The following is a 54874-nucleotide window of genomic DNA, read 5'->3' as shown; positions in this document are numbered from 1 at the left end:
GACTACAAATTCGGACCGAGCAAGCGGCGCAGCTCGGCCTCGTCCATGCCGCGCCGCGCCGCCATGTCCTGCACCTGGTCTTCGCCAATGCGCCCCACGCTGAAATACTGGCTCTCGGGGTGGCCGATGTAGAAGCCGCTCACGCTGGCTGCCGGGTGCATGGCCATGCTGTCGGTCAGTTCCATACCGATCTCTTCGGCCTGCAGCACGCGGAACAGCTCGCGCTTGGCGCTGTGGTCCGGGCAGGCCGGGTAGCCGGGGGCGGGGCGGATGCCTTGGTACTTTTCGGCGATCAGCGCGTCGTTCGACAGCTGCTCATCCTTCGCGTAACCCCACAGGTCGGTGCGCACGCGGTGGTGCAGGCATTCGGCAAAGGCCTCGGCCAGGCGGTCGGCCAGGCTTTTGAACAGGATGGCGGAGTAGTCGTCGAAGTCCGCAAGGAATTCCTGCGCCTTTTTCTCCACGCCCAGGCCGGCGGTGACGGCAAACATGCCGGCATAGTCGGCAATGCCGCTGTCCTTGGGGGCGACGAAATCGGCCAGGCAGCGGCTGGGGCGCATGATTTTTTCGCCGTTCGGGCCGTCAACGGCCAGCTTCTCGGTCTGCTGGCGCAAGCCGTACCAGGTGGTCAGCACCTGGCTTCGGCTCTCGTCGGTATAGAACTCGATGTCGTCGCCGACGCTGTTGGCGGGGTACAGCGCCATGACGCCATTGGCCTGCAACCAACGGCCGTCGATGATTTTCTTCAGCAGCGCCTGGCCGTCGGCGAACACGCGGGTCGCCTCTTCGCCGACGATCTCGTCCTTCAGGATGGCGGGGTACTTGCCGGCCAGGTCCCAGGTCTGGAAGAACGGGCCCCAGTCCATGTAGGGCACCAGCTCGTTCAGGTCGAAATTCTTGAACACGCGCCGGCCCAGCGCACGCGGTGGCGTGGGCGTGAACGCGGTCCAGTCGATGGCGGTGCGGTTGGCACGCGCCTGCGCCAGCGTCCACATCGGCGTCTGCTTCTTGTTGGCGTGCTGGGTGCGCACGTGGTCGTAATCGGCTCGCACTTCCTGCAGGAAGGCCTCGGCGCCCTCGCCGAGCAGGCTTTGCGCCACGCCCACGCTGCGCGACGCATCGGGCACATAGACCACCGGGCCGTCGTAGTGCGGCGCAATTTTCACGGCGGTGTGCACGCGCGAGCAGGTGGCGCCGCCGATGAGCAGCGGGATCTTCTTGACGCGGAAGTGGTCGTCCTTGTGCATCTCGGCGGCCACGTACTGCATTTCTTCCAGGCTGGGGGTGATCAGGCCCGAGAGGCCCACGATGTCGGCCCCCTCGGCCTTGGCGCGCGCCAGAATCTCATGGCAGGGCACCATCACGCCCATGTTGATGACCTCGAAGTTGTTGCACTGCAGGACGACGGTGACGATGTTCTTGCCGATGTCGTGCACGTCGCCCTTGACGGTGGCAATGACGATCTTGCCCTTGGTGCGCACATCGCGCCCGGCGAGTTCGTCCTGGCGCTTTTCCTCCTCGATGTAGGGAATCAGGTGCGCCACGGCGAGCTTCATGACGCGTGCCGACTTCACCACCTGGGGCAGGAACATCTTGCCGGCGCCGAACAGGTCGCCGACGATGGACATGCCGTCCATCAGTGGCCCTTCGATCACGTGCAGCGGGCGCCCGCCCTTGGCCAGGATCTCCTGGTAGGCCTCTTCGGTGTCTTCGACGATGAAGTCGGTGAAGCCGTGCACCAGCGCGTGGGAGAGGCGCTCGCCCACCGGCTTGGGCGCTTCGGGTGTGCCGCGCCATTCGAGTTTTTTGCTCTCGTCCTTGGCGCCGCTTTTCGCCGTTTCGGCCACTTCGAGCAGGCGTTCGGCGGCGTCGGGGCGGCGGTTGAGGATGACGTCCTCCACGCGCTCGCGCAAGGTGGGTTCGAGGTCGTCGTACACGCCCACCATGCCGGCGTTGACGATGCCCATGTCCATGCCGGCCTTGATGGCGTGGTACAGAAACACGGTATGGATGGCCTCGCGCACCGGGTCGTTGCCACGGAAGCTGAACGACACGTTCGATACACCGCCCGACACCTTGGCGCCGGGCAGGTGCTGCTTGATCCAGCGCGTCGCCTCAATGAACTCGACCGCGTAGTTGTTGTGCTCTTCAATGCCGGTGGCCACGGCAAAGATGTTGGGGTCGAAAATGATGTCCTCGGGCGGGAAGCCCACCTCATCGACCAGGATGCGGTAAGCCCGCTCGCAGATGCCGATTTTGCGCGCGTAGGTATCGGCTTGTCCTTGCTCGTCAAACGCCATCACCACGGCCGCGGCGCCGTAGCGGCGCACCAGCGTGGCCTGCCGCTTGAAGGCCTCCACGCCTTCCTTCATGGAAATCGAGTTGACGATGGGCTTGCCCTGGATGCAGCGCAGCCCCGCCTCGATCACCTCCCACTTGGAGCTGTCCACCATGATGGGCAGGCGGGCAATGTCGGGCTCGGACGCAATCAGGTTCAGGAAGCGCACCATGGCCGCCTTGCTGTCGAGCATGGCCTCGTCCATGTTGATGTCGATGACCTGGGCGCCGTTCTCCACCTGCTGGCGCGCCACGGCCAGGGCATCCTCGAACTGGCCGTTCAGGATGAGGCGCGCGAAGGCCTTGGAGCCGGTAATGTTGGTGCGCTCGCCCACGTTGACGAAGAGCGAGGCGGCGTCGATGGAAACGGGCTCAAGGCCCGAAAGGCGCATCGGAGGCACGGAGACGGAAGCAGTCGGCGGGGAAGAGATTTCAGGCATGCGGCTCACCAAGGCAGTTCACGGGAAACAGACTGGTGAGCGCCGTTCGGGGCCTGTTTGCGCCCCACCCAAGCCTGACGCACGGGAGCGCCAGAAGGCTCCCGGCGCTGCAGCGCTCCTTGAGAGGGCATGATTTTAGACCGCGTTGCCTCGCGCCTGCAAAGCCGTGGCGCGCTTGCCGAGGCAGGTGCGCCAGCGGATGGCGCGCCGCAGACGCTCGTGTCACACATGTCGAGGTAGACCTTGGGGCGTGCAGGCGGTGATTTTCCGGCTTGGTACATCGCCGTGCATCACCACCGGTACCCGCTTTCTCCGTTGCCGCCTTCCCGATTCTGGTGCGATGCGCCGCCGGGCCAACGGCATCGAATGGCTGGGGGGTTCCCACGGGCCACAGGACAGCGCCATGTCAGCGGGAGGCACGAAAATAACCGGTTGACCCCATTTCCCTTTAAGGAACCCAGCGCATGAGCACGAAGCAACCGACCATCATTTACACGCTGACCGACGAAGCTCCAGCGCTCGCCACGGCGGCCTTTTTGCCCATCGTGCGCGCCTTTGCCGCGCCGGCTGGCATTCACGTGGAGACCAGCGATATTTCGGTGGCCAGCCGCATCCTCAGCCAGTTCCCCGAGTACCTGACCGAAGCCCAGCGCGTGCCCGACAACCTGGCAATGCTGGGCAAGCTCACGCTTTCGCCCGACGCCAACATCATCAAGCTGCCCAACGTCAGCGCATCGGTATCGCAACTGGGCGCCGCCATCAAGGAGCTGCAGGGTAAGGGTTACGCCATTCCCGACTACCCCGAGAACCCGACGACGGATGAAGAGAAGGACATTCGCGCCCGCTACAACAAGTGCATTGGCAGCGCCGTGAACCCGGTGCTGCGCGAGGGCAACTCGGACCGGCGTGCCCCAAGGGCGGTGAAGGAATACGCCCGCAAGCACCCGCACAGCATGGCCGAGTGGAGCCAGGCATCGCGCTCGCATGTCTCGCACATGCACCACGGCGACTTCTACGCTGGTGAAAAATCGCTCACGATTGGCAAGGCCTGCGACGTGAAGATGGAGCTGGTCGGCAAAAGTGGGAAGACGGTGGTGCTCAAGCCCAAGCTGTCGCTCAAAGATGGCGAGATCATCGACAGCATGTTCATGAGCAAGAAAGCCCTGCTCGCCTTCTACGAAAAAGAGATTGAAGACGCCTACAAAACCGGCGTGATGTTCTCGCTGCACGTCAAAGCGACCATGATGAAGGTGTCGCACCCCATCGTGTTCGGCCACTGCGTGCGCATCTTCTACAAAGACGCGTTCGAGAAGCACGCCGAACTGTTCGACGAACTGGGCGTGAACGTCAACAACGGCATGGTCGACCTGTACAACAAGATCAGCACGCTGCCGCAAAGCCAGCAGGACGAGATCAAACGCGATCTGCACGCCTGCCACGCGCACCGCCCCGAGCTGGCCATGGTCGATTCGGCCAAGGGCATCACCAACTTCCATTCGCCCAACGACATCATCGTGGACGCCTCCATGCCCGCCATGATCCGCAACGGCGGCCAGATGTGGGGCGCCGACGGCCGCCTGAAGGACGTCAAGGCCGTGATGCCCGAAAGCACCTTTGCCCGCATCTACCAGGAGATCATCAACTTCTGCAAATGGCACGGCAACTTCGACCCGAAAACCATGGGCACCGTGCCCAACGTGGGCCTGATGGCCCAGCAGGCCGAGGAATACGGCTCGCACGACAAGACCTTTGAAGTACCCGAAGACGGCGTGGCCAATATCGTCGACCTGGCGACTGGCGAAGTGCTGCTCAGCCAGAACGTGGAAGCCGGCGATATCTGGCGCATGTGCCAAGTCAAAGATGCCCCGATTCGCGACTGGGTCAAGCTGGCCGTGACGCGTGCCCGCAATTCCGGCATGCCGGCGGTGTTCTGGCTCGACCCGTACCGCCCGCACGAGGCCGAGATCATCAAGAAAGTGCGCCAGTATTTGAAGGACCACGACACCACCGGCCTCGATATCCAAATCATGAGCCAGGTGCGCGCCATGCGCTTCACGCTGGAGCGCGTGATTCGCGGGCTGGACACCATCAGCGTCACCGGCAACATCCTGCGCGACTATCTGACCGACTTGTTCCCCATCATGGAACTGGGCACCAGCGCCAAGATGCTGTCTGTCGTGCCCCTGATGGCCGGCGGCGGCATGTACGAGACGGGAGCTGGCGGCTCGGCCCCCAAGCATGTGCAGCAACTAGTGGAAGAAAACCACCTGCGCTGGGATTCGCTGGGCGAGTTTCTGGCACTGGCCGTGAGCCTGGAAGACCTTGGTCTGAAAACTGGCAACGCGCAAGCCACGCTGCTGTCGAAAACGCTGGACACCGCCACGGGCAAACTGCTCGACAACAACAAGAACCCTTCACCCAAAACCGGCCAGCTCGACAACCGCGGCAGCCAGTTCTACCTGGCGCTGTACTGGGCGCAAGAATTGGCCGCGCAGACCGAAGACAAGGCCCTGGCGGCCAAGTTCGCGGTGCTGGCCAAAACACTGGCTGAGAACGAGCAGAAGATCGTCGCCGAGATGGCCGAGGTGCAGGGCAAGCCGGCGGATATTGGCGGGTATTACTTGATGAATGTGAAAAAGACGGAGGCGGTGATGCGGCCTAGCGGGACGTTGAATGCGGCGCTGGAGGCTGTGGGGGGCTGATAGCGGTTGTCCTTGGGCGGTTGTGTCCTTGGGCGCTTGCCCAAGGATGCACCTGACGGCAGGCCTGGCGGCGGGCCTGTCGGTGCGCTGCCTACAGAACCGCCCGCTCAGCGATCGTGGGCGCTATCTCCATCCAGCGGAACGATGCGTTCGTTGGTGGAAACCACCTGCCCCTTCGCATCAAAATCAACGTCAAAAAGGGTGTCGACGGTGCCAAGCACGCGGTACGTAAAGGTGGGGCCGGGCTGGTTGCGGTATTTGATGGACTGTGTCGGATGGCCCAATGCGTCGCGGACCTCTGCCATGCTCATGCCGGGGGTGACCAAAGCCTCTTGGCTCTGGCTGATCCAAAAACCACTCGCTGCTTGCGCCAGGGCAGCGCAGAGTGCAAGGCCTGCCGCCACCATCAGGCGCGAAGTGGGGGTGATGTAGGGACGTGCCATGATGTCCTGCTTTCTCAAAGGGCCAAGCTTCAGCGTGCATGCAGATTCGCCTGCATTGAACGCAGCACATTTGGCTGGGTAAGTGCGTCTTGCCAAGCGCCTGCTCAAGCGGCCGAGGCCGGCAGGCCAAACACCCGGTCGAAACACCAGTTGAAGACAAAGGTGTAGCAGAGGAAAAACACCACCAGCCCCAGGTCCATCACCAGCGCCTGCCACAGGCTGACGCCAAACCACCAGGCAAATAGCGGCACCAGAAACAGCACCAATCCGCCCTCGAAACCGATGGCATGCGCCACGCGCCGCGCCAAGCTGCGGCCACGCACGCTCTGGCGCGCTTCCCAGCGTTCGAACAGGGTGTTGAACACCAGGTTCCACAGCACGGCAACGGCTGAGGATGCGGCCGAGATGACGGCGGAATGCGCGGCGCCCTGGCCTGTTGCTGCGGCCAGACCCCATGTGGCGACGGCGATGGCGATGATCTCGTAGATGGTGACATACACCACTCGGCGGCGCAGGCCGTGGAGGCCGGGAATCAAGGCAGTGAAAGACATACGGCGATTCTTGCAGGCTTTCGCCTGTCCGACCGGACGCCAGACTATGCGCGGCGTGCATAAACTTGTAACTGCGCTGCCTTGGACATCGGCATTTCACAGGCCTATGCTTCGCGCTTCGACTGATCCCACAAGGAAATCTTCATGCAACAAGCGTCTGGCTCAGGCACATTGCCCAGCCATCCCCTGCCCTCGTATTTGCAGGCCGACCACCTCGGCCCCTGGGGCAATTACCTCAAACAGGTGGACCGCGTCACGCCCTACCTGGGCTCGCTGTCGCGCTGGGTAGAAACCTTGAAGCGCCCCAAGCGCATCCTGATCGTGGATGTTCCCATCGAACTGGACAACGGCACCATTGCCCACTTCGAGGGCTACCGCGTGCAGCACAACCTCTCGCGCGGGCCCGGCAAGGGCGGCGTGCGTTTTCACCAGGAGGTGACGCTGTCGGAAGTGATGGCGCTGTCGGCCTGGATGTCGGTCAAGACGGCCGCCGTCAACGTGCCGTATGGCGGTGCCAAGGGCGGTATCCGCGTGAATCCCAAGACCCTCTCGCGCGGCGAACTCGAACGCCTGACGCGCCGCTACACCAGCGAGATCGGCCTGATCATCGGCCCGACCAAGGACATCCCCGCACCCGATGTGAACACCAATGAGCAGATCATGGCGTGGATGATGGACACCTACTCCATGAACACGGGCGAAGCCGCTACGGGCGTGGTCACCGGCAAGCCCGTGGACTTGGGCGGCTCGCTGGGCCGGCGCGAAGCCACGGGCCGCGGGGTGTTCACCGTGGGCCTGGAAGCGGCGCACCACACGGGCCTGAAAATCGACGGCGCCCGCGTGGCCGTGCAGGGCTTTGGCAATGTGGGCGGCACCGCGGCCAAGTTGTTCTGCGACGTGAGCGCCCGCCTCGTCGCGGTGCAAGACCACACAGGCACCATCGCCCATGAGGGCGGCATGGATGCTGTCGCACTGCTCGCGCATGTGGCCAGCACGGGCGGCGTGGCCGGATTCCCCGGCGCCGAAAAACTAGCGGACGAAGACTTCTGGGGCGTGCCCTGCGAAATCCTGATTCCCGCCGCGCTCGAGAGCCAGATCACCGCAGAGAACGCCCCCAAGATCCACGCCAAGCTGATCATCGAAGGCGCCAACGGCCCCACCACCCCCGAGGCCGACGACATCCTGCACGACAACGGCGTGCTGGTGCTGCCCGACGTGATCGCCAACGCTGGCGGCGTGACGGTGAGCTATTTCGAGTGGGTGCAGGATTTCTCCAGTTTTTTCTGGACGGAAGACGAAATCAATGCCCGCCTGGTGCGCATCATGAAAGAGGCGTTTGCCGGCATCTGGCAGACGGCGCAAGAGCACAAGGTCAGCCTGCGCACTGCCACCTTCATCGTCGCCTGCACGCGCATGCTCCATGCCCGCGAGATGCGCGGCCTGTACCCATGAAGCGATCAGCGTTGAAAATTTGAGTTTTTTTGCCCTCTAGGGCAACACCAATGGGCGCATGCAGCTATGTTTTTCATAGTTGCATGCGTTTTTTCATGGCGGCATGGGGCATAGGCCCCAAGCGTGCAACGCAGTGTTCGCGGCATAGGCACGGGTTCTGCGCTACAAAGTCGCCATGCCAAGCACTGCCCCCACCCTCATCACCCCGCGCGCCGCCGACCTGGGTCATGGCCTGACCGTGCGGCGTTTGCTGCCCGCAGCGGCCCGGCGCAGCGTGGGCCCCTTCGTCTTCTTCGACCACGCCGGCCCGGTCACGCTGGCCGCCAAAGACACGCGCGCTGCCGATGTGCGGCCCCACCCGCACATCGGCCTGGCCACGGTGAGCTATTTGCTCAGCGGCGAAATCGTCCACCGCGACAGCCTGGGCACGCACACGCGCATCCAGCCCGGCGCCGTGAACTGGATGACGGCCGGGCGCGGCATCACCCATTCCGAGCGCTTCGAGCACCCGGCGTCGTTTGCCGGTGGCGGGCTGGAGCTGCTGCAGTCCTGGGTGGCGCTCCCCGAAGAACTGGAAGAATGCGAACCCGCGTTCGCCCACACGCCTGCCGACGCGCTGCCGGTGCGGGACGATGGCGGCGTGTGGCTGCGCGTGATTGCCGGAACGGTCTACGGTTTGGGCAGCCCGGTGCAAACGCTATCGCCCTTGTTCTATGTGCACGCCGAGCTGCAGGCCGGGGCGGCGCTGACCTTGCCAGACGGCTACAGCGAGCGTGCTGCCTATGTGGCACGCGGAGAAATCGCGTACGAAGGCACGCGCTACACCGCCGGCCAGATGCTGGTGTTCGCGCAGGGCGCCACCGGCGCCCTCACCGCGCCCGCGTCCGCTACGGTCATGCTGCTGGGCGGCGAGCCACTGGGGCCGCGCCATCTGTTCTGGAACTTCGTCTCGTCGCGCAAGGAGCGCATCGAGCAGGCCAAGGCCGATTGGGCGGCCGGGCGCTTTGTACTGCCGCCCGATGACCACGATGAATGGATACCGCTGCCTCCGACACCGGCGCACGGCTAGGGTCGCTGCAACTCAGGCCGGCTGCGGCTCGCGGTAGAAGGGCCGCAGGCGCGGTGCATCCTGGGCCACACCGGCGGCAATTGCCGTGATATGGTCCGGCGTCGTGCCGCAGCAGCCGCCCACAATGTTCACCAGGCCCTCGGCGGCGAACTCGTGCACCAGGCGGCTGGTCACGTCGGGTGTCTCGTCGAAGCCGGTGTCGCTCATGGGGTTGGGCAGGCCGGCGTTGGGGTAGCAGCTGATGAACGTATCCGGCGCGGCCTTGGCCAGCTCCTGGATGTAGGGGCGCATCAGCGCGGCGCCCAGCGCGCAGTTCAGGCCCACGGCCAGCGGCTGGGCGTGGCGCACGCTGTGCCAGAAGGCCGTCACCGTCTGGCCCGAGAGGATACGGCCCGAAGCGTCGGTCACCGTGCCGCTGATGATGATGGGCAGGCGTTCACCGGTTTTCTCGAACACCTCGTCGATGGCGAACAGCGCCGCCTTGGCGTTGAGCGTGTCGAAAATCGTTTCCACCAGAATCACGTCGGCCCCGCCTTCGATCAGCGCTTCCGTCTGCTCGAAGTAGGCCGCGCGCAACTGCTCGAAGGTGATGTTGCGGGCGCCGGGGTCGTTTACATCGGGGCTGATGCTGGCGGTCTTGGGCGTGGGGCCAAGGGCTCCGGCGACAAAGCGCGGATGATCGGGCGTACTGAATTTGTCGCAGGCGGCACGCGCCAGCCTGGCCGAGGCGAGGTTCATTTCGCGCGCCAGGTCGGCCATGCCGTAGTCCTCCTGCGCAATCGTCGTCGCGCCGAAGGTGTTGGTCTCGATCAAATCGGCGCCAGCGGCCAGATAGCGCTCGTGGATGTCGCGAATCACGTCGGGCCGCGTGAGGCTGAGCAGTTCGTTGTTGCCCTTCACGTCGCGCGGAAAATCCTTGAAGCGCTCGCCCACGCTGCCCGGCCCGCTATAGCCCTCGCCCCGGTACTGCGCCTCGCCCAGCTTGAAGCGCTGGATCATGGTGCCCATGGCGCCGTCGAGGATGGCGATGCGCTTTTCAAGAAGAGCGGGGAGCTGCTGGGCGCGGGTGTAGGGGGCGGTTTGCATGGGTGCGATTGTAGAAAACCGCACGCCGCGCGCGAGCGCAGGGGTTTTGCGAAGAAACAGAATGGAAGAAGGGGAATGCTTGGCCGGGATCAATCCCGCACCGGGCTTGGGTGCCGGGTCTGGGAAGCTGCCGACAAGGCCAGCAGCCTTGCATCCAGATCAATGCGCACCTCCGAGAGCAGTTCCAGCGCTTCGTCTTGCAGTTTGCCGGGAGCGGGATGCGAGCGCAAGGCGTTGTCTCGCCGCTGCATCAACGCCTGCAACTGCGGCGCGCAGAGCCGAACGACCGACTCGATGACCGCATCGACCTCGGAATACCCGGAGTCGAGCGCCATCGAGGAGAGCAGTTCCAGTGTCAGGTTTGCTCCCAGCATCAAATCGCCCGTGACCCAACTGTTCACCGTGAACAGCGAAATGGGCAAACCCTTGGCGTTGAACCCGATGGCGAGCAGGTGCCGTGTCTGCGGCTTGGCGGCTGGGTTGCCACACAACTCGGCAAACGCCCGTTCCGACCCTGACTGCAGTCGCCGGCCCCAGAGGGGCTTTCGGGCGAACAGGTGGATGTGCCCATGCTCTGCCGCGCCCGGCCGGTCTTCAGGGCTGTGCGAGTGGTAGAACCATTGGTAGCCGCTGGCCCGGTCGACAGCATCGTCTTGCGGGTAGTGGGCCCACTGCCTTGGTGCCTGGCCCGCCAGCAACCGGCCCAGCAGGTGCTCGCCGCGCGCCGCCATGCCCGCGTAGGCCTCCAGCAAGCGCAGCCCTGCTGCCGGCAAAAAGGCGCCCGACTTGGTTGGGCGCGGCGAGGCTTTCTGCATCAAGTTCAGCTCTTGGGCGCGCACTTGGGGCCGCACTTCGGAGCGCATTTAGGAGCGCACTTGCTGGCGCCGCACTTGGCAGCCTTCTTCACGGGGTACTTTTTTACGTGGCATTTCGCCGCCCCTTTGGCACCACATTTCGCCATGGCGCTGGGTGCGCATTTGGCTTGACCGGAGGTGTCCTGGGCTGCTGCGGGCAGTGCCAGTGTTGCAGCGGTCAATACGGCCAGCGAGGCCAGCGTCAGTTGGGTTTTCATACGGTTCTCCTGAATAGATGCGTGGTTGAGGACGTTCCTCCCCGGTTAAGAGAAGGCATCGTGGCCTTTGGGTTCGCGGAAAGAGAAAAAAGCCGGGCCTGCTGCAGGCAAAGCGATGTACCCAGCAACAAACCGTGCAAAAAATGTGGCTGGCCGCGAATCGTTTGGGCCGCCCACGGCCTCTTAATACGTGTTCACGGTCAACAGGAGGCGTCCCACGAAATCCAACCCGTTCGCTTGGCGCACGCTCATTGCCACAGGGCTCGCTTTGGCGGCCACCCTGGGGTTTGCCGGCCCCGATCCGGCGGCATCTACCATTCGCCCACCCGGCTACCAGCCTTTAAAGGGCCACGCCAAGGCTGGGATGGCGCTGTTCAACGACACGAAACTCTCCACGAACGGGATGTCCTGCGCGTCCTGCCATGCCAACCATGCGGCCTTTGGAGCAAGTTTTGCCCAACCGTACCCCCACACGGTAGCCATGGCCCGTGACCAGCTTGGCCGCAAAAGTGTGTACCTGGACGAGATGGTGCAAGCCTGCATGGTCATGCCCATGGCCGCCAGGCCGCTGCCCTGGAATTCCCAGGCGCTGGCCGATCTAACGGCCTACACCGCCGGGTTGCAAAAAACCTTCAAACCGGCGCATTAACTACCCACCCTCCAGGAGAACTCCATGAAACGATCCCAACCTCTTGTGGCCGCACTTGCTTTCTGCGCGGCAATGGCATCGGCCGCCGAACCCATGCCCTTCACCCAGCAAGCATTCGACCAGTTGGCCCACGATGGCAAGCCGGTGGTGGTCGATGTCTCGGCGACCTGGTGCCCGACCTGCAAGGCCCAGAAGCCCATCGTTGAGCGACTCTCCAAGCAAGCTGCTTACCAGGATGTGGCGATCCTGGCGGTGGACTTTGACGCTGACAAGGCTGTGCTCAAGCAATTCAAGGTCGCCATGCAAAGCACCTTGATCGCGTTCAAGGGCGGCCATGAAACAGGGCGCTCGGTCGGCGACACCACGCCTGCCGGCCTCGAAGCCCTCTTCAAGAAGGCGGCCCAGTAATGGCATTCGGGCTCGGCTCTTATGGCTTTGGCCTGCTGGCCGGGCTGCTGTCCACGCTGTCGCCTTGTGTGCTGCCGATCTTGCCGATTGTGTTGGCCTCCGCCACAGCGGCGCATCCCCGTGCGCCGCTCGCCCTCGCAGGCGGTCTGGCCCTCTCGTATGCCGCCATCGGCACACTGATCGCGTGGACGGGCTCGGCCATCGGCCTTGACACTTCCGCCTTTCGATCTGTCGGTGCCGCCCTCTTGGGGCTGCTCGGGCTCGTATTGATGTCCACCAGCCTGCAGCGGCGCTTTGCTTCGGCCACTTCCGGGATGGGCAATGGTGGCAACCACTTCATCTCCCGGCTCAACCTCAATGGCCTCAGCGGGCAGTTCATCATCGGCCTGGCATTGGGGGTGGTCTGGAGCCCTTGCGTAGGCCCGACACTCGGCGCCGCCATCGTGCTGGCCAGCCAGGGATCGCAGCTGCCGCAGGTCGCCTTGCTCATGGGCCTCTTTGGTCTCGGCGCGGCCATGCCGGTCATCGGCCTGGCCTCTCTCTCGCGTGCCGCCATGATGAAAGTGCGCGGCAAGCTGATGCAGGCAGGTAAAACCGGAAAAATCGTTCTGGGGGCCTTCATGGTGGCCATCGCCTTGCTGATCCTTACCGGAGCCGATAGGCCGCTGGAAGCCTGGCTGGTCGATCTGTCGCCGGCTTGGCTCACGGCATTGACCACGCGTTTTTGATGCGGCCTCCTGCCAGCCGAGACTGCGGCGGACACGCGGAGAGATTTTCTTCGGTCGCTTTCGAACCGTTTTGCCTGTTTAGCGCCTCTTATGAACAGGTTCTTGGGAACGGTGCCCTCGAACCTGAAACCGCCAAAGGAGATTGCAATGTTCTACGTGAAAAATGTCCCCCATTGGGAGCGCGGCCTGCGTTTGATCGTGGGGGTGATGGCCCTCGCTTTCGCCGCCATGAACTGGGGCGCGTCCGGCTGGGCCGTAGGCGCTGGCACCATCGGTGCCATGCTTGCCATGACCGGCCTGGTGGGGTTTTGCCCGATGTGCGCCATGGTTGGCCGCAAGCTCGACAAGAGGCCCTGAACCATGGCAGACGGTGTGGTGGAGCGGAACAACCTCATCCTGGCAGCCCAAACGGGCGATCCGGTTGCGATTTCGCGCCTGCTGGTGGTCTGTCAGGCGGACGCCCGCCGCTACGCCCGCCGGCATTGTCAAGTGAGCGACGTGGACGATGCCGTTCAGGAGTCGCTGCTGATCATCTTCCACAAGGTCAAGGGCCTCAAGGTTGCGGCCGCGTTTTCTTCGTGGCTGTTCACCGTCATCAAGCACGAATGCCGCAAGCTTGAACGCATGATGTTCAAGCACGATCCGCTGGAAGACGGTGTAGCGGAACAGCAGTTGGCGAGCCGCAGCGACGACGCTTTGCGAATCGACCTGGCGAACGCCCTTGAATCCTTGCCCGCCCATTACCTCGAAGTGGTCTTGTTGCGGGACTTTGAAGAGTTGTCGATCGCGGAAATCGCCGAGCGCCTTGGTGAGCAATCGGGTGCGGTCAAGAGCCGGCTGCACCGCGCCCGAGAACTCGTCCGGGAATACCTGCTCCATTCGGACAACTGAGCCGCCCGGGCACCAGACCTCACCTGGCGGCGCGTCCCGTAAAACCCAGCACCGCCTCCAGCATGCGCCGCACATGCGGCTGCACCTGCGCGGCGCGCTCGGGCAGGTAGGCAAACGGCAGCGCCTCCTGCATATAGCTGCACTGCGTCATCTCCAACTGCACGGCATGGATGCCCCGCGTCGGATCGCCGCAATGGCGCGTGATGTGGCCGCCCTTGAATCGGCCATTGAGCACGGCGGTATAGCCGGGCGCGCTCTGCGCGATGCGCAGCAGTTCCTGCGCCAGCGCCGGGGCGCAACTGGCGCCGTCGGCGGTGCCGAGGTTGAAGTCGGGCAGCTTGCCTTGAAAGAAGCGCGGCAGCACCGAGCGGATCGAGTGCGCGTCCCACAGCATGGCCACGCCGTGCGCCGCGCGGATGCGGTCGAGTTCGGCGCGCAGCTGCGCGTGGTAGGGCGCCCATATCGCTTCGCGGCGTGCGGCGATTTCGGCGGCATCGGGCAGGTCGCCGCGCACATAGAGCGGGGTTTCGTCGAAGGTATCCACCGGACACAGGCCGGTGACGTTCTGGCCGGGGTAGAGGCTGGCGCCGTCCGGCGGGCGGTTCAGGTCGATGACGTAGCGCGAATGCGTGGCGGCCAGGAGGGAAGCGCCCATGTCCTTGGCAAAGGCGTACAGGCGCTCCAGGTGCCAGTCGGTGTCGGGCACCGCGCGCGCCTCGGGAGCCAAGCGGTCCGCGAGCGGTGGCGGCAGGTACACGCCGCCGTGCGGGATGGAAATGAGCAGCGGCGCGCTGCCTTGGTGAAAGCTGAAGGGCGGTGGGGCGCCGGGGGTGTCGGTCATGGCGGGCTCCGGTAGTCAGGCGGCGGCTAACAGGGCCTGGCGCGTGGCAACGAAGGCGCGCGCGGCCGCGTCGTGCAGGGGGTGCCGGCCGGCCACCACGCGGGGCATGCCGCCCACCCACAGGCTGTGCAGTGCGCTGCCGCGCTGGCTGGCGAACACATGGGCGGCGAGCATGCGGTCGGCGTCGAGCCCGGCCAGGGCGACGTGCTGCGCGTCCAGCGCCAGCATATCGGCCTGCTGGCCGACGGCCAAGCCCGCCACCGGGCGCCCGGCCGCCTGCGCGCCGCCCCGCACCGCCTGCAGCATCGTAGCGGTGGCCACCTGGGCATGCGCGCGGCTGGCCAGCACGTTGCGCTGGCGCAGGTGCAGGCGCTGGCCGTATTCGAGCAGCATCAGCTCCTCGGCGGCGTTGACGCAGGCGTGGCTGTCCGAGCCCAGGCCCCAGGCGCCGCCTTGCCGCAGCCACCGCGGCATATCGAAAAGGCCGTCGCCCAAATTGGCCTCGGTGCTGGGACACAGGCCCGCCACGGCGCCGGTGCGCGCGGCGGCGGCGTATTCGGCAGGCGTCATGTGCGTGGCGTGCACCAGGCACCAGCGCGCGTCTACGGGCACGTGGTCCAGCAGCCACTGCACCGGGCGCTGGCCGCTCCAGGCGATGCAGTCCTCGACCTCTTGCGTCTGCTCGGCGATGTGGAGGTGGATGGGCGCGTGCGCATCCAGCGCGGTGATGCCGGCGACCGCCTCGCGCAGGCTCTCCGGCGGCACGGCGCGCAAGGAATGTGGAGCCAAGCCCAAAACAGCCCCTTGCGCATGTGTGGCGGGCGCAAGCTGCTTCAATAAAGAGAGCATATTGCCGGTGCTGCGCAGGAATCGGGCCTGGTCGGCGCGCGGGGCCTGGCCGCCAAAGCCGCTGCTCTGGTAGAGCACGGGCAGCAGTGTCATGCCGATGCCCGCCGTGCGCGCGGCGCGCAGCAGCGCCAGGGAGAGCGCGGTGTCGTCGGCATAGGGCTTTCCGCCCTGGCCGTGGTGCAGGTAGTGGAACTCGCACACCGAGGTGTAGCCGGCCTCCAGCATTTCCACGTACAGCCAGGTGGCAATCGCCTCCAGGCTCTCGGGCGTGATGTGGGCGGCAAAGCGGTACATGAGCCGGCGCCAGCTCCAGAAGCTGTCCTGGCCACCCTCGGGATGGGGGGCGCGGTACTCGGTGAGCCCGGCAAAGGCGCGCTGGAAGGCGTGCGAATGCAGGTTGGGCATGCCGGGCAGCAGTGGGCCGGGCGCCACGGGCACGCCGGCGGGCGGGGCGGCGCCCACGCTGACCTGGGTGATGCGCCCGCTGGCGTCCCACTGCAGCAGCACCTGGCGCGCCCAGCCGCTGGGCAGCAGGGCATCGTTTGCAAAGAGGTGGCCACCAGCGGCGGGTTTAGACGCCATGGCGCGCTCCTTGTGGGGCAACGCTCGCCGCGCCCAGCACCACCTGCCCCTGGCGCACGATGGTGCGCGCGGGTTGGTGACCGAACCAGTAAGCCAGTTCGGCTGCTTCGGCAAAGGGCCAGAGCACGAAGTTGGCTGGGCGGCCGGCGGCCAGCAGGCCATGCGTGTCCTGCAGGCCCAGCGCGCGCGCTGCGTGCGTGGTGATGCCCATCAGCGCCTCGGGCACCGTCAGGCGGAACAGCGTGCAGGCCATGTTGGCCATGAGCAGCAGGCTCAGGCAGGGCGAGGTGCCGGGGTTGTGGTCGGTGGACACGGCCATGGGCACGCCTGCGGCGCGCAGTTGCGCAATGGGCGGCAAGTGCGTATCGCGCAGCGTGTAGTAAGCGCCGGGCAGCAGCACGGCGACGGTGCCAGCGGCTTTCATGGCGGCGATGCCTTCGGCAGATAGATGCTCGATATGGTCGCACGACAGCGCGCCGTAGCGCGCCGCCAGCGTGGCACCGCCCATGTCCGAGAGCTGCTCGGCGTGCAGCTTGACGGGCAGGCCCAGCGCCTGGGCGGCGCGAAACACCTGCTCGGTCTCGGCCAGCGTGAAGGCGATGCGTTCGCAGAACACATCGACCGCGTCGACCAGCCCTTCGGCGGCCAGCGCGGGCAGCATCTCATGGCACACCCGATCGATGTAGTCCTGGCTGCCACCGGGCTGGCCGGCGTATTCGGGCGGCAGCGCGTGCGCGCCGAGGAAGGTGGTGCGCACCGTCACGCCATACGCTTCGCCCAGCCGCCGGGCGACGCGCAGCTGCTTGCGTTCGTGCGCCAGCGCCAGGCCGTAGCCGGACTTGATCTCGATGGCGCACACGCCCTCGGCCAGCAGCGCCTGCAGGCGCGGCTCGGCCAGGGCAAAGAGTTCGTCTTCCGACGCCTCGCGCGTCGCGCGCACGGACGAGGCGATGCCGCCTCCGGCCATGGCCACTTCCTCGTACGTGGCGCCAGCCAGGCGCATGGCGAACTCATGGGCCCGCTGGCCGCCGTAGACGAGATGGGTGTGGCAGTCCACCAGGCCGGGCATGGCCAGGGCGCCGCCGCCGTCCCACTGCGGCAGCGCGGCGTAGGCGGCGGGGACGGCGCCCGTGGGGCCCGCCCAGCGCAGCAGGCCGCCTTGCACCACCAGCGCGGCCAGTTCCCCGGCGGGCAGCTCCCTATCGCAGGCGGTGAGTTCGGGTATCGGGCGCAGGTTGCGCCAGACACCGTCGGCGGAGGTGGCATTGGGTTTCATACGGAGCTTTTGATATTATTTTTATAGCTACTCGCGCTTACTGCATAAGCGCTAAAGGCTATTTTTATATATATTTTTGCCTCGCTGCGGCCGCGCCCACGTTTCCGGCAATGGGGTCAGCGCACGGGTTTCGCTGCGCGAAAGCGTGGTTCGACCCCATGGCCTGCCTCGCTGGGCGCGCATCGGGCTCCAATCGCACGTGCAGGAGTACGTGGTCCGGCCCGCTGGCATCCGGCGCGGCGCGCCAGCCGCAATCCCCATCGGCCCACCACAGGCCGGTATGCGGCGCCAGCTCCAGCGACTCGCCCGGCGCAGCGGGCGCCACGGTCCAGCGGCCCTGGACCGCCAGCAACAGGCCGGCTGGCCGTGCCGGCAACACCGCCGGACCGCGCAGCACCTGCACCGCACCCTGCCAGCGGCCCCGGCGCGTCATCAGGTTGAAGTCGGTGGACGTGCCGCCCAGCAAGTCGCACTCCATGCCGCCATCGCCTGCAAAGGCAAAGGGTTGCAGCGGCTGGTCCAAACGGTGGTCGATGCCGGTGCCCGGCTGGCGCAGGTGCACGCCATCGCCCGTGAGCAGCGTGATGATCCGGTCCACCCCGGCAAAGCGCGAGAACGGTCCGCTCTGTGCAATCGTGGCCACGCTCACCCGCCAATCGAACTGCTCCATGTCGGCGCCGGCCGGCCAGCAGGCGAGTTCGCGGGTGGCGCCGCCGCCGTTTTTCCACGGCGTGGGGGCGATGGTGGTCAGGTCAAAGCGCTGCATGGCCGGGTTCCTTCACCATGGGGAGCTTCAGCCCCTGCCGCTTCGCCGTCTCCACCGCCAGTTCGTAGCCGGCGTCCGCATGGCGCATCACGCCGCTGCCGCAGTCGTTGACCAGCACGCGCGCCAGGCGCTCGGCTGCCGCATCGGTACCGTCGGCGACGATGACCATGCCCGCGTGCTGCGAATAGCCCATGCCCACGCCGCCGCCGTGGTGCAGGCTGACCCAGGTGGCGCCGCCTGCGGTGTTGAGCAGGGCGTTGAGCAGCGGCCAGTCGCTCACCGCATCCGTGCCGTCGCGCATACCCTCGGTCTCGCGGTTGGGGCTGGCGACCGAGCCGGTGTCGAGGTGGTCGCGGCCGATCACGATGGGGGCCTTGAGCTCACCGCTTTTCACCATCTCGTTGAAGGCCAGGCCCGCCTTGTCGCGCTCGCCCAGACCCAGCCAGCAGATTCGGGCCGGCAGGCCCTGGAAGGCGATGCGTTCGCGCGCCATGTCGAGCCAGCGGTGCAGCGGCTTGTTGTGCGGGAACAGTTCCTTGAGCTTGGCGTCGGTCTTGTCGATGTCCTCCGGGTCGCCCGAGAGCGCCACCCAGCGAAACGGCCCCTTGCCTTCGCAGAACAGCGGCCGGATATAGGCGGGCACGAAGCCGGGGAAGTCAAAGGCGTTTTTCACGCCGGCATCGAACGCCACCTGGCGGATGTTGTTGCCGTAGTCCACGGTGGGAATGCCCATGGCCTGGAAGTCCAGCATGGCCTGCACGTGCACGGCGCAGGATTGGGAGGCCGCTTTGGTCAGCGCGGCGTGCTGTGCAGGGTCTTTTTGCGCGGCGCGCCACTCTGCCACGCTCCAGCCGCTGGGCAGGTAGCCGTTGATGAGGTCGTGCGCCGAGGTCTGGTCGGTCACCAAATCGGGGCGCATGCCGCCCGCCTGGGCGCGGCGCACCAGTTCGGGAACGGTGTCGGCGGCATTGCCCAGCAGGGCAATGGAGACAGCCTCCTTGGCCGCCGTGTACTGCGCGATGAGTTCCAGCGCGTGGTCGATGTCACGCGCCTGCTTGTCCACATAGCGGGTGCGCAGGCGAAAGTCGATGCTGCTTTGCTGGCATTCGATGGTCAGCGAGCAGGCGCCGGCCAGCGTGGCGGCCAGCGGCTGCGCGCCGCCCATGCCGCCCAGGCCGGCGGTGAGAATCCACTTGCCGGCCAGGTTGTTGTCGTAATGCTGTCGGCCCGCCTCGACAAAGGTCTCGAAGGTGCCCTGCACGATGCCCTGGCTGCCGATGTAGATCCAGCTACCGGCCGTCATCTGGCCGTACATGAACAGGCCCTTGCGGTCGAGTTCATTGAAATGCTCCCAGTTCGCCCACTTGGGCACCAGGTTGGAGTTGGCGATCAGCACGCGCGGCGCGTTCTCGTGCGTCTTGAACACGCCCACGGGCTTGCCCGACTGCACCAGCAGGGTTTCGTCGCTGTTGAGGTCTTTGAGCGAGGCGAGGATCTGGTCAAAGCACTCCCAGTTGCGCGCGGCGCGGCCAATGCCGCCGTAGACCACGAGATCCTGCGGGCGCTCTGCCACCTCGGGGTCCAGGTTGTTCTGGATCATGCGGTAGGCGGCTTCGATGAGCCAGTTTTTGCAATGCAACTGGGTGCCGCGCGGCGCGCGGAGCACGCGGCTGGCGTCAAAGCGGGGGGCGTTGGACGTTGCGGAGAGGATGGCGTCGTTGGCGTTCATGGGGGGCTCCTTGGGGTATTGGGTTCAGGCGTGGCTGGGCAGGCAGTGCAGCAACGGTGCAGGCCAGGTGGACTGCTGCGCCCATTCGCGCATGGACTCGATGTCGGGTGCGAGGAAACGGTCCTGCTCCAGGTAGGCCACACGCTCGCGGATCGCGGCGAACTGGGCTTCGATGAGGGGTGAACTCTTGAGCGAGCGATCAAATTCCATGCCTTGTGCGGCCGCCATGGCCTCGATGCCGACTACCACGGCCGTATTGCGCACCATGTCGGCGAGGCGGCGCGCGCCATAGGTGGCCATGGACACATGGTCTTCCTGGTTGGCCGAGGTGGGTAGGCTGGTCACGCTGCTGGGGTTGGCCAGGCATTGGTTTTCGGCCGCCAGGGCAGCGGCGGTGACCTGGGCAATCATGAAACCGGAGTTGACGCCGCTCTCCAGGATGAGGAAGGCCGGCAGGCCCGAGAGGCCCGGGTCCAGCAGCAAGGACAGGCGCCGCTCGGAGATCGCGCCGATTTCGGCCACGGCCAGCGCAATGATGTCGGCCACGAAGGCCACCGGCTCGGCGTGGAAATTGCCGCCGGAGATCACATCGCCATTGCTGAACACCAACGGGTTGTCGGACGCCGCATTCGCTTCAATGGTCAGCACGCGTGCGGCGTGGTGCAGGTTGTCCAGGCACGCGCCCATCACCTGCGGCACGCAGCGGATCGAATACGGGTCCTGCACGCGGCCGCAGTGCGGGTGCGAGGGGTCGATGGCGCTGCCGTCCAGCAGCGCACGCACGGCAGCGGCCACGGCGATCTGCCCGGCCTGGCCGCGCGCTTCGTGGATGCGCGCGTCAAACGGCTTGACCGACCCCTTGATGGCTTCCAGCGACAGGCAGCCTGCCACCAGCGCGGCGGCGAACACATCTTCCGCCCCAAACAGCCCCGCCAGCGCGAGCGCGGTGGACACCTGCGTGCCATTGAGCAGCGCCAGCCCTTCCTTGGGGCCGAGCACGAAGGGCTCCAAGCCCACGGCCGCCATGGCGGCCTTGCCGGAAACGATCTTGCCATTGAGCTTGGCCTGGCCCTCGCCAATCAGCACGCAGGCCAGGTGCGCCAGCGGCGCCAGGTCGCCCGAGGCACCCACCGAGCCCTTGGCGGGGATGACGGGCAACACATTGGCGTTGGCCAGCGCCAGCAACGCCTCGGCGATTTCAGGGCGTATGCCCGAATGCCCGCGCGCCAGACTGATGGCCTTGGTCGCCAGGATGAGGCGCACCACAGCATCGGGCAGGGCATCGCCCGTGCCCACGCTGTGCGAGAGCACCAGGTTGCGCTGCAGCTCGGCCAGGCGCTCGTGGGCGATCTTCGTGCTGGCGAGCTTGCCAAAACCGGTGTTGATGCCGTAGACCACCAGGTCTTCGTCGACGATGCGCTGCACCGTGGTGTGCGCCGCCTGCATGCCCGCGCGCGCCGCTGGGTCCAGGCGCAGAGGCAGCGGCGCGGCATGGATACGGCGCAGCTCGGCCAGCGTGACTTTGCCGGGGTGCAAGGTGAGGGTGTTGGTAGCGGGCATGGCAATCATCCTGTCTATACAAGTAACCGTCAAAAAAATAGGGGTGTGGCCTATGCGGCCACGGGGTTGCCGTCGGTGCGAAAGCGGCTGCCCAGGCGGTAGCGTGAGGCCGGGTGCAGGCAGTGCACCACGGTGACGGGAACGCCGCGCGACCAGGTGCGCCGCGTGAGCAGCAGGCAAGGCTCGGTGGCGGGCATTTCGAGCAAAGCGGCCTGTTCAGGGCTGGGCAGCACGGCGTCGACCATGTGCTCCATCTGGTCGAAGGGCACGTTGCGCACCAGGTATTCAGAGGGGGGCGTCGCTTCAAAGTCCTGGGCGATGAAGCCCGGCGCCAGCCGAGGGTTGACATGCCGGTCTTCAAGCTGCACCGGGACACCGTTTTCGCGGTGCAGGCACAGGGTGTGAAACACGGGCGTGCCCTTGCGCACGTCCAGCGCCGTCGCCACCGCCCGCGTGGCGCCGGTGCGCTCTACGGTCAGCACATCGCAGCGGTAGGCGTGCCCACGCTGGCGGATTTCGCTGGCCAGATTGGCAATCTGCAGCAGGGTGGATTGGGGCTTGTCTTCGGCCACAAAGCTGCCCACGCCGGCGATGCGAACGATGCGGCCTTCGGCCACCAGATCGCGCAGGGCGCGGTTGACCGTCATGCGCGAAATGCCGAACTGCGCCACCAGTTCATGCTCGGAAGGCAGCCGGTCGCCGGCCCGCCAAACACCTTGCTGCACTTTGCGCACGATGAAATCCTTGACCTGCTCGTACAGCGCCAGCGTGGGCGCGGCAGCAGGCGCGCTGGTCTGGCTGCGGACGGTGGTGGAGGCGCGGGGCGAGCGGGCGAGGGTCATGGCGGCGTTTGCTTGTCTATACAGGTTAGTCGAATCTGGATCTGGCTGTCAACCCTCGGAATCCCCGGCAGGGTGGCGCTACGCCCTAGTGTCGTGAGTTGAAAGTTCGTTTCAGAAAGCTGCCGAGAATCGCCGCCTTGCCTGACGACGATTTCGACAGCGTTACTTTTTCAACCTACTTCCAACTCACGACACTTTGCACCGGCAGCACCACCCGCACCGCCAGCCCTGGCCCGGCATTGCGCAGCTCCAGCCGCCCGCCGTGCGCCTGCGCCACCAGGCGGCACAGATACAACCCCAGCCCCACGCCGCCGGTGGCGCGCTGGCGGGCGCTGTCGGGGCGGTAGAAGGCCTGGGCCAACTGCGCCAGGTGTTCGGGCGGCACGCCGGGGCCGTGGTCGCGCACTTCGATTTCCAGCTCCGTGCCTTGCACACGCAGGTGCAGCTCGGGTGGCAGCGTGGCGCTGTCGCCAGGGTTCTGGCCGAAATGGTGGCTGTGGCGCAAGGCGTTGTCCAGCAGGTTGCGCAGCAGCAGGCGCATGCGGGCGCGGTCAAGGGCCAACACCGGAAGCGCCGACGGTGCCTGCATGCGGATGGCTGCCGCTCCGGCATGGCGGTTGCCCAGTTCGGTAACCACCTCATGGGCCAGGTCCACCAGGTCCACCGGCTCGCGGTGCAACGCGGCATGGCTGCCGGCCAGGCGCTCGCTTTCCAGCAGGTCGGTGATAAGGCGTGCCATCTCGCCCAGATCGCGCAGCAGGGCCTGGCGCGGGGCGTCGGCGCCTGTGGCGTCGGGCAGCAGCTCGGCGTTCAGGCGGGCGCGCGTCAGCGGGCTGCGCAGTTCGTGGCTCATGGCCAGCAGCAGTGCGCGCTTGGCGTCGAGCATCTGGTGGATGTCGCTGCCCATGGTGTTGATGGTGGCAGCCAGTTGGCCCAGTTCGTCGGGCTTGTTCGCGCAGCGCACCGGGATGGGCTGTTCGAAGCGGCCCGCGCCAAAGCGCTCGGCGCCGGCACGGATCTCGTCGAGCGGGCGCAGCAGGCGGCGCACATACAGGTAAGCCAGCGCGGTGAGCAGCAGCAGCGCGGCGAGTGTGATCCAGGCGATGCGCGGGCGCTGCTGCCAAATCTGCATGTTCAGGCCAAACTCCAGCCGGTGGCCGTCCGGGGTGGTGCGCACCAGCAGGTTTTCGCCATCGCCACCATGGCGCAGGGCCGGCTCGCGCGCCCAGCCGGGCGGCGGCAGGCCTTGGCCGGCCGCGCCGGGCTGCGAGTCCCAGTTCACCTGTGGTCCCGAGATGCGCAGCGTGATCGGCAGGCGCGCGGTGATGGCCTGGGCGCGCGCGATGCTGGGCGGGCTGCCCACTTCGCGCGCCAGGTGGTCCACGTAGTCGATCAGCAGCGGGCGGGCCGCCTCGCGCCAGCCGACCGCCACGGCCTTTTGCACGCCGCCGATGAAGGTGACGGCCATGGCCAGCGCCAGCGCCACAAACACCAGTACCAGGTGCAGGCGCAGCGACCGATGCACGGCCTGGCGTGCCCGGCGGTGCCAGGGCGCCCGGCCCGCATGCCGCCGCGCGTGCCGCCCTGTCTCCCGCCGCCTCATGTCGGCAGCCGGCGCAGGGCCAGCGTGTAACCGGCGTTGCGCAGCGTTTTGATGGCGTCCAGCGGCTCGAGCTTCTTGCGCAAGCGGCTGACCACGATGTCGACCGCGCGGGTGTACAGCTCGGCCTCGTGGCCGCGCAACTGGTTGAGGATGTCGTCGCGGCTCAGCACCCGCCCGGCACTCTGTGCGAGCAGGTGCAGCAGGTCGAATTCGGTGCCGGTCAGCTCCACCTCGCGGCCCAGGCATTGCACGCTGCGGCGCGCGGGGTCAAGGCGCAGGCCCTCGAATTCCAGCACGCCTTGTGCCTCTTGTGCATCGCCCGGTCCGGCCGGCTTCATGCGGCGCAGCACGGTTTGCAGGCGGGCGACGAGTTCGCGCGGCTCAAAGGGCTTGGGCAAATAGTCGTCGGCGCCGAGTTCGAGGCCGACCACGCGGTCCATCACCTCGCCGCGCGCGGTGAGCATGATGAGAGGGATGTCGCTGGTCCGCCGAATGCTGCGGCACAGCTCGAAGCCGTCCATCTCGGGCAGCATCACGTCGAGGATGGCGGCGTCAAAGCCCCCTTGACCCGGACCTTCCAGCAGCGCCAGGCCTTCGCTTGGCCGCAGCGCCTGCACCAGTTTCAGCTCGTAGCGCTGGAAGTAGGTGGCCAGCGGCGGGCCGAGCTGTTCGTCGTCGTCGATGAGCAGGATGCGGTGCATGGTGCGTGAATTCTCGCTTCATCGTGGAACCATTCCATTCCCAGATCAAGCGTAAAGCCGGTGGTGGCGCAGGATCAGGCTGCGCAGGCGCCGCTGGCTTTGTGCAGCCAGCGTGTCGAAGCAATCCGCCGCCGACAGCAGCGCCGGCAGCGTGCGTGCCGCCTGTTCGGGCTGGTGCGCCGCCAGCCCCAGCGCATGCACGCGGTCAAAGCGCGGCCCCCAGACGAGGGCCAGCAACTCCGCATGCGGCTGGGGCACCCCATTGAACAAGGCGGGGCCGACTTCGCGCAGGCCCTGCGTCAGGCGCTGCAGGCTGGTGTGATGCGCAGGCATGGCGTTGCCTCAGCCCCGGTGGCGCATCCAGCCGCGGCGCTTGCTCATCATGTCGCGCACCTGGGCTTGCTGCTCGGGCTTCAGACTGTCGTAGAAGTCGCCCATGGCGGCAATCACCTCGGGGCTGCCGGCCTGCACGGCGCGCACCTTGACGTCCACCAGCGCCTGCGCGCCCGCGCGGTCAAATGTGGCCCCTGTCACCAGGGCTTGAAGGGCCTCGCGCGGGTTGGTGGCATCGCCCATGAAGGCCTTGCGCTGGGCCTGCAGCGTGTCGGCCAGGTGTTCGAGCTTTTGCTTTTGCGCGGCGTCCAGTTCGAGCTTGCTGCCAACACGCTCAAGCGCCTTGCCGCGCATCTCGGTGAGGCTTTGCTCGTCCATGGGGCCGCGGTGCCAGCCGTGTCCGCTGGAGCAGGCCGACAGGCCGCCCACCAGCAGCGAGGCGCCGAGCATGCCGAACAGGGTTCTCTTGATCCAGGGGTTCATCGCGATGTCCTCTTCAATCAGGGTGTGAATCGAAGGACCGATGGTGCACAGTGGCCGGCCGCGCGTCATCTCGGGGCGGTTTCGGTTTATTTCGCTTTGTATCGGACCCGCACCGTCTGCCGATAATCGGGGGCGCCAGCCGTGCGCTGGGCCTGGGCGCTTGCACTGAATTTTTATATAAAATCGGCCTCTAGCGCTTATCCAGTAAGCACTATCAGCTATCAATCAAAGAGCAAACCGTTTGTCTGCCGCGCATTCCATCCTGAAAGAAGTCTTTGGCTACGAAGCCTTTCGTGGCCCGCAGGAAGCCATCGTTGACCATGTGATTGGTGGCGGCGACGCGCTGGTGCTCATGCCCACGGGCGGCGGCAAAAGCCTGTGCTACCAGGTGCCGGCCATCGTGCGCCAGCAGCAGGGCCGCGGCGTGGCCATCGTCGTCTCGCCGTTGATCGCGCTGATGCACGACCAGGTCGGTGCGCTGCATGAGGCCGGGGTCGATGCCGCCTTCCTCAACTCCAGCCTCGGCTACGACGAAGCGCAAGACGTGGAACTGCGCCTGCAGACCGGCGGCATCACCCTGCTGTACGCCGCGCCCGAGCGCCTGAACACGCCGCGCTTTCTGGGCCTGCTGGACGACCTGTACGCGCAGGGCAAGCTGAGCCTGTTCGCCATCGATGAGGCGCACTGCGTGAGCCAGTGGGGCCACGACTTCCGGCCCGAATACCGCGCGCTCACCGTGCTGCACCAGCGCTTTCCTGGCGTGCCGCGCATTGCGCTGACCGCCACGGCCGACGCGCTCACCCGCGAAGACATCGTCGAGCGGCTGCAGTTGCAAGAGGCGCGCCTTTTCATCAGCAGCTTTGATCGCCCCAATATCCGCTACCGCATTGAAGAAAAGAAAGACGTCACCACCCAACTGCTGCGCTTCATCGAGCGCGAGCACGCGGGCGAAGCGGGCGTGGTGTATTGCCAGTCGCGCAAACGCGTGGACGAGCTGGCCGCCACGCTGGCCGGCGCGGGCGTCAACGCCTTGCCTTACCACGCGGGGCTGGACGGTGCGGTGCGCAAAAAGCACCAGGACCGCTTTCTGCGCGAAGAAGGCATCGTCATGGTGGCCACCATTGCCTTTGGCATGGGCATCGACAAGCCCGACGTGCGCTTTGTGGCGCACGTGGACATGCCCAAGAACATCGAGGGCTACTACCAGGAAACCGGCCGCGCCGGCCGCGACGGCCTGCCCGCCGACGCCTGGATGGCCTACGGCCTCGCCGACGTGGTGAACCAGCGCCGCATGATCGACGAGAGCCCGGCGGGCGAGGAATTCAAAGCCGGGCTGCGCGGCAAGCTTGACGCCCTGCTGGCGCTGGCGGAGGCGACCGACTGCCGGCGCGTGCGGCTGCTGGCGTACTTTGGCGAAGCCTCCACGCCGTGCGGCAATTGCGACAATTGTTTGACGCCCCCTGCGGTGTGGGATGCGACCGACGCGGCCCGCAAGCTGCTCTCGACCATCTACCGGGTCCAGCAAGCCAGCCACATTGGTTTTGGCGCAGGGCACTTGATGGACGTGCTGCGCGGCAAACCCACCGACAAGGTCACCCAGTTCGGCCACGACAAGCTCAGCACCTTTGGGTTGGGCGCCGATTTATCGGAACAGCAACTGCGCGGCGTGCTGCGCCAGCTCGTTGCCACTGGGGCGGTCGGACTCCAAAAAGTGCAAATGGACAACGGCCACAGCTTTGACACCCTGGCGCTGACCGATGCATCACGTTCCGTGCTGCGCGGCGAAGTGCCCGTGCGCCTGCGCGAAACCGTCGCTGCCGCCCCTGGCGAGCGCAAACGCCGCCGCAGCCCCGCCGGCACCCTGCCGCCGGCCGCCGCCTCGCTGGACCAGGCCGCCCAGGTGCGCTTCATCAACCTCAAGGCCTGGCGCGCCGAAGTGGCGCGCGAGCATGGCCTGCCCGCCTACGTCATCTTCCACGACGCCACGCTGGCGGCGATTGCCGAGCGCTGCCCGGCGACGCTCGCGGATTTGCAGGGGATCAGCGGCATGGGAGCGAAGAAGCTGGAGGCGTATGGGGCGGAGGTGCTGCGGGTGTGTGGGGGGTAATGGCCACTTCGCCGCATGCGCCATGCGCCGCGGCCATGAAAGCTTCCTCCCTCCTTCCCTTCCTCTCTCTCGTGTGCATCAGTCCGCGCGCCTGAACGGTGGCGCCAGCGAGGCTTCGGTCGCTCCAGCGGCTGGCGGCTCCAGCCCTTCCACCGGGGCGGCGCTGTGGCGCTGTCTATGGCCCTGGCGCCAGCGTAGCCACAGGCTGACCTCGGCGGAAGGTCTGGCCCGCCGCCACCAGGATGCGGGTCACGCAGCCGTCTGCGGGCGCTGCAATTTCCAAGCTGGTCTTGACCAGCACTGCGCTGGCCAGCGGCTGGCCCTGGCGGACCGGCTCGCCTTCCTGCACCAGCCAGCGGTCCACAAGGGCCTCAACCGACGCCTCGACGCCTTCCCATGCCGCCTCCGGCAAGGTGATGTTCATCACGCTTCCACCGGTTGCTGCAGCGAGGCCGCCATCACCGCACGCACCGCCGCCACCAAGCTGTCCACCTGAGGGATCACATGGCGCTCCAACGGGCGGCTGTAGGGGATTGGCACATTCGGCACGGCGATCCGTTTCACTGGAGCCCGCAGTGGCACCGTATCGAGGTTTTCCGCCACGATGGCGGCGATTTCCCCGGTGAGACCGAAGCCCAGGTAGTCCTCGTCGGCCACCAGCAGGCGGCCGGTCTTGCGCACTGAGCGCAGCACCGACTCCCGGTCCAGCGGAACCAGCGTGCGCAGGTCGATTACCTCCACGCTAACGCCCTCTGCGGCCAGTTCTTCCGCCGCCAGCAGCGCCTTCTGCACCATCTGGCTGAGAGTGACGATGGTGATGTCGCGGCCCTCGCGTGCAATGCGCGCCTGGCCGAACGCAATGGTGTAGGCGGCTTCGGGCACCTCGTTGCTGCTGCCTTCGAAATACGCCATCCACGGCAGGCCCATGATGCCTTTGTGGTACATGAAGAGGACCGGGTTGTCGTCGCGGATGGCCTGGATCATGAGACCTTTGGCGTCGTAGGCGTTGGACGGCACCACGACCTTCAGACCCGGCATGTGGGCGAAGGTGGCGTAGAGGCACTGCGAGTGCTGCGCCGCGTCGTTGTAGCCGCCGCCGATGGCCGTGGTCAGCACCACCGGCAGCTTGATGTGGCCGCCCGCCATGTAGGTGTTCTTGGCCAGGTGGTTGTAGATCTGGTCCATGCAGACGCCGAAGAAATCCACGAACATCAGTTCGGCAATCGGCCGCAGGCCCGCGGCGGCAGCGCCGGTGGCGGTGCCGATGAAGGCCGTCTCGGAAATTGGCGTATCCATGATGCGGTCGGCGCCAAAGCGCTCCAGCAGGCCGCCGGTAGCGCCAAAGATGCCGCCGTACTTGCCGATGTCCTCGCCCATCACGAAGACTGCGTCATCGCGCTGCATTTCCTGGCCGATGGCCTCGGCAATCGCCTGGGCCATGGTGAGCTTGCGGGTGTTGCTCATGTCGTGCTCCTGTTCGTTCGGTACCGGGTCAGGCGAAAACGTCCTGCAGCGCATCCAGCGGCTCGGGGTAAGGGCTGTTGCGCGCAAACTCGAACGCCTCTGCCACGCGGCGCTGCGTCAGGGCCCTCAGCCGGGCCTCCTCGGCATCGTCCATGTGGCCCTGCTTTTTCAGGAAGTCCGCCATCCGGGGAATGGGGTCGTTCTTGCGCAGGCCCGCCACTTCGTCCTTCGGGCGGTAGACCTCGGCGTCGCCCTGGAAGTGGCCAAAGTAGCGGTCGGTCTTGACCTCGATCAGGCTGGGCCCTTCGCCCCGGCGCGCGCGCGCCACAGCCGGCCTGGCAGCCTCATACACCGCCATCGCATCGTTGCTCGCCACCTTGATGCCCGGCATGCCGTAGCCCGCCGCCCGGTCGGCCACCCACTCAATCGAGGTGGCGCTGCTCTTGGGCACCGAGATTGCCCACTTGTTGTCCTCGCAGACAAAGACCACCGGCAGCTTCCACAAGGCCGCGAGGTTGAGCGACTCGTGCACCGAGCCCTGGTTCGCTGCGCCTTCGCCGAAGAAGGCCACCGCGACCCAGTCCTTTCCCAGCTTCTTCGCCGCCAGCGCGGCGCCGCAGGCTGGCGGAAGGCTGGCCCCGATGATGCCGCTACAGCTGAAGCGGTTGGCCGGATCGAACAGGTGCATGTGCCCGCCTTTTCCCTTGCCCAGACCCGTGGCCTTGCCGAACATCTCCGCCGCCATCGCGTTGAGCGAGACCCCTTTGGCGATGGCAAAGTGGTGCGGCCGGTGCGTGCCCACCACCGTGTCGGTCTGCATCAGATGCGCGCACACGCCCACCGCGACCGGCTCCTGTCCGGCGGCGAGGTGCATCTCGCCCGGCACCGGGCCTGAACCGATGTCAAATGCCAGCCCATGCTGAATGTGCGGCGGCAATTTTCCCTCCAGGTAGACCGTCGCCATGGTCTCTTCGAAGTGGCGGATCTCCAGCATTTTCTCGAACATCCAGAGTTCTGTTTCCTTGCCGGCTTGCATGGCTCTCTCCTTGTAAAGGCGATGGACGGAGCCCCGTTGTGGAAACAGGAGGTACCGCGCGCCTCGAAACAGCTTATTGACGACCGAGGCCGACCCATTGAGTCTGCTCAATCGAAGCCACCAAAGCCATCTGCACCGGATACGGTCTTGTCCCATGAAATGGACAACGATCCGCCATGCCATGGAGGTCGATGCCCCTCGGCGGCCCGCTGCCGGTCGGCGCCGCCGACGATCAGCCAAGGCAGCCAAGCTCGCGCCGGACATGGCCACGCGCTGCGGCATATTGGCTCAGGGTGCGGCATTGCTGCGTTGGGCCCATGACCGCAACCCATCGCGCGCGGTTCCTGCAACGGTTGCGCATGCTCAATGGACGGCGCCCAAATCGGGCAAAAATCGACCCTGATTCAAGCTACGTGCCTTCGGCGAGGAGATAGCCCATGACCGCCAACCAACTGTTCTTTCGCGATGAGGTCCACGGCAGGATCCGCTGCGGTCTCGATGCCTTGGCCGAGGCCACGCAGGTGGCGCTTGGCCCGCGTGGACGCACCGTGATCCTGGACCGCGACCATGGTTGGCCGCAGATCGCCGACTCCGGTGTCCTGGCGGCCAAGTCGGTGAAACTGGAGCATTGGTTCGAGAACAGGGGCGCGCACCAACGGCCTGACCGCCAGCGCCCTGTCACCCATGCACCCGCCGGACATGGGGTGGCTTGCGGCGGGCAGGCGGGAGATATGGCATGACGGTCGCCATTGAGCCCGTGGTTCTGCAGGAGAGTTCGCTCCAGGGCGATCTGGCCGTTCCGACCCAGGCCCGTGCGTTGGTGCTGTTCGCGCATGGCAGCGGCAGCAGCCGCCTGAGCGAGCGCAACCGCTGGGTGGCCCGCATGCTGCAGCGGGAAGGTATGGCCACTTTGCTGTTCGACCTGCTGACCCCAGACGAAGCGCAGGATCGGCGAAAGGTCTTTGACGTCCCGCTGCTCGGCCAACGGATGGAGCAGGCCATGCAGTGGGCCAGCCAACGCCAGGACCTCGGGAGCCTGCCGTTGTGTCTCTTTGGCGCCAGCACGGGTGCAGCGGCCGCTTTGGTGGCAGCAGCGAAGTGGCCTCAGGCTATCGCTGCGGTGGTTTGCCGCGGCGGACGCCCCGATCTGGCCCAAGGTTACCTGTCGCGGGTGCAAGCACCAACACTGCTGATCGTGGGGGGAGATGACGCGGAGGTGCTGGAACTTAACCGGTCGGCGCTGCGTCAGCTGCGGTGCGCCAAACGCCTGGAAGTGGTTCCTGGGGCCGGCCATCTGTTCGAAGAATCCGGAGCACTGGAGAGTGTGGCGGCCCTCGCCGCTGAGTGGTTCTTGGGACACCTGCCCACGCCTGAATGATGCGCGCGACGGCGCGGGCAAGACTTGTCATATTCCATGATCTGCTATGAACACCGTCTCAGGTTCTCGAACTTGTCTCTATGACACGGCCAGCCTTGATGCCGTGATGGACCGCATGGCGCAGCAGGCGGTAAGCCTGCTGCAGGGCCACGACCGGGTGGCGCTGGTGGGGGTGTTGCGCAGGGGCGCGCCGCTGGCCGACCGCCTGACCCAGCGCCTGGTGCTGCACCATGGCCTGGCTCCTCCACTGCGGCTGGATCTGTCGGTCAAGCGTTATGCCGACGACCTCACGCTGCTGTTTCCCGATACGCAGTTGGGCGAAGACCCGCGCCATGCGGCGCTCGACCTGAGCCACCACATCTTGCTCGTGGTGGATGACGTGCTGTACACCGGCCATTCCGTACTGAAAGTGGTGGACTGGCTGACCCGCAAGCGTCCAGTGGCGATCCGTATTGCCGTACTGGCCGACCGCTGCGTGACCACGCTGCCACTGCACGCTGACGTGGTGGGACTGCGCTTGGAGGTTGCGCCGACCGACATTGTCGAATGCCATGTGCCACCTTATGAGCCAGATTTCAGCGTTCAGCTGCTGCAACCATCGCCTGTGCTTCGCATGGCATAAATGGGGTCGCCATGTTCAAGAACCGTGAAGATGCCGCCTGCCAGCTGGCCACTCGCTTGGACACCTATCGGCGCCAGTCGCCGTTGGTGCTTGCCATTCCCCGTGGTGCCGTGCCCATGGGCAGGAGGTTGGCGGACCTTCTGGAGGGGGACTTTGACGTGGTGCTGGTGCGCAAGCTGCAGGCACCCTACCAACCCGAACTCGCCATCGGTGCCATTGACGAAAACGGCTGGTGCACCATTGCGCCCTACGCGGCAGCGATGGGCGCCGACTCCCGGTACATCGACGCGGAAAAGCGTCGGCAGCTCCAGATACTTCAAGCGCGACGTGCGATGTATTCACCGCTGCGCACCCCCATCGATCCGGCCGGCCGGATCGTGATCGTGGTGGACGACGGTTTGGCTACCGGCGCGACCATGACGGCTGCCCTGCACAGCGTGCGCCAACACCGTCCAGCCCGCCTGGTCTGCGCTGTGCCCGTTGCCTCGCGCGAAGCGCTGGAGCGGATCCGGCCGCTTGCAGACGAGATGGTCTGCCTGCAGGTTCCTGATGATTTTCAGGCTGTCGGCCAGTTCTACCGCGATTTTCACCAGATCGAGGATGAGGAGGTGATCAGGCTGCTCAAGTCCTGACCGGTGCCGTCGTTCAGGTGGGCGCGGCCATGCGCAACACGGCCGCACCCTGGAATGCGCCATGGCGCAACTTGTCCAGCGCCTCGTTGGCCTGCTCCAATGCAAACACATGCACAGCCGTCTGCAGCGGCGCATGCCGCACCAGTTCGAAGAATTCGTCGCCGTCGCAGCGCGTCAGGTTGGCTACCGACCGCAGCGATCGTTCTCCCCAGAGCCAGGCGTAGGGAAACGACGGAATGTCGCTCATGTGGATACCGGCACACACCACGCAGCCACCGGGGTCTACATGCCGCAGCGCAGCCGGAACCAGCTCGCCCACAGGCGCAAAAATCAGCACAGCGTCCAGCGGCTGCGGGGGGGATTCGTCTGAGCCCCCGGCCCAGGCTGCTCCCAGGCTGCGCGCGAACGCCTGGCTGCCGGTGTCGCCCGGGCGCGTCAGCGCGTAGACCTCGCGCCCCTGACGCCGCGCCACCTGGGTGACCAGGTGGGCCGCCGCGCCAAAGCCATATACCCCAAGCCGCCGTGCGTCGCCCGCCATGCGCAGTGCGCGGTAACCGATCAGCCCCGCGCACAGCAGTGGGGCCAGGCATTCGGGCGCGGGCCCATCGGGCAGTGCGAAGCAGTAGCGCGCATCGGCCACGGTGTACTCCGCATAGCCGCCTGGAATCTGGTAACCGGTAAAGCGTGCCCGTTCGCACAGATTTTCTCGCCCGGAGCGGCAGAAGCGGCAAGCGCCGCAGGTCCAGCCCAGCCAGGGAACGCCCACGCGCTGCCCGGTCTGCCAGGTCTGCACGCCTTCTCCCAGCGCAGCGATGCGGCCCACGATCTCGTGGCCGGGGATCATGGGCAGCACGGCGTCCGGTAGCTCGCCATCTACCAGATGCAGGTCGGTTCGGCACACGCCGCAGGCCTCCACCGCGATCAAGACCTGTCCGGCGCTGGGTTGTGGCACCGCACGGCGCATCAGGCGCAGGTGCGTACCGGGTTGCTCCAGCACCATGGCCCGCATTGTGTTGTCCATTTCACGGCCCTTTCATCGCTAGCGAACGGTGCGGACGCGTGCTGCCCTTGCAGTCCTTGCAGTCGGACCGGTTTTACGCTTCACCCGCGTCCTCCGAGGGGGAGCCTAGGATTTCCCTGCCCAGCCGGTGCTCCAACCCGAAGCGCACCAGCGCGGCCGTGGAGTCAAGCCGCAGTTTTTCCTGGACATGCCTTTTGTGGGTGCTCACCGTCTTGATCGACAGATTCAAAGCGTTGGCGATTTCAACCGGGCGTTGCCCGTTGACGATCCGCTGCAAGATGTCCAGCTCCCGGTTCGATAAGACTTGGATATCAGGTGCGTGGCGCTGCCCGTTGAGCTGCAACACCATGCGCTCGGCCAGTTGCGCAGACAGGAACACCCCGCCCGACGCCACTTTGCGCACCGCGGCCACCAGATCGGTGGCTGCGGTGTCCTTGGTTACATAGCCGTTCGCGCCCGCTTGCAGCGCGCGAATCGCGTACTGCTCTTCGCTGTGCATCGTCAGCACCAGAACCGCCACGGACGGGTACTCGCCTTTGATGCGTCGTATGAGGTCCAGCCCGCTCATACCCGGCAAGGACAGATCGACAATCGCCAGATCAAAGGGCTGGTGGCGCAGGAGCTCCAGCGCCTGATAGCCGGTGCCGGCTTCGGTGATGCTCCATTTGTCCGCCAACGGGCAGATGAGGCGTTTGAGGCCCTCGCGCACCACGGTGTGGTCATCGACCAGCAGCAGCCTGAGCATGGGCTTGAGCCCCGATTCGCTCAAGCGAGGGCTCCCGAAACGCAACTGCCTTCATCGGGATATCCCGTGCTCTCCTGCTCCGCAGAAAGGGGCAGCTTCACGACCAGCCTCGCGCCGCCATCTGGCTGGTTGCCGATGTCCAGCTGGCCGCCCATCATGAGCACCCGCTCCTGAATGCCGATCAGGCCGAACGACCCCTTGGGCGTCTGCAGCGGCTGGCCGGGAAACCCCCGGCCGTTGTCCTCGATATGGAGCTCGACCATCGAGCCTGTATGGGTGATGGCGATCGCCACGTGGTCTGCACCCGAGTGCCGCACGATATTGGTCAGGGCTTCCTGCACGATGCGGTAGAGCGCGGTCAAGACCTTCTGATGCATCGGGTCCGGGGCCGGATCGAGGTTGAGCGCAATCTTCAATCCCGCACGCCGCTCGAACTCCTGCGCCAGCCACTCGATGGCCGCCTGCAGGCCAAGATCGTCCAGCATCAGCGGGCGCAAGTCCATGGAGATCCGCCGGGTTGCGGACACGGTGTCGTCCACCATTTCGATCATGGACTGCATGCGCTGCGGCGGGATGCACGCTGCGTTGGATTGATCGAGCGCGGAGAGTTCCAGCTTCAAGGCCGTCAGCCGCTGGCCCAGTTCGTCGTGCAGCTCGCGTGCAATGTTGCGGCGCTCTTCTTCGCGTGCATCGACCAGGCTCGCGGCCAGATCCCGCAGCGTGCTTCGCGACGTCAGCAGGTCACGCCGCTCCTGTGATTGCTTCGTGACGTCGGAGAGGACCATCTGCACCAAGGTTCGCGAGTGATCCGGCAGCGCGGCGAGCACCATCTCCACATCCCGGGAAGATCCATCGAGCCGGGTAATCCGGCTGTGCATGGAATGCACAGCTTCCTGTGTGCTCAGTGCCTGCGCCACCTTGTGCCGAACGACGTCGTGTATGGCCGGATCAAGAAATTCGTAGATGGAGCGCCCGGCCAGGCTCTCGCGCCGCGCCACCCCAAAAAGCTTTGCACAGGCCATGTTGGAATAGACCACCCATTCGCCTTCCGTGACCCAGACGGCCACGGGCAGCAGTTCGAACAGCGAGCGCAGCCGCCGGTTGAGCTGCGCAATCGTGGCGACCAACTCCTGCTCATGGCTGGCATCCCGCAGCAGTGCGGTGTAGTAGCGCTGTCCGCCCAGGTCGCCGCAAACATCCAACTGGCTGATTGCGGCTTCCAGCGGAAATTTCTCTCCATTGGCGCGCAGACCCATCAACTGTCCCCGACCGAGCATGGGGCGTTCCGGCACCTCGGAGGCCATGAATTGCCGCACATGTGCGGCATGGGCCTCCTGCGCTCCGGCGGGAATGAGCTCGGACAAGTCACGGCCCAGCAGTTGCTGGGCCGTGCGGCCAAACATGCGCTGAGCTGAGGGGTTGACCATTACGATGCGCATCGCCTCATCAATGGCGACGATGCCATCCAGGGCTCCCTGGACGGCGCCTGATGGAATGGCCGAGTCGATGTCCATGGGATCGGCAAGAGAACCCGCTTTGTGCACCATGACCTCCTGTCAAGCATTCATCGTAGGCCGGTCTGGGCCTTTCAGCCCATCAGATTTTTCTGATATTTCATCGGACAAGTGCCCGGTCCAAAACCGGATTTTCTGAGTGCATTCGAATCCTCAGTCCGATTGTGTGATGGTGGCATGGGCCACAAACTGAAAATTCTAGATATTTCACGTTCTCATCAGGAGGAAATCCCCGATGAACAGCAGCATTTCAGGGCCGATCGCCCAAATTCACCTGCCGCGCAGCGGCGCATCGGCCGCTCTGCCCGTTGCGACCATGGCGGACCTGTTGCAGATGTGCGGTGTGCCGTTTGCCCAACAAGGCGCAGCCGAAAACGTTCAGGTGAACCTGCGCACGCTCCATGCGGGTGCGAGTCTGGTACACCAAGGCGCACTGGCCGACGCTCTCTTTTTCGTGCGTTCGGGGACTTTCAAGGTGTTCCGGACCGATGAGGATGGGTACGAACAGGTTCTCGCGTTCGCCATCCGAGGCGAGTTATTGGGGTTTGACGCGCTCTGCATGGAATCCCACCCCATTGCCATCCTCGCGCTGGACGAGTCGACCGTTTTTGTTGTCCCCCGGCGAGAGATCGAGGGGCTCTGCAAAACCGTCCCGCCGTTCGCCTTCGCGCTACAGCAGGCCGGCAGCCTGACGCTCACGCGCAGCCGTGAGCTTGTGGACATCCTGGCGGCGGTGGCGTCCGATGTGCGCCTGGCCCGCTTCCTGATCCAGCTCTCCAAGCGACTGGCGGACTGCGGCCAGTCGCCACTGCGGTTTCACTTGCGCATGGGCCGCCGCGAGATTGCCAGCCTCCTGGGCGTGGCGCACGAAACGGTGAGCCGTTGTTTTGGTGCGCTCTCGGCGATGGGGCTGTTGTACGTGGACGATCGTGAAGTCGAAATTCTCGATATGGGCGGGCTCAAGGCCTTCTCGCGCAGTACGCGCCGGCCGGTGGACGATGCGGCCCTGCTGCGCAACCGGAGTCTGATTGCCAGACGGACCAGAGGGAGCCTGCGTCCATTGGCGGCCTGATCTCTCAAGCCTGAAGAACGGTATCGGGCCCGCCACCCTTCGGGGATGGCGGGTATTCTTGTTCCAAACTCCCGCAGCAGCATCCAAATCCTCCGCAGATTTGGGAACAATGGCGTCTGTCCAGCCGGAATACGTCTACACCACACCAAGCGGGAGGTACGCATGAAAGCTGTGCCCATCGGTTCCTTCACTGCGTGCCATGGGGGCAGGCAGTCCCGCGCGGGTACGGCGCGGCGGGCTGCCCTGCGTGTCGGGTGGTCATGCATCCTGGCGCTGAGTTGTTGCCAAGCGGCCGCTGACAGCGGGCCTGATGGCCAGGCGGCCGGGGCCACCGGTGCTGGCCAAGCCATCCCGCTGGCCAATGAGTTTTCCATTTCGGTGCAGCCCCAGCTCTATCCCACGCGTGCGGACGAGGCAAGGTACGCGGACGCGCTTGAACAGGCTTTTGATGCTGGCCATCGCTGGCTGGACGTTCCGCAGTTCACCTTGCTCGTTGACCGAAACCCCCATGTGCAGGCCATGCTGATCTTCTGGGGTGGCGCGGGATACCCGTGGCGTCTGCTGGGGGCATCGCCCGTATCCACAGGTCTGCCCGGCCGGTTTGAACACTTCGCCACCCCGCTGGGCCTGTTCGAGCACGACCCCGTCCACCTCGACTTTCGTGCCGAAGGCACCCGCAATGCGCAAGGCATACGTGGATATGGCGCCAAGGGGTCCCGGGTTTTTGATTTTGGCTGGGTGCGCGCGCCCAAAGGGTGGGGGAATCGAGCGATCAGTACCCTGCGCCTGCAAATGCACGCCACCGATCCGGATTTTCTGGAGCCCCGCCTGGGTACCGCCCAATCCAAGGGGTGCATACGGATATCCGCCTCGCTGAACAGGTTCATCGACCTCTACGGGCTCATTGATCAGGCGTATGAACAGGCTGCCGCGCTCCAGCACCGCTTGTTCTGGGTTCTGCGCGAGGACAGGGTCACGGGCCCATGGTCGGGGCGCTACCTGGTTGTCATCGATTCCCAAGCAACCGAACGACCTGCCTGGTCACCGGCCCCCGCTGTAACGCTGCCCAGGACCCCACACTGAAGAGGTGCGAGCGTTGGCCCAATACCAGCTTGCAATTCATCCATCTGGCATTCTTGGCACTACTACCCAAAGGACTTTGAACACGTTCCGAGGGGGTTGCAAGTTGGAGCGTCAGTGGGGGTACAGATGCTAGACCGGTGGTGGGTCTGCTGAAAGGGTGGGGTGTTCATTCCACAATTCGATGGTGTGCCGATCCCGGTGATGGGGGGTCGATGCCCAGCCCGCTTACCGAGGCCGTGTGCAGCGCAAAGTGCTGGCCTTCGACCAGGGCCAGCCCGATCCAGCGCACGGCAAGCGCGGCGCCGAACTGGCCATGCGAGAAAAGTACCACCGTGCCTTGCACCGTGCCGAGGCGCGAGATGAGTCTGTCGGCCCGCGCGCTGACATCCAAGGGCGATTCGCCACCGGGGCAGCCATCTCGCCAGATGTTCCATTCCGGGTTCTCCTGGCGGATGTCTGCAGAGGTCCGGCCTTCGTAGCGGCCGTAGTCCCATTCAGACAAGTCGGGCTCAATCTCGCTGGCTGCCCCGAAGCCGGCGAGCGCACAGGTCTGGCGCGCGCGCAGGCGCGGGCTGGACAAGACGCGTGTGAAAGCCAGGGCCCGCAGGCGTGGCGCCAGGGCGCGCGATTCATCTTCGCCATGGGCGGTCAGCCCCAGGTCGGTCAACCCGGTGTGCTGGCCGCTGAGCGTCCAGGCGGTTTCACCGTGGCGGACCAGACAGATGTTCATGCCGGAAATGCTTCGGTCTCCATGGCAGGGCGCCAGGCGCCCCGCACGGCCGCGCCATTGCAGCGTGCGCGGTGCAACAACGCGCTTTGTGCAGCGACGCGGTTTGAATCGCTGCCGGCCCACAGGCCGAGCGCCGGCTGCTGCAGCGCCCGCCCGAACGAGAAGGTCAGTGGCCAGGGCAAGTTGGTTTGCTGGTGCATGGCATTCAAGCGCGCCGTTGCCAGCGCGGCCGGTTGGCCACCGGACAGGAACGCGATGCCGGCAACGGCGGCCGGCACGGCGCGCCGCAGGCAATTCAGCGTGGCTTCGGCGACTTCGTCCACGGAAGCGGGCAGCTCGCAGGCCAACCCGGGCAGCACCATGTTCGGCTTGAGCACCATTCCCTCCAGCGCCACCTCCTGGCGGTGGAGCTGCTCGAAAACCTGGTGCAGCACCTCGGTTGTCACGTCGCTGCACCGCGCCAGCGAGTGCCCGCCGTCCATCAGCACCTCGGGCTCGACGATGGGCACGAGTTGCGCTTCCTGGCAGAGGGCGGCATAGCGCGCCAGAGCGTGTGCGTTGACCAGCATGCAGGCCCGACTGGGCAAACCGTCTCCAATGGTCAGCACCGCGCGCCACTTGGCGAACCGCGCGCCCAGCGATGCATAGCGCGCGAGGCGCTCGCGTAGTCCGTCCAGACCTTCGGTCACATGCTCTGCGGCATGGCCTGCCAAGGCCTTCGCACCGGCGTCCACCTTGATGCCGACCACGATGCCGGCGGCGCGCAAAACATCGACGAACGGCACACCGTCGCCGGTCTTCTGCTGCAAGGTCGCATCGAACAGGATGGCACCACTGATGGCTTCGGACAGGCCGGGCGCGGTGACCAGCAGCTCGCGATAGCGGCGACGGGATTCCTCCGTCTGCGCGATGCCCACTTCGGACAGGCGCCGGTTGCAGGTGCTTACGCTCTCGTCCATCGCGAGCAGGCCCTTGCCCGGTGCCATCAGGGCCTGCGCCGTCGCGATCAATGGAGCCTGTGGAAACGTCATGATTTGCCTCCCTTCCAGCGCCAGTTGCGCACTTCCGGCAGATCCTGGCCATGTTCGCGGATGTACCGGTGGTGTTCCACGAGCTTGGCCGCCAGTCGGGCCTTCAAGGCGGCGCCCGCAGCGCCAGTGTGCGGCAAGCGATCGACGGTGTCCATGACGAGGTGGAAGCGGTCCAGGTCGTTCAACACCGCCATGTCGAAGGGGGTGGTGATCGTGCCTTCTTCCTTGTCGCCACGCATGTGGAGGTTGTGGTGGTTGATGCGCCGGTAAGCCAGGCGATGGATCAGCCAGGGGTAGCCGTGAAACGCGAAAACGACCGGCTTGCCCTGCGTGAACAGCGCGTGAGTGTCGCCCCATGCCCAGCCCGCCCGGCGCTGGCAGCGGAGCACCGCCAAATGGGTTGGTGCGATGATCAATCTCTCGCTGGCCCCGGTGGCCGACTGGGGCCTGCAAGGTCCTCCCGTTCAGGTGGCGGCGACAAACCAGGAAACCGTATGAACATCGATGTCAAAGCATTCAAGGTGCGGGAGGCCGACGAGGTCGATCTCAGCCTTTGGGCCACGAAGGTCAAACCGCTGTGCAAGTCGAAGAAGGCGTACCGCAAACTGCTGCAGGATCAGGTCGATCAGTTGAGCGACCAGCAGCGCCTGCTCTACGCCTCGAACCGCCACGCCCTGTTGGTGATCTTCCAGGCGATGGACACCGCCGGTAAGGACGGCGCCATCCGCCACGTGATGTCGGGCGTCAACCCCCAAGGCTGCCAGGTGTTCAGCTTCCAGCACCCGAGCGCGCAGGAACTGCAGCACGATTTCCTCTGGCGCACCACGCGCGACCTGCCCGAACGCGGGCGCATCGGCATTTTCAACCGCTCGTACTACGAAGAGGTGCTGATCGTGCGCGTACACAGCAGCATCCTGCACAGCGAGGGCCTGCCCGATGCGGCTGCCGATGAATCCGTATGGCATGGCCGCTACCGCTCGATCGTCGACCTGGAAAGGCATTTGCATGCCAACGGCACGCGCATCGTCAAGGTGTTCCTGCACCTGTCGAAGGAAGAGCAGCGCAAGCGCCTGTTGGCGCGCATCGACGAGCCCGACAAGAACTGGAAGTTCAGCCAGGCCGACATCGCCGAGCGCGAGTTCTGGGACGCCTACATGCAAGCCTATGGCCAGGCCCTGAGCGCCACCAGCACGGCCGATTCGCCCTGGTTCATCGTGCCGGCCGACGACAAGAACAACGCGCGGCTGATCGTGTCGCAGATCGTGCTCAATGCAATGGAAAGCCTGAAGCTGCGCTACCCGGTGGTCAGCGCAGCGCGCAAGCGCGAGTTGCAGGCCATTCGCAGGCAACTGGCAAAGTGAGCGGGGCTCCCCCCCTCCCGCCGGCCATGGCGGACATGGGCCGACTTGTCACTTCTTCAGTCGTAGCAGCCGTGCGTTGACGGCCACGATCACCGTGCTCGCCGCCATCAGTGCCGTGCCCAGGGCCGGCGACAGCACCACGCCCCAGGCGTAGAGCGCGCCGGCTGCCAGCGGAATGGCGACGACGTTGTAGCCCGTGGCCCAGAAGAGGTTCTGGATCATCTTGCGATAGGTGGCGCGGGACAACTCGACGATGGCCACGACATCCTGTGGGTTGCTGCGTACCAGAACGATGTCGGCGGTTTCCACCGCCACGTCGGACCCAGCACCGATGGCAATGCCGACATCGGCCTGCGCCAGGGCCGGCGCGTCGTTCACGCCGTCGCCGGTCATGGCTACCAACACGCCGCGCGCCTGGACCTCCTTGACCTTGGCGGCCTTGTCCTGCGGCAGCACTTCGGCGAAGTATTCGTCCAGCCCGACCTGGTCCGACACCCACTTGGCCGTCGCCTGGTTGTCGCCGGTGAGCATCATGCAGCGGATGTTCAGTGCCTTCAGCGCTTCGATGGCCTGCTTGGCCTCAGGGCGCACGCTGTCGGCCAAGTCGATGGCGCCCTTCAACTGTCCATCGATAAGGATAAACACGACCGTCTTGCCTTGCGCCGGCAGGGGTTCGATGCGCTTGTCCGCGTGATCAATGTGCTGCTCGCGCAAGTAGCCCGGGCTGACGACCTTGACCTCCCGGCCATCAACCTTACCCTCGGCGCCCTTGCCGGGGATGCTCTTGAAGTTCAGGACGGCCAGCTTCGCGTCCGATGACGCGGCGATGGCTGTGGCGATGGGGTGTTCGGAATTGGCATCCACCGAGGCCGCGTACTTGCGCAGCGTCTCTTCGTCAATGTCCTGGGGCAGCAGCAAAGTGTCGGTGACGCCAAAGCGCCCCTCTGTGAGCGTGCCGGTTTTGTCGAAGATGACGGCCTGCAGCTTGCGCGCACCTTCGAACGCCCCACGATTGCGGATCAGCAGGCCGTGGCTCGCGGCCAGGGCCGTGGAGACGGCTACCACCGGGGGCACGGCCAGCCCGCCGACGCCTGGATGGCCTACGGTCTGAACGACGTCGTCAACCAGCGCTGCATGATCGACGAGAGCCCGGCCGGCGCCGAATTCAAGGCCGCGCTGCGCGGCAAGCTCGACGCCCTGCTGGCCCTAGCCGAAGCCACCGACTGCCGCCGCGTGCGGCTGCTGGCGTACTTTGATGAAGCGTCTGAGCCTTGTGGCAACTGCGACAACTGCTTGAACCCACCCGCGGTGTGGGATGCGACGGACGCGGCCCGCAAGCTGCTCTCCACCATTTACCGCGTGCAGCAGGCCAGCCACATTGGCTTCGGCGCTGTCCATTTGATGGACGTGCTGCGCCAGCTCGTCGCCACCGGCGCGGTGGGCCTGGAGAAGGTGCATCTCGACAACGGCCGCAGCTTTGAAACCCTGGCGCTCACCGACGCCTCGCGCGCGGTGCTGCGCGGCGAAGTCCCGGTGCGCCTGCGCTCGCCGTGGCCGCTGCCCCCCCCGCCCGCAAACCCCCCCCCCCCCCCGCCCCCCCCTTGCCCCCGGCCGCCGCCGCGCTGGACCAGGCCGCGCAAGTGCGCTTCATCAACCTCAAAGCCTGGCGCGCCGAAGTGGCCCGCGAACACGGCCTGCCCGCCTATGTGATATTCCACAACGCCACCCTGGCCGCCATTGCCGAGCGCTGCCCGGCAACGCTCGCAGACCTGGAGGGGATTGGCGGCATGGGGGCGAAGATGCTGGAGGCGTATGGAGGGGATGTGTTGCGGGTGTGTGGAAGTGCTTCGTGAGCATTCCGCGCGCTCATCGCATCGGCATGGGTTGGAATTCGGGTATGGAGCGTATGCCGCATAAGGACTGCCCGCGTCATGGGAGAGGCCATCAGGCTAGGGTCGAGACCCATACGGGTTTGGGCCTCAAGCCCCTCCTCCGGCCTCCTGTGCCTTCAGCATTCGCCGTGCGCGAGCCCGGATATTGAGGGCTTCCACCGCGAGTGAGAACGCCATCGCCGCGTAGATGTAGCCCTTGGGCACTTCCTGGTCAAAAGCTTCGGCGGTGAGCGCCATACCCACCATCACCAGGAACGCCAGCGCCAATACTTTGACCGACGCATGGCGGTCGACGAAATCGCCAATGGGCTTTGCCGCCACCAGCATCACTCCCACCGAGACGATGACAGCGGCGACCATGACGCCTATGGTGTCGACCATGCCGACGGCGGTGATTACGGAGTCCAGCGAGAACACGATATCGATGACCGCAATCTGGCCGATCACCGCCCAGAACAATCGACTTCCTGAGTCCTTCATGGCTGCGGCATCTGACGGCGGCGGCGCCTTCTCGTCCTTCGCCTCGACCTCTACAAAGATTTCATGGGAAGCCTTGTAGAGCAGGAACAGGCCGCCAAACAGCAAGACCAGATCCCGACCGCTGATGCCCATGCCGGCGACTTGGAACAGGTCTGCCGTCAGACCCATGATCCAGCTCAGCGCGAACAGCAAGGCCAGTCGCGACACCATCGCAAAGCCTAGCCCGATGCGACGCGCCTTGTCGCGTACCTCCGGCGGCAGGCGCCCGACCAGGATGGAAATGAAAATGATGTTGTCGATGCCCAGGACGATTTCCAGGGCGGTCAGCATCGCAAAGGCGATCCAGACATTGGGGTCGAGAAGAATTTCCATGGGGATGGGCCGCAGCGCGGCGCGATAAGCGACAAACGATGACCGGCGACAGCGGCCACTCAGGGGCCGGGTCTACGCAACCCGGCCCGCCTCCATGTCTAAGACTTATTCCTCCCGCCCGCCAATGCCCAGCAGCATCAGCAGCGCCTGGAACACGTTGAACAGGCTCAGGTACACGCCCAGCGTCGCCGTGATGTAGTTGGTCTCGTGGCCATCGCGCACGCGCTTCAAGTCGTACAAGATGAAGGCCGTGAAAACGCCCACCATCAACACCGCGAGCGTGATCATCAGTGCGCTCGACTGCAGGAAGAAGTTGGCAATACCAGCCACCAAAATCATCAAGGCGCCCACAAACAGCCACTTGCCCATGGCGGATAGGTCGCGCTTGATGACCGACGACAGACTCGCCATGCCCAGGAAGATGGCGCCTGTACCGGCAAACGCCGTCATGACCAGCTCAGCGCCATTGGCCCGGCCCAACACGCTGCCCACCAGGCGCGAAAGCATCAGGCCCATGAAGAAGGTGAATGCCAACAGCACCAACACGCCGGCCGCAGAGTCTTTGGTCTTCTCGATGGCAAACATGAAGCCGAAAGCTCCTCCCAGGAACAGCATCAAACCAATGCCGGGCGACAAAGCACCGGCAAAGCCGGTGGCAATGCCGACCCAGGCGCCAAGCACCGTCGGCACCATGGACAGTGCCAGAAGCCAGTAGGTGTTGCGCAGAACTTGATTGCGCTCGGCGCTCAGGGCCGCGCCCGTCTGCCGGCCAAAGATTTGAATGTTTTCGTTCATAAAGTCACCTCTGAAAGATGGAATGGAGCAAGCCCATGGGCTCTTGCTTACTTGGCTGCCGCGCGGGCGGCCTGTGCCTTGGCTTTCGCTTCATCGGCCTTGAGTTGGAGGGCCTGTGCTTCCTTTTCAGCTGCTGCTGCCTCGGCTTCCTTGTCCTTCGACATGCCGCCGGCCATCGCATTGCCGGCCATGGAGCCCACCACGCCGCCTACTGCTGCAGCACCTAGCGTGGCACCCAGACCAGGACGGGCTGCTGCGGGCGCAGCGGCCGCTGGCGCTGCAGCAGTGGGCGCCGTCGGCGCCGTCGGCGCAGCAACGGGCGCCGGTGCGGGCGCTCTTTTGAAGCTGGACGGCGCAGGCTTGTAGCCGCCCATGCGCTTGGCGTGGGCCAACGATGGCGCCGCGAGCGAGGCGATGGTCAGCGCAATCACGGCTGCTGCCGTGGAGCGAATGGAGGCGTGTGTGCGCATAAAGATCTCCTGATATGTGAAAAGCGAACGGCCCATTGCGTTCGAACACCGCAAGGTAAGGCGAGTGGCGCATCGAGAAAAGCAGACAATCTATGAACCTAACTTCCTTAAAAACTGACAATGAGCTTGGCCTTCAACCACCGCCATCTGTATTACTTTTGGGTCGTCGCGAAAGAAGGCAGCATGTCGCGCGCGGCCGAGCGGCTGGACATGGCGGTGCAAACCGTGAGCACGCAGGTGCGCGAACTCGAACGCGACCTCGGCTGCCAGCTGCTCAAACCGGCTGGGCGCGGGCTGGCGCTGACCGAGGCCGGACAAGTGGCCTTGCAGCAGGCTGAACAAATCTTTCAGTTGTCCCAGGCATTGCCCGAGGTCGTGCTGGCCACCGCCCAAACCCCAGCGGTGCGCTTGGCGGTGGGCATTGCCGACGGCTTGCCCAAACTGGCGGTGCGGCGTCTGCTGCAGCCGGTGCTGGATGTACCCAACCTGCGCCTGGTGTGCGACGACGGCGAAATGGCCGACTTGCTCGCCGACCTCGTGCTGCACAAGCTCGACGTGGTGCTGACCGACCACCCCGCGCCCACCAACGGCCAGCTGAAAGTGCACAGCCACTCACTGGGCAGCTCGGATATCGGCTGGTACGGCTCTGCCAACTGGTGGCAAGTGGCGCATAAGCGCTTTCCGGCATCGCTTCAGCAGGTGCCGCTGCTCTTGCCCACTACGCATTCCGTTGTACGTGACCAGCTAGACCGGTGGCTGAGCCAGCACGGCTTGCGCCCACGGGTGGTGGGCGAGATTGAGGACAGTGCCTTGCTGGAGACGTTCGGCAGCACAGACCTCGGCGTCTTTCCTGCCGCGCTGGCGGCGGAGGAGGAACTGCTGCAACGCAGCCACGTGCAGCTCATTGGCGCGTGCGAGGGGGTGCAGCAGCACTACTACGCCATCAGCACGGAACGCAAAGTGATGCATCCCTTGGTGCAGCAGATGCTGGTGCGGATGTAACCGGCCTATTACAGCGCTTCGATGCGCGGATAAAAGTCGTGGTTTTCGCGCTGCATGCGCTCGTGCACCATGCGCAGCACATGGTTGGCGTCGTCACGGAAGCCCTGTTCGTCGCGCAGCACGTTTTCCGGGATGTTCCAGCGCCGCGCGAACGCTTCGTAAGCGCTGGCGATGGCGCCCATTTCCTGCTGGTACTGCTGGCCCATGCGGGCCAGCTCAGCGTCGCCGCCGCGCTGCAAGGCCGGGTACAAGGCACGGTCTTCCACCGCCAGATGCAGCTTGATGGTGGAACTCATGGCGACGATGCGCTTGGCGATTTCGCTGGCATTGTGGGTGATGCCGGCCTGCGCAAGGCTGCGCAGCGTCGCAATGCTGCCCAGGATGTCGACGTGCTGGTGTTTGAATTTGTCGATGTTCATAGCAAAGGCTCCAAGGGTAAGAAAGGCTTTGGGACGGTGTGCCGCGTGGTGTTGCGGTGCGTGGGCCCCGATGCCCTGGTGGTTTGCACAGAACGGGCCAGCTTTGGCGCGACGATGAATCAAGGGTTTACGCTAATTAGCGGTCATAATTACCCTGTTTCAAATGGTAAAAATTACCTATATAAGGTCATGAATACCCTTCCGTACAGCCACTGGTTGGCCGATCTGACCGCCGAACTTCCCGCCCAGTTGCGCCTGCAGCGTTTGATTGGAGGCCTGCGCGCGCATTTCCGCTGTGGTGCGGTCGCGCTGCTGCGCCTGGAGGAGGACCACCTGCGCCCGGTGGTGGTCGATGGCTTGGTCAGCGAGTCGCTCGGCCGGCGCTTTGCCGTGCAGCAGCATCCCCGCCTTGCGGCCCTGCTGGCGCGGGGCGTGGTGACGTGCTTCGACCACGACAGCACGTTGCCAGACCCCTACGACGGCCTGCTCGACTCCATGGTGGGCGAGCCCCTGCCGGTGCACGACTGCATGGGCGTGACCTTGCGGGTGGACGGCCGTCCCTGGGGGGTGCTGACGCTCGACACCTTGCAGACCGGCACCTTTGACGCTGCGTCCCGCGCGGCGTTGGCGCAGTGTGCGGTGCTGGTGGAGGCCGCCATTCGCGTCACCCGGCTTGAGCAAGAGAACCAGGCCCTGAGCCGCTCCGCCAACCCCCACAACGGCAACCTGCACGACGAGCCGGCGCTGCGCGCCGCGTTGGACGAAAGCGAAATCCTGGGCCACAGCACAGCCCTGACGCAATTGCTGCACGAGGTCAAGCTGGTCGCCACCTCTGACTTGCCGGTGCTGCTGCTGGGCGAGACCGGCGTCGGCAAGGAGCTGTTTGCCCGCCTGCTGCACCGCCATTCGCCGCGCTGCCAGAGGCCGCTGGTGCATGTCAACTGCGCCGCCCTGCCTGAATCGCTGGCGGAGAGCGAGCTGTTCGGCCACCGGCGAGGCGCCTTCTCCGGCGCGGTGGCGGACCGGCCTGGCCGCTTCGAGGCCGCCGAGGGCGGCACGCTGTTTCTCGACGAAGTGGGCGAGCTGCCCCTCCCCGTGCAGGCCAAGCTGCTGCGCGCCCTGCAGAACGGCGAGATCCAGCGTCTGGGCGCCGACGCGCCACGCCGCGTGAACGTGCGCGTGGTGGCGGCCACCAACCGCCATTTGCGCGACCTGGTGGCTGCCGGGAGCTTTCGCGCCGACCTGTACCACCGCCTCTCGGTGTACCCCGTGCCCATTCCGCCGCTGCGCGAGCGGGGCGACGATGTGCTGCTGCTGGCAGGGCGCTTTCTGGAGCAGAACCGCGCCCGTCTGGGGCTGCGCAGCCTGCGCTTGTCCAGTGCCGCCCAGGCGGCGCTGTGCAGCTACCACTGGCCGGGCAACGTCCGCGAGCTGGAGCATGTCATCAGCCGCGCTGCCCTCAAGGCGCTCAGCAGGGGTGCGCGCCGCAGCGACATTGTGACCCTGGAGCCCGATGTGCTCGACCTTGATGCGTTGCAGAGCCCGGCTGAGCCCACTGCCCACGCGCCAACCGAAGCGGCAACCGTGCCTCGCCCTGCCATGGCTGCCGGCACACTGCGCGATGCCCTCGAATCCTGTCAGCGCCAGTGCGTGCAGGACGCGCTGGTGCACCACCAAGGCAACTGGGCGCGCGCGGCCCGCCAGCTCGGGTTGGACGCCAGCAACCTGCACAAGCTGGCGCGGCGCCTGGGGCTCAAGGAGTGAGCTATGGATTTGAGAGCTGCTAGCGTTTGCTGGATAAGCGCTAGAGCCCATTTTTCTCTGAATTTAGGCACACCCTAAGATGCCCTTGCCATGATCAAGCTCCTCCACCTGCAAAACCTCAAAGCTTGGCGCGACAGTGGGCCCGTGCGGCTGGCGCCGGTGACCATGCTGCTGGGCACCAACTCTTCGGGCAAATCGACGCTGTTGCAAAGCCTGCTGCTGCTCAAGCAAACGGCGGCCGCGCCCGACCGCACGGTGCACCTGAACCTGGGGGGCGACGAGGCCAATGATCTCTTTCACTTCGGTGGTTTTGATGCCGTGCTCTCGCACGGCGTCGCGGCGCCGCGCCAGTTCTCGATCACGCTGGAATTCGAGCGCCCCGAAGGCGAGCGCGTGCGCCACGCGCGCTTTGCCTGCAGCTACGGGCAGACGGCCAGCGGCGCCGTGGTGGTGCAGGAGCTGAGCCTGTCCACCGTGGCGCGGCGCTTTCGCGTGGTGCGGCGCGAGCGCGGCGCGTACTCGGTCTGGGTGGACGACGAAACCCAGCCGCGCGGCAAGGGGCCGCAGTACGCGCCCGAGCGCTCCATTGCCTTTTCTGCCGAGGCGCTGGCGCTGCTGGGCGCCGACGGCGCGCACTTGCAAGACCTGAGCCTGGCGCTGCGCCGCGAGCTCGAAGCCATCGTGTACCTCGGCCCGCTGCGCCGCCAGCCCGCGCGCGACCAGGTCTGGAGCAAGTCGGCCCCGGGCGCACTGGGCAGCGACGGCAACCAGGTGCTTGAGGCGCTGCTGGCCAATGCGCTGCAGAAGTCCGACACCCAGGGCACCACGCTGGCCAGCGTATCGCACTGGCTGCAGCGCATGGGCATGGCCGACCAGATTGGCGTGCGGCAGGTGGGGCGATCGAGCCGCTACGAAGTGGTGGTGCACAAAGACGGCGTCGTCGCCAACCTGCGCGACGTGGGCGTGGGCGTGGCACAGGTGCTGCCGGTGCTGGCCATGGCCTTCTGGGCGCCGCCCGGCAGCACGGTGCTGGTGGAGGAACCCGAAATCCACCTGCACCCTCTTGCCCAGGCCGTGCTGGCTGAAATGTTTTCGCAGGTCAGCCAGCAGCGCCAGGTGCAGTTCATCGTCGAGACGCATTCCGAGCACCTGTTTCGCCGCATGCAGACGCTGATCGCGCAGCGCAAGACCAGCCCCCAGCAATGCCAGATGCTGTTTGTCGAGCGGCGCGGCGCCGACGCCGTGCTGGTGCCGCTGGAGGTGGACGCGTTCGGCACCGTGCGCAACTGGCCGCCGCGCTTTTTTGGCGACGCCATGGGCGAGGCGCGTGAACAGGCCCGGGCACGTGCCCAGCGGATGCGCGAAGAGAAATGACAACCCCCTGTGGCGCTTCGCGCCTTCCCCCTTCTCTTGCAGCGCTACGCGCTGCGGAAGGGGGATGCCACCAGCGTCCGGACTTTCAGGTACTGGCGGCCCTTGCGCGGTGGCCCCTGGCCAGGCCACGCCCATTGCAGGCGCCGCAGACATCTTGCAACGCAAGGAACCATTGAGATGCAGGCCCGCCTGGTGGACACCAATGTGCTCATCGTCGCCAGCGCGGCCGACACGGGCTCGCCCTTTCACCCCGACGCCACACCCGTGGAGGAAGCCGCCCTGCGCCAGCAGGTGTTCGACTGGCTAGCAGCCTTTGAAGCCGACCCCACGCGCCACGCCGTGCTCGACGTGGACTGGCATGTCTGCGGCGAATACCAGCACAAGCTCACCGAACAGGACTACGGCTGGCTGGCCATGGTGCACAAGATGGACCGCGGCGAGGTGGTGTGGGTCGATGTGCTGCTCGACAAGAACGGCAACGCCGTGCTGCCGCCCGAACTGGCCGAGGCGGTGACCGACCTGGCCGACCGCAAGATGGTGGCCGCCGCGCTTGCCGCGCTGGACGCAGGCCACGCCTGCAAACTCACCAACGCCAGCGACACCGACTGGATCGACTGCCAGCAAGCCTTGAACGCCGTGGGGCTGGAGGTGGAAAACCTCCTGCCCGACTGGCTGCAGGCGCGCTGGCGCCAGAAACATCCGCCCATGCGGCGCGCAAAATAAAGGCACCTATGTCCGAAGATTTCTTCCGCTTCCCCCACACCCCCCACATCGCCTGGCTGGCCACGGGCGAACCGCGCGACGACAAAGTGCTCTCGCCCGCCGAGGCCGAGGACATCCTGAGCGGCCCCGTGGTGCTGGAGGAAAAGCTCGACGGCGCCAACCTGGGTTTCTCGGTCTCGCCCGACGGCGTGCTGCGCGCGCAGAACCGCGGCCAGTACCTGCCCCAGCCCTTCCACGGCCAGTTCGCCCGCCTCGGCCCCTGGCTGGCCGCGCACGAGGACAAGCTCTTCGACGCCCTGGGCACGCACCTGGTCGCCTTTGGCGAATGGTGCGCCGCGCGCCACTCGCTCGACTACGCCACCCTGCCCGACTGGTGGATGCTGTTCGACGTGTACGACCGCCAGGAACAGCGCTTCTGGAGCACCCAGCGCCGCAACGCCTGGGCGGCGCAGATGGGCTTCAACACCGTGCCCTGCCTGTACGCGGGCGAGGTCACGCTGGACCAACTGCGCGACTGGGTGCACGCCCACGACAGCCAGTTCCGCCAGGGCCACCTCGAAGGCATCGTGGTGCGCCGCGAAAACGCCGACTGGCTGGAGAACCGCGCGAAATTGGTGCGCGCGGATTTCACGCAGACCATCGAAGAGCACTGGCGCAGCCGGGCGCTGGAGTGGAACCGGGTGGCGTGAGGCGCTCAATCTCCGACGTTCACGCCACCGCCGCCCGCGCCCGCAGCGCGCGGATGCCTTCCGAGAAGCGCTGCAGCGTGGGCGTGCTGTCGCCCGGCGGCACCATGAACTCGATGAGCTGAAAGCGCCCGCGTTCGGCAAAGGCGGCGTCCAGGGCCGTTTTGAACTCTTTTCGCGTGGTCACGCGGTGGCCGCGCCCGCCCAGCACGTTGGCCATGTCGGCAAAGCGCCAGTCGCCCAGCGCCGCGCACTGCGACTCGGTCTGGAAGGCGCGGATCATTTCCCAGCTCTGGTTGTTGAGCACGATGACGATGGGGTCCAGCCCCAGGCGCGGGCAGTTGCCCAGCTCCCAGCCCGTCATCTGGAATGCGCCGTCGCCCACCAGGATCAGGCTGCGCTCGCCCGTCGCCACCTGCGCGCCGATGCCGGCGGGCACGCCAAAGCCCATGGTGGCGTAGTAGCCGGGGGCCACCAGGGGCGTGGGCAGCAGCTCCATGGCGGCAAACAGGCAGTCGCCCATGTCCGAGACGATGTTCATCGGCCCGTGCGCCAGGATGCGGTCGTTCAGCGCCCGGCTCAGATCGCCCGCGCACAGCGGCGCATCGTCGGCCACCAGGCCGCGCGGGTATTCGGGCTGGGGCGGCAAGGTGCGCCGCGCGCCGCTGGCGGGCGGGATGCGTTCGAGCAGCGCCTCGACCAGCGCGGCCAGCGGAATGTCGTGGTACACGTGGTGGCCCACACGCACCTCGCGGTGCGCGGCAATCAGCGCGCGGCGGAAGTCCATGCGCTGGGCGCTCACACCAAAGTTGCTGTCCGACAGGATGGCGCCCAGCATCACGGGCAGGTCAGAGTCGTCGAGCAGCGCCGTGGTTTCGGGGGCACCGGCCACGCCGAGGTAGGTGCCGTGCAGATCCACACCATCTTCGGCCAACAGGCCCCGGCCCATGAAGGTGGTGAGCACGGGTAGTTGCAGGCGGCGCGCCAGCTCGGCCACGCGCGCCTCGACGCCAAAGCGGCGCACTTCCACATCGACCACCATCACCGGGTTTTTTGCGGCGTGGATGCGCGCTAGCCATTCGTCGGCCGCCTCGGCCACCGCCTCAGCGTTGAAGCTGCGCGGCGGCAGCACGGGCACCTCGCGCATGGGCTGCAGCGTCATGTCGCGCGGGATTTCGATCAGCACGGGCTGCGAGTATTCGCGGCAGTTGCGCAGCACGCGGGCGATGTCTTCGGGGGCCGTCTCGGCGTTGGACAGGCGCACCTGGTCGCAGGTGATCTCGCTGAAGATGCGGAGTTGCGAATCAATGCTGCGCACCTGGTGGTGCAGCACCAGACCCGAATGTGCCTCGACCTCGCCGGGGCAGCCCGCCAGGATGACCAGCGGCGAGCATTCGGCATAGGCGCTGGCCACCGCGTTCACCACGTTCAACGCACCGGCGCCATACGTCACGGCCATCACGCCCAGGCCGCAGTGCATGCGCGCCGCCGCGTCGGCGGCAAAGCCCAGCGCGGGCTCGTGGCTCAGGGTGTGCAGCGGCAGGATGCGGCTTTCTTCGATCTGCTTGAACAGCGGCAGGATGAAGTCGCCGGGAATGCCAAAAATTTCCTGCGCGCCGTGGTTCTTGAGGGCGCGCAACAGCGCAAGGCCGAGGGTCATGGGGTGTCTCCGGGGGGTCTGCAAAGCCCGGATGATCGTGGCGGCCAGGGGGGTTCGGCACTGATCTGGATCAAACGCAGAACGCAAACCATCGGGCGAATGGCACAATTATTTATGCCTTTAAAGCAAATTGAACGCAGTTTGTTTGCGTTATTTACGATAAATACGCACTTATTATGTTCTGCAATCCAGTTCCTGCCTGGAGCGGTGGCTGGCAGATTCTGCTGTTGCGCACTGGAGGCGAGGAATACTGGAACCATCCCCAGCGTTGCCCCGCGTCTTGGTACTTGGCCTCCAGCGCATACGGGACCTCCACGCCACCGCGGGCGCCGCATGCCATCGAGCCAGGGCAGGTCAATGCCCAGCACTTCACAACGCCTGCTTGTGCGTAGGCGCAGCCACTCACCGCTCGTTGGCCAACATGCCCAGAAAACTTTCGATCTCCTTCTGCCCCATATCTCGCGGGTGCCGCCATCCATGTCATTTCACAAACATGCGCACCTATTGCATGTAGGTCTGCTCGGTGCGCAGGCTATAGTGTTTGTAACGAATTCACTCACGGACCTGATCTAGGAATCGTGTGGCACGCAGCACGGAAGGGGCGGCGGGTTTCATGGCTGAAGCTAGCTCCAAGCCCCTTGCGGCGCTTTTTGCGTGCCAATTTAGACCGCAAGCGCCAGATATGGCCTGCGGGTGGTGTAGTCCACATTTCGTTTCACTACGCACCGACTTGTTCACGTAAATAGACCGCAATGAAGTCCAAGCTTTTTTAAACACATCGGGGGAGACGATAAATGGAAAAACAAGAACAAAGCCCGAAGCAATCAGATGCTGCAATCGCTTCGGAATTGGCCGTATCAGCTAAGCAAATGCTCTCGGAAATAGAAGTTCTGACTGCTTCCTTGAAAGTAAAGCTCGATGAAGCTGAAGCAATACACACTAGTCTCGTTGAAGCGACCACTGGCGTGCAGGCGAGGCTTTTAGAAGTCAATGCAGCTGCCGCATCAATCCTCGCCGCCAGTACCAAAGCGACGGATGAACAAGCCGTCATTGCAGAGAAATCAGCTCATATCCAGAGCGCACAAGAGCACGCAGACAAAGTTCGCGTAGAACTTGATAAAGCAATCACGGTAGCAAGCCAGCAGGCAACCGAAGCGGAGGGGCAGCGCACGCGCGCGCAAACTGCGACTGATAGCGTCGTAGAGCTTCTTGCTGCAGTACACGCTCACAAAGCGACTTCAGAAGCCGATATCAAATCAATATCGGATGCCAAAGATGTGGCAAAAGCGGCTTCCGTCACGACAAAGGCCCTTTCAGATAAAGCTGAAACAATAGAAGAGCGAGTGGCAGGTTATGAGGCCCGCCTAGCCGAGTTAGAGAACCAATCCAAGCTGAAGCTTGAAACCATTACTGGCCTTCTTCCTGGCGCCACTGCTGCGGGTTTGGCTCATGCGTTTGACGACCGACGAAAGACCTTCCTAAATCCAGCCACGAGATGGCAATGGCTGTTTGTTGGTTCCCTAACTTCCTTGGTTTTTCTTGCTCTTAGTGGCCTGTGGAACGTCTATCACGCGGGATCACCTCTCGGATGGGATGAACTAGCTCGCTTGTGGCTTGCACGGGCACCTATTGCTGGGGCATTGGTGTGGCTGGCGCTGCATGCCAGCCGAGAGTCAGCTCTTGCAAAGCGACTGGAAGAGGATTATGGCTACAAAGCAGCAATAGCAACTTCGTTCCTTGGCTTTCAAAAGCAAATGGCAGATATCGGCGCTTCCGCCGCTGAGGGGTCTCCCCTTTCCAAGCTTTGCGCGGATACCTTATCCACAATTGCAAGCCCGCCTGGGCGCATCTATGACAAACACAAATTAATCGTTACTCCCACTGGGGAGCTGGCGTCAGCGGCAGCAAAAGCAGTAGTCTCGGGCAGTCCTGCGAAATAGGCTCGCTTGAAGCGTGATGCCCAACCTTCCATCAAGCGTTGAGTGCCTGCTTTTTTTTACCGCTAGCGGCGACTCATGGCCTACCCCCACCCCTCACCCCCGCCGCAC

General features: G+C 65.4%; 53 protein-coding genes, 2 pseudogenes and 1 riboswitch. Of the genes and pseudogenes, 23 read left to right on the top strand and 32 right to left on the bottom strand.

Translation table 11 applies throughout. From position 1 onward, the window contains the following. Window positions 1-2 precede the first annotated feature (2 nt). A complete protein-coding gene (gene metH / locus AC07ZH_RS10545; protein ID WP_495199686.1) occupies window positions 3-2777 on the bottom strand; it encodes a methionine synthase in 2775 nt (924 codons plus the stop codon). A gap of 30 nt (window positions 2778-2807) precedes the next feature. Further along, window positions 2808-2904, bottom strand: a riboswitch (S-adenosyl-L-homocysteine riboswitch). Window positions 2905-3241: 337 nt separating this feature from the next. On the opposite strand from metH, the gene AC07ZH_RS10540 reads away from it, so the two are divergent. Then, window positions 3242-5479, top strand: coding sequence for an NADP-dependent isocitrate dehydrogenase (locus AC07ZH_RS10540; protein ID WP_495199685.1), 2238 nt, complete (start codon window positions 3242-3244; stop codon window positions 5477-5479). Window positions 5480-5586: 107 nt separating this feature from the next. Here AC07ZH_RS10540 and AC07ZH_RS10535 read toward each other — a convergent pair whose 3' ends face one another. Both AC07ZH_RS10535 and AC07ZH_RS10530 read right to left on the bottom strand, forming a co-directional pair. After that, window positions 5587-5922 carry a hypothetical protein gene (locus tag AC07ZH_RS10535; RefSeq protein ID WP_495199684.1) on the bottom strand — a complete coding sequence of 112 codons (336 nt, stop codon included), beginning with the start codon at window positions 5920-5922 and terminating at the stop codon, window positions 5587-5589. Between the two features lie 104 nt (window positions 5923-6026). Beyond that, window positions 6027-6473 (bottom strand): PACE efflux transporter, encoded by a 447-nt coding sequence (locus AC07ZH_RS10530; RefSeq protein ID WP_495199683.1) that lies wholly within the window; start codon window positions 6471-6473, stop codon window positions 6027-6029. A 144-nt stretch (window positions 6474-6617) separates the two neighbouring features. On the opposite strand from AC07ZH_RS10530, the gene AC07ZH_RS10525 reads away from it, so the two are divergent. Next, entirely contained in the window at window positions 6618-7925 is a 1308-nt protein-coding gene (locus AC07ZH_RS10525; RefSeq protein WP_495199682.1) for a Glu/Leu/Phe/Val family dehydrogenase, read from the top strand. Between the two features lie 175 nt (window positions 7926-8100). Next, the gene (locus tag AC07ZH_RS10520; protein WP_495199681.1) at window positions 8101-8994 is read left to right on the top strand and encodes a pirin family protein; all 894 of its coding nucleotides are present in this window, start codon (window positions 8101-8103) and stop codon (window positions 8992-8994) included. A gap of 12 nt (window positions 8995-9006) precedes the next feature. Here the strand turns inward: AC07ZH_RS10520 and AC07ZH_RS10515 are convergent, their stop codons facing one another. From AC07ZH_RS10515 to AC07ZH_RS10505, 3 genes are all read right to left on the bottom strand, one after another. Next, window positions 9007-10080, bottom strand: a complete 1074-nt coding sequence (locus tag AC07ZH_RS10515) for a homocysteine S-methyltransferase family protein (protein WP_495199680.1) — start codon at window positions 10078-10080, stop codon at window positions 9007-9009. Window positions 10081-10169: 89 nt separating this feature from the next. Continuing rightward, the gene (locus AC07ZH_RS10510) at window positions 10170-10895 is read right to left on the bottom strand and encodes a DUF6969 family protein (RefSeq protein ID WP_495199679.1); all 726 of its coding nucleotides are present in this window, start codon (window positions 10893-10895) and stop codon (window positions 10170-10172) included. Window positions 10896-10900: 5 nt separating this feature from the next. Further along, window positions 10901-11152: a hypothetical protein gene (locus AC07ZH_RS10505; RefSeq protein ID WP_119109564.1), complete on the bottom strand. Its 252-nt coding sequence runs from the start codon at window positions 11150-11152 to the stop codon at window positions 10901-10903. Window positions 11153-11420: 268 nt separating this feature from the next. Between AC07ZH_RS10505 and AC07ZH_RS10500 the strand changes: the two genes are divergently transcribed. The 5 genes from AC07ZH_RS10500 (at window position 11421) to AC07ZH_RS10480 (ending at window position 13828) form a co-directional block, all read left to right on the top strand. After that, entirely contained in the window at window positions 11421-11801 is a 381-nt protein-coding gene (locus tag AC07ZH_RS10500; protein WP_495199678.1) for a cytochrome c peroxidase, read from the top strand. Between the two features lie 24 nt (window positions 11802-11825). Next, entirely contained in the window at window positions 11826-12209 is a 384-nt protein-coding gene (locus AC07ZH_RS10495) for a thioredoxin family protein (protein WP_119109562.1), read from the top strand. Beyond that, window positions 12209-12937 (top strand): cytochrome c biogenesis CcdA family protein, encoded by a 729-nt coding sequence (locus AC07ZH_RS10490; RefSeq protein ID WP_495199677.1) that lies wholly within the window; start codon window positions 12209-12211, stop codon window positions 12935-12937. The genes AC07ZH_RS10495 and AC07ZH_RS10490 overlap by 1 nt, the downstream gene beginning before the upstream one ends. A 147-nt stretch (window positions 12938-13084) precedes the next feature. Beyond that, complete coding sequence (locus AC07ZH_RS10485; protein WP_119109667.1) at window positions 13085-13294, top strand: YgaP family membrane protein; 210 nt, start codon at window positions 13085-13087, stop codon at window positions 13292-13294. A gap of 3 nt (window positions 13295-13297) precedes the next feature. Then, on the top strand, window positions 13298-13828 hold the full coding sequence (locus AC07ZH_RS10480) for an RNA polymerase sigma factor (RefSeq protein ID WP_119109560.1): 531 nt from the start codon (window positions 13298-13300) through the stop codon (window positions 13826-13828). 19 nt (window positions 13829-13847) lie between these two features. Here the strand turns inward: AC07ZH_RS10480 and hutG are convergent, their stop codons facing one another. The 11 genes and pseudogenes from hutG to AC07ZH_RS10425 all read right to left on the bottom strand — a co-directional run bounded on the left by hutG (window position 13848) and on the right by AC07ZH_RS10425 (window position 25393). Further along, complete coding sequence (gene hutG, locus AC07ZH_RS10475; protein WP_119109559.1) at window positions 13848-14669, bottom strand: N-formylglutamate deformylase; 822 nt, start codon at window positions 14667-14669, stop codon at window positions 13848-13850. Between the two features lie 15 nt (window positions 14670-14684). Next, a complete protein-coding gene (locus AC07ZH_RS10470) occupies window positions 14685-16100 on the bottom strand; it encodes a formimidoylglutamate deiminase (RefSeq protein ID WP_495199676.1) in 1416 nt (471 codons plus the stop codon). Then, entirely contained in the window at window positions 16090-17376 is a 1287-nt protein-coding gene (gene hutI / locus AC07ZH_RS10465) for an imidazolonepropionase (protein ID WP_495199675.1), read from the bottom strand. Before hutI ends, AC07ZH_RS10470 begins: the two co-directional genes overlap by 11 nt. 220 nt (window positions 17377-17596) lie before the next feature. Beyond that, window positions 17597-18142 (bottom strand): annotated as a pseudogene (locus AC07ZH_RS10460) (HutD/Ves family protein); the annotation flags it as partial. Beyond that, the gene (hutU, locus tag AC07ZH_RS10455; protein WP_495199674.1) at window positions 18129-19871 is read right to left on the bottom strand and encodes a urocanate hydratase; all 1743 of its coding nucleotides are present in this window, start codon (window positions 19869-19871) and stop codon (window positions 18129-18131) included. The pseudogene AC07ZH_RS10460 and the gene hutU, both read right to left, overlap by 14 nt. Before the next feature lie 24 nt (window positions 19872-19895). After that, window positions 19896-21431, bottom strand: a complete 1536-nt coding sequence (gene hutH, locus AC07ZH_RS10450) for a histidine ammonia-lyase (protein ID WP_495199673.1) — start codon at window positions 21429-21431, stop codon at window positions 19896-19898. A gap of 50 nt (window positions 21432-21481) precedes the next feature. Next, on the bottom strand, window positions 21482-22273 hold the full coding sequence (hutC, locus tag AC07ZH_RS10445; RefSeq protein WP_495199672.1) for a histidine utilization transcriptional repressor HutC: 792 nt from the start codon (window positions 22271-22273) through the stop codon (window positions 21482-21484). A gap of 175 nt (window positions 22274-22448) precedes the next feature. Beyond that, entirely contained in the window at window positions 22449-23876 is a 1428-nt protein-coding gene (locus AC07ZH_RS10440; protein WP_495199671.1) for a sensor histidine kinase, read from the bottom strand. Then, window positions 23873-24577 carry a response regulator transcription factor gene (locus AC07ZH_RS10435; RefSeq protein WP_495199670.1) on the bottom strand — a complete coding sequence of 235 codons (705 nt, stop codon included), beginning with the start codon at window positions 24575-24577 and terminating at the stop codon, window positions 23873-23875. Before AC07ZH_RS10435 ends, AC07ZH_RS10440 begins: the two co-directional genes overlap by 4 nt. A 45-nt stretch (window positions 24578-24622) precedes the next feature. Beyond that, window positions 24623-24910 carry a hypothetical protein gene (locus tag AC07ZH_RS10430; protein ID WP_495199669.1) on the bottom strand — a complete coding sequence of 96 codons (288 nt, stop codon included), beginning with the start codon at window positions 24908-24910 and terminating at the stop codon, window positions 24623-24625. Window positions 24911-24919: 9 nt separating this feature from the next. Beyond that, on the bottom strand, window positions 24920-25393 hold the full coding sequence (locus AC07ZH_RS10425; protein WP_495199668.1) for a Spy/CpxP family protein refolding chaperone: 474 nt from the start codon (window positions 25391-25393) through the stop codon (window positions 24920-24922). A gap of 241 nt (window positions 25394-25634) precedes the next feature. Between AC07ZH_RS10425 and recQ the strand changes: the two genes are divergently transcribed. Further along, the gene (gene recQ / locus AC07ZH_RS10420) at window positions 25635-27500 is read left to right on the top strand and encodes a DNA helicase RecQ (RefSeq protein WP_495199667.1); all 1866 of its coding nucleotides are present in this window, start codon (window positions 25635-25637) and stop codon (window positions 27498-27500) included. 175 nt (window positions 27501-27675) lie between these two features. On the opposite strand, the gene AC07ZH_RS10415 is transcribed toward recQ, so the two are convergent. The 3 genes from AC07ZH_RS10415 to AC07ZH_RS10405 are packed head-to-tail and all read right to left on the bottom strand — an operon-like array spanning window position 27676 to window position 30000. Beyond that, entirely contained in the window at window positions 27676-27924 is a 249-nt protein-coding gene (locus tag AC07ZH_RS10415) for a lipoyl domain-containing protein (protein WP_495199666.1), read from the bottom strand. Next, window positions 27924-28964 carry an alpha-ketoacid dehydrogenase subunit beta gene (locus AC07ZH_RS10410; RefSeq protein WP_495199665.1) on the bottom strand — a complete coding sequence of 347 codons (1041 nt, stop codon included), beginning with the start codon at window positions 28962-28964 and terminating at the stop codon, window positions 27924-27926. The genes AC07ZH_RS10415 and AC07ZH_RS10410 overlap by 1 nt, the downstream gene beginning before the upstream one ends. Before the next feature lie 28 nt (window positions 28965-28992). Further along, complete coding sequence (locus tag AC07ZH_RS10405) at window positions 28993-30000, bottom strand: thiamine pyrophosphate-dependent dehydrogenase E1 component subunit alpha (RefSeq protein WP_495199664.1); 1008 nt, start codon at window positions 29998-30000, stop codon at window positions 28993-28995. Window positions 30001-30437: 437 nt separating this feature from the next. Here AC07ZH_RS10405 and AC07ZH_RS10400 point away from each other — a divergent pair, with 437 nt between their 5' ends. Genes AC07ZH_RS10400 through AC07ZH_RS10385 form a run of 4 tightly spaced genes read left to right on the top strand, consistent with a single transcriptional unit; the run spans window position 30438 to window position 32632 of the window. Then, on the top strand, window positions 30438-30740 hold the full coding sequence (locus AC07ZH_RS10400) for a hypothetical protein (protein WP_495199663.1): 303 nt from the start codon (window positions 30438-30440) through the stop codon (window positions 30738-30740). Beyond that, window positions 30737-31378 carry a dienelactone hydrolase family protein gene (locus AC07ZH_RS10395; protein WP_495199662.1) on the top strand — a complete coding sequence of 214 codons (642 nt, stop codon included), beginning with the start codon at window positions 30737-30739 and terminating at the stop codon, window positions 31376-31378. Before AC07ZH_RS10400 ends, AC07ZH_RS10395 begins: the two co-directional genes overlap by 4 nt. 46 nt (window positions 31379-31424) lie before the next feature. After that, the gene (locus AC07ZH_RS10390; protein WP_495199661.1) at window positions 31425-32000 is read left to right on the top strand and encodes a bifunctional pyr operon transcriptional regulator/uracil phosphoribosyltransferase PyrR; all 576 of its coding nucleotides are present in this window, start codon (window positions 31425-31427) and stop codon (window positions 31998-32000) included. 11 nt (window positions 32001-32011) lie between these two features. Continuing rightward, the gene (locus tag AC07ZH_RS10385) at window positions 32012-32632 is read left to right on the top strand and encodes a phosphoribosyltransferase (RefSeq protein WP_495199660.1); all 621 of its coding nucleotides are present in this window, start codon (window positions 32012-32014) and stop codon (window positions 32630-32632) included. Between the two features lie 13 nt (window positions 32633-32645). On the opposite strand, the gene AC07ZH_RS10380 is transcribed toward AC07ZH_RS10385, so the two are convergent. From AC07ZH_RS10380 to AC07ZH_RS10370, 3 genes are all read right to left on the bottom strand, one after another. Further along, window positions 32646-33641, bottom strand: coding sequence for a zinc-dependent alcohol dehydrogenase family protein (locus AC07ZH_RS10380; RefSeq protein ID WP_495199731.1), 996 nt, complete (start codon window positions 33639-33641; stop codon window positions 32646-32648). An 85-nt stretch (window positions 33642-33726) separates the two neighbouring features. Then, window positions 33727-34422 (bottom strand): response regulator, encoded by a 696-nt coding sequence (locus tag AC07ZH_RS10375; protein WP_495199659.1) that lies wholly within the window; start codon window positions 34420-34422, stop codon window positions 33727-33729. Next, on the bottom strand, window positions 34419-35945 hold the full coding sequence (locus AC07ZH_RS10370) for a PAS domain-containing sensor histidine kinase (protein ID WP_495199658.1): 1527 nt from the start codon (window positions 35943-35945) through the stop codon (window positions 34419-34421). The genes AC07ZH_RS10375 and AC07ZH_RS10370 overlap by 4 nt, the downstream gene beginning before the upstream one ends. Window positions 35946-36147: 202 nt before the next feature. On the opposite strand from AC07ZH_RS10370, the gene AC07ZH_RS10365 reads away from it, so the two are divergent. Next, the gene (locus AC07ZH_RS10365; RefSeq protein ID WP_495199657.1) at window positions 36148-36984 is read left to right on the top strand and encodes a Crp/Fnr family transcriptional regulator; all 837 of its coding nucleotides are present in this window, start codon (window positions 36148-36150) and stop codon (window positions 36982-36984) included. Between the two features lie 378 nt (window positions 36985-37362). Continuing rightward, window positions 37363-38067 (top strand): murein L,D-transpeptidase, encoded by a 705-nt coding sequence (locus AC07ZH_RS10360; protein WP_119109538.1) that lies wholly within the window; start codon window positions 37363-37365, stop codon window positions 38065-38067. A gap of 166 nt (window positions 38068-38233) precedes the next feature. Here AC07ZH_RS10360 and AC07ZH_RS10355 read toward each other — a convergent pair whose 3' ends face one another. The 3 genes from AC07ZH_RS10355 to AC07ZH_RS10345 are packed head-to-tail and all read right to left on the bottom strand — an operon-like array spanning window position 38234 to window position 40244. Further along, complete coding sequence (locus tag AC07ZH_RS10355) at window positions 38234-38797, bottom strand: histidine phosphatase family protein (protein ID WP_495199656.1); 564 nt, start codon at window positions 38795-38797, stop codon at window positions 38234-38236. Next, window positions 38794-39828 (bottom strand): class I fructose-bisphosphate aldolase, encoded by a 1035-nt coding sequence (locus tag AC07ZH_RS10350; RefSeq protein WP_495199655.1) that lies wholly within the window; start codon window positions 39826-39828, stop codon window positions 38794-38796. Before AC07ZH_RS10350 ends, AC07ZH_RS10355 begins: the two co-directional genes overlap by 4 nt. Further along, the gene (locus AC07ZH_RS10345) at window positions 39825-40244 is read right to left on the bottom strand and encodes a phosphoketolase family protein (RefSeq protein ID WP_495199654.1); all 420 of its coding nucleotides are present in this window, start codon (window positions 40242-40244) and stop codon (window positions 39825-39827) included. The genes AC07ZH_RS10350 and AC07ZH_RS10345 overlap by 4 nt, the downstream gene beginning before the upstream one ends. Window positions 40245-40322: 78 nt before the next feature. Between AC07ZH_RS10345 and AC07ZH_RS10340 the strand changes: the two genes are divergently transcribed. Then, complete coding sequence (locus tag AC07ZH_RS10340; RefSeq protein WP_495199653.1) at window positions 40323-41189, top strand: ADP-polyphosphate phosphotransferase; 867 nt, start codon at window positions 40323-40325, stop codon at window positions 41187-41189. 48 nt (window positions 41190-41237) lie between these two features. On the opposite strand, the gene AC07ZH_RS10335 is transcribed toward AC07ZH_RS10340, so the two are convergent. Then, entirely contained in the window at window positions 41238-42254 is a 1017-nt protein-coding gene (locus AC07ZH_RS10335) for a heavy metal translocating P-type ATPase (RefSeq protein WP_495199730.1), read from the bottom strand. Between AC07ZH_RS10335 and AC07ZH_RS10330 the strand changes: the two are divergent. Next, window positions 42243-43042 (top strand): annotated as a pseudogene (locus AC07ZH_RS10330) (HRDC domain-containing protein); the annotation flags it as partial. The gene AC07ZH_RS10335 and the pseudogene AC07ZH_RS10330 sit on opposite strands and share 12 nt — an antisense overlap. Window positions 43043-43168: 126 nt before the next feature. Here AC07ZH_RS10330 and AC07ZH_RS10325 read toward each other — a convergent pair. The 3 genes from AC07ZH_RS10325 to AC07ZH_RS10315 all read right to left on the bottom strand — a co-directional run bounded on the left by AC07ZH_RS10325 (window position 43169) and on the right by AC07ZH_RS10315 (window position 45198). Beyond that, on the bottom strand, window positions 43169-43933 hold the full coding sequence (locus tag AC07ZH_RS10325; protein ID WP_119109533.1) for a TerC family protein: 765 nt from the start codon (window positions 43931-43933) through the stop codon (window positions 43169-43171). A 105-nt stretch (window positions 43934-44038) separates the two neighbouring features. Continuing rightward, the gene (locus tag AC07ZH_RS10320; RefSeq protein ID WP_495199652.1) at window positions 44039-44728 is read right to left on the bottom strand and encodes a Bax inhibitor-1 family protein; all 690 of its coding nucleotides are present in this window, start codon (window positions 44726-44728) and stop codon (window positions 44039-44041) included. Window positions 44729-44775: 47 nt separating this feature from the next. After that, entirely contained in the window at window positions 44776-45198 is a 423-nt protein-coding gene (locus AC07ZH_RS10315; RefSeq protein WP_495199651.1) for a hypothetical protein, read from the bottom strand. A gap of 120 nt (window positions 45199-45318) precedes the next feature. Between AC07ZH_RS10315 and AC07ZH_RS10310 the strand changes: the two genes are divergently transcribed. After that, a complete protein-coding gene (locus AC07ZH_RS10310) occupies window positions 45319-46200 on the top strand; it encodes a LysR family transcriptional regulator (RefSeq protein WP_495199650.1) in 882 nt (293 codons plus the stop codon). 8 nt (window positions 46201-46208) lie between these two features. On the opposite strand, the gene AC07ZH_RS10305 is transcribed toward AC07ZH_RS10310, so the two are convergent. Beyond that, entirely contained in the window at window positions 46209-46619 is a 411-nt protein-coding gene (locus AC07ZH_RS10305; RefSeq protein WP_495199649.1) for a hemerythrin domain-containing protein, read from the bottom strand. A gap of 189 nt (window positions 46620-46808) precedes the next feature. Between AC07ZH_RS10305 and norR the strand changes: the two genes are divergently transcribed. The 4 genes from norR (at window position 46809) to AC07ZH_RS10285 (ending at window position 51169) form a co-directional block, all read left to right on the top strand. Then, window positions 46809-48383 (top strand): nitric oxide reductase transcriptional regulator NorR, encoded by a 1575-nt coding sequence (gene norR / locus AC07ZH_RS10300; protein ID WP_495199648.1) that lies wholly within the window; start codon window positions 46809-46811, stop codon window positions 48381-48383. A 90-nt stretch (window positions 48384-48473) separates the two neighbouring features. Then, window positions 48474-49757 (top strand): AAA family ATPase, encoded by a 1284-nt coding sequence (locus AC07ZH_RS10295; RefSeq protein ID WP_495199647.1) that lies wholly within the window; start codon window positions 48474-48476, stop codon window positions 49755-49757. Between the two features lie 177 nt (window positions 49758-49934). Continuing rightward, window positions 49935-50480 carry a hypothetical protein gene (locus tag AC07ZH_RS10290; protein WP_495199646.1) on the top strand — a complete coding sequence of 182 codons (546 nt, stop codon included), beginning with the start codon at window positions 49935-49937 and terminating at the stop codon, window positions 50478-50480. An 8-nt stretch (window positions 50481-50488) separates the two neighbouring features. Continuing rightward, a complete protein-coding gene (locus AC07ZH_RS10285; protein WP_495199645.1) occupies window positions 50489-51169 on the top strand; it encodes an RNA ligase family protein in 681 nt (226 codons plus the stop codon). A gap of 19 nt (window positions 51170-51188) precedes the next feature. Here the strand turns inward: AC07ZH_RS10285 and ipdC are convergent, their stop codons facing one another. Further along, on the bottom strand, window positions 51189-52826 hold the full coding sequence (gene ipdC / locus AC07ZH_RS10280; protein WP_495199644.1) for an indolepyruvate/phenylpyruvate decarboxylase: 1638 nt from the start codon (window positions 52824-52826) through the stop codon (window positions 51189-51191). Between the two features lie 794 nt (window positions 52827-53620). Here ipdC and AC07ZH_RS10275 point away from each other — a divergent pair. Continuing rightward, the gene (locus AC07ZH_RS10275; RefSeq protein ID WP_495199643.1) at window positions 53621-54766 is read left to right on the top strand and encodes a hypothetical protein; all 1146 of its coding nucleotides are present in this window, start codon (window positions 53621-53623) and stop codon (window positions 54764-54766) included. Window positions 54767-54874: the final 108 nt, after the last annotated feature.

It is taken from the genome of Simplicispira sp. GW247-4R2A, from assembly GCF_059424465.1.
This window is presented reverse-complemented; position numbering and strand designations above follow the sequence as displayed.

Bases quoted from the DNA above. Each gene is read 5' to 3' on its own strand.
- AC07ZH_RS10480 (WP_119109560.1), top strand. From the start codon at position 13,298: ATGGCAGACGGTGTGGTGGAGCGGAACAACCTCATCCTGGCAGCCCAA.
- AC07ZH_RS10435 (WP_495199670.1), bottom strand. From the start codon at position 24,577: ATGCACCGCATCCTGCTCATCGACGACGACGAACAGCTCGGCCCGCCG.
- AC07ZH_RS10515 (WP_495199680.1), bottom strand. From the start codon at position 10,080: ATGCAAACCGCCCCCTACACCCGCGCCCAGCAGCTCCCCGCTCTTCTT.
- AC07ZH_RS10395 (WP_495199662.1), top strand. From the start codon at position 30,737: ATGACGGTCGCCATTGAGCCCGTGGTTCTGCAGGAGAGTTCGCTCCAG.
- AC07ZH_RS10535 (WP_495199684.1), bottom strand. From the start codon at position 5,922: ATGGCACGTCCCTACATCACCCCCACTTCGCGCCTGATGGTGGCGGCA.
- AC07ZH_RS10415 (WP_495199666.1), bottom strand. From the start codon at position 27,924: ATGAACATCACCTTGCCGGAGGCGGCATGGGAAGGCGTCGAGGCGTCG.
- AC07ZH_RS10410 (WP_495199665.1), bottom strand. From the start codon at position 28,964: ATGAGCAACACCCGCAAGCTCACCATGGCCCAGGCGATTGCCGAGGCC.
- AC07ZH_RS10400 (WP_495199663.1), top strand. From the start codon at position 30,438: ATGACCGCCAACCAACTGTTCTTTCGCGATGAGGTCCACGGCAGGATC.
- AC07ZH_RS10370 (WP_495199658.1), bottom strand. From the start codon at position 35,945: ATGGTGCACAAAGCGGGTTCTCTTGCCGATCCCATGGACATCGACTCG.
- AC07ZH_RS10505 (WP_119109564.1), bottom strand. From the start codon at position 11,152: ATGAAAACCCAACTGACGCTGGCCTCGCTGGCCGTATTGACCGCTGCA.
- norR (WP_495199648.1), top strand. From the start codon at position 46,809: ATGAATACCCTTCCGTACAGCCACTGGTTGGCCGATCTGACCGCCGAA.
- metH (WP_495199686.1), bottom strand. From the start codon at position 2,777: ATGCCTGAAATCTCTTCCCCGCCGACTGCTTCCGTCTCCGTGCCTCCG.
- ipdC (WP_495199644.1), bottom strand. From the start codon at position 52,826: ATGACCCTCGGCCTTGCGCTGTTGCGCGCCCTCAAGAACCACGGCGCG.
- AC07ZH_RS10405 (WP_495199664.1), bottom strand. From the start codon at position 30,000: ATGCAAGCCGGCAAGGAAACAGAACTCTGGATGTTCGAGAAAATGCTG.
- AC07ZH_RS10495 (WP_119109562.1), top strand. From the start codon at position 11,826: ATGAAACGATCCCAACCTCTTGTGGCCGCACTTGCTTTCTGCGCGGCA.
- AC07ZH_RS10340 (WP_495199653.1), top strand. From the start codon at position 40,323: ATGAACATCGATGTCAAAGCATTCAAGGTGCGGGAGGCCGACGAGGTC.
- AC07ZH_RS10325 (WP_119109533.1), bottom strand. From the start codon at position 43,933: ATGGAAATTCTTCTCGACCCCAATGTCTGGATCGCCTTTGCGATGCTG.
- AC07ZH_RS10385 (WP_495199660.1), top strand. From the start codon at position 32,012: ATGTTCAAGAACCGTGAAGATGCCGCCTGCCAGCTGGCCACTCGCTTG.
- hutI (WP_495199675.1), bottom strand. From the start codon at position 17,376: ATGAAACCCAATGCCACCTCCGCCGACGGTGTCTGGCGCAACCTGCGC.
- AC07ZH_RS10310 (WP_495199650.1), top strand. From the start codon at position 45,319: ATGAGCTTGGCCTTCAACCACCGCCATCTGTATTACTTTTGGGTCGTC.
- AC07ZH_RS10290 (WP_495199646.1), top strand. From the start codon at position 49,935: ATGCAGGCCCGCCTGGTGGACACCAATGTGCTCATCGTCGCCAGCGCG.
- AC07ZH_RS10540 (WP_495199685.1), top strand. From the start codon at position 3,242: ATGAGCACGAAGCAACCGACCATCATTTACACGCTGACCGACGAAGCT.
- hutC (WP_495199672.1), bottom strand. From the start codon at position 22,273: ATGACCCTCGCCCGCTCGCCCCGCGCCTCCACCACCGTCCGCAGCCAG.
- AC07ZH_RS10425 (WP_495199668.1), bottom strand. From the start codon at position 25,393: ATGAACCCCTGGATCAAGAGAACCCTGTTCGGCATGCTCGGCGCCTCG.
- AC07ZH_RS10510 (WP_495199679.1), bottom strand. From the start codon at position 10,895: ATGCAGAAAGCCTCGCCGCGCCCAACCAAGTCGGGCGCCTTTTTGCCG.
- AC07ZH_RS10470 (WP_495199676.1), bottom strand. From the start codon at position 16,100: ATGGCGTCTAAACCCGCCGCTGGTGGCCACCTCTTTGCAAACGATGCC.
- AC07ZH_RS10530 (WP_495199683.1), bottom strand. From the start codon at position 6,473: ATGTCTTTCACTGCCTTGATTCCCGGCCTCCACGGCCTGCGCCGCCGA.
- AC07ZH_RS10390 (WP_495199661.1), top strand. From the start codon at position 31,425: ATGAACACCGTCTCAGGTTCTCGAACTTGTCTCTATGACACGGCCAGC.
- AC07ZH_RS10485 (WP_119109667.1), top strand. From the start codon at position 13,085: ATGTTCTACGTGAAAAATGTCCCCCATTGGGAGCGCGGCCTGCGTTTG.
- AC07ZH_RS10440 (WP_495199671.1), bottom strand. From the start codon at position 23,876: ATGAGGCGGCGGGAGACAGGGCGGCACGCGCGGCGGCATGCGGGCCGG.
- hutG (WP_119109559.1), bottom strand. From the start codon at position 14,669: ATGACCGACACCCCCGGCGCCCCACCGCCCTTCAGCTTTCACCAAGGC.
- AC07ZH_RS10520 (WP_495199681.1), top strand. From the start codon at position 8,101: ATGCCAAGCACTGCCCCCACCCTCATCACCCCGCGCGCCGCCGACCTG.
- hutU (WP_495199674.1), bottom strand. From the start codon at position 19,871: ATGAACGCCAACGACGCCATCCTCTCCGCAACGTCCAACGCCCCCCGC.
- AC07ZH_RS10275 (WP_495199643.1), top strand. From the start codon at position 53,621: ATGGAAAAACAAGAACAAAGCCCGAAGCAATCAGATGCTGCAATCGCT.
- AC07ZH_RS10490 (WP_495199677.1), top strand. From the start codon at position 12,209: ATGGCATTCGGGCTCGGCTCTTATGGCTTTGGCCTGCTGGCCGGGCTG.
- AC07ZH_RS10355 (WP_495199656.1), bottom strand. From the start codon at position 38,797: ATGAACATCTGTCTGGTCCGCCACGGTGAAACCGCCTGGACGCTCAGC.
- AC07ZH_RS10365 (WP_495199657.1), top strand. From the start codon at position 36,148: ATGAACAGCAGCATTTCAGGGCCGATCGCCCAAATTCACCTGCCGCGC.
- AC07ZH_RS10285 (WP_495199645.1), top strand. From the start codon at position 50,489: ATGTCCGAAGATTTCTTCCGCTTCCCCCACACCCCCCACATCGCCTGG.
- AC07ZH_RS10430 (WP_495199669.1), bottom strand. From the start codon at position 24,910: ATGCCTGCGCATCACACCAGCCTGCAGCGCCTGACGCAGGGCCTGCGC.
- AC07ZH_RS10380 (WP_495199731.1), bottom strand. From the start codon at position 33,641: ATGCGGGCCATGGTGCTGGAGCAACCCGGTACGCACCTGCGCCTGATG.
- AC07ZH_RS10320 (WP_495199652.1), bottom strand. From the start codon at position 44,728: ATGAACGAAAACATTCAAATCTTTGGCCGGCAGACGGGCGCGGCCCTG.
- AC07ZH_RS10295 (WP_495199647.1), top strand. From the start codon at position 48,474: ATGATCAAGCTCCTCCACCTGCAAAACCTCAAAGCTTGGCGCGACAGT.
- AC07ZH_RS10305 (WP_495199649.1), bottom strand. From the start codon at position 46,619: ATGAACATCGACAAATTCAAACACCAGCACGTCGACATCCTGGGCAGC.
- AC07ZH_RS10350 (WP_495199655.1), bottom strand. From the start codon at position 39,828: ATGACGTTTCCACAGGCTCCATTGATCGCGACGGCGCAGGCCCTGATG.
- AC07ZH_RS10525 (WP_495199682.1), top strand. From the start codon at position 6,618: ATGCAACAAGCGTCTGGCTCAGGCACATTGCCCAGCCATCCCCTGCCC.
- hutH (WP_495199673.1), bottom strand. From the start codon at position 21,431: ATGCCCGCTACCAACACCCTCACCTTGCACCCCGGCAAAGTCACGCTG.
- AC07ZH_RS10315 (WP_495199651.1), bottom strand. From the start codon at position 45,198: ATGCGCACACACGCCTCCATTCGCTCCACGGCAGCAGCCGTGATTGCG.